A 57,671-nucleotide genomic window follows, 5' to 3' on the forward strand; every position below is an offset into this window, starting at 1 on the left:
GTGATATACCCTTCTCATTTTGCTCAAATGATTCCAGATAAGATGCAAGTGCATACCATTCTTTCACTTCATTTCCACTCTGGTCGTGCACAATATAATCTTCAAAATCCTCAATCTTATTTCCATTCTCATCTTTCGGTGTAATTTTCAGAAGTCCCTTTGATGTATCTTCTACTGTTCCAAGCATCTGCGCAGAATACAAACCTGCTACTACACGATAGAGCTTGTCATCCTGAATCTCCTCCGTCTGTTTTTCTTCTGTATATGGAACATTCTGTGACAGTTCAACTTCTATGACACGATTCAGAATCATACGGCTCGGATTATAAGTCCAGCGCATTCCACTTGGATATAACTGGGCCGCCGTCATGATTGGCGACACAGATACATCAATCTCTGCGACCGTCTTCAATTCCTTTCCTGTCAGATATACACTCACCAACGGATAACCTGGAATACGATCCGCACCGATTCCTAATGAACTGATATTAAACACATCTGACACTGTTACTTTTCCTTTTTGCAAAGTGTCACGAATCACTCCTGAAGGAGCAATTGCAACATCCACCGGCTTATATTCCGCTCCTTCCGCCTTTTCTACCGCATAGATATACGAATCTGCAATAATACTTCCCAGTGGATCTTCTTCTAATTCTTCCGCAAAATCATCTCTTTGTGTAAATTCTACATTATTTTCTGCCAACACCTGATCAAATGTATAGCCAAACTGCTTCAGATACTCTTCGTCTACCTTTTCTTTATATTTTTCAAGTTCCGTCGTTATCGCTTCATCTTCTTTCACCGAATCATCCAGATGATTCAATTGATATTCATCCAGTTCCCATCGTCCATCTTCCTTTTGGATCAGATCCAGTTCTCCCAGATTCTCCCCATAACAGCCGGCAGACACAATGTAAGTATCCCCCTTCTGAATCGGTTCCTCTAACTTCGTATGAGTATGACCGCTGATGATCACATCAATCTCCGGCACTTCTTTTGCCAGAAGTTCGTCTTCCGATTTGCCTTCATCTTCACTGGTCCCACTATGAGAAAGACATACGATCATATCTACATCTTCTTTTTCCAATTGATCGACCATTTCTTTTGAAGTATCCACTATACTTTCAAAAGTAAGCCCACTCTCCGGCGCACAGTCCTCTGCATCTTCTCCCAGGACACCATAGACACCGATTCTTACTCCTCCATGCTCGACAATCACGTACGGTGTACTTCCGTAATCCTCAAGCGCCTGGTGAATCCGTTCATTATCTTCAGATGTATTCTTCGCCCAGTCAATATTCGCACATACAAAAGCTGGCAGTTGAAGCGATGAATCTTCCTCTGCATTTTTCAAAGCTGCATGAAACATATTGCTGACACCTTCACTTCGATAATCAAACTCATGATTGCCAAAGGTAGTAACATCGTACCCCAGGCGTCCCAGCATCGTAAGCTCTGTTGCATCTGTCTCATAAATGGTCTGATAAAGCGTTCCCATGGAAAAATCTCCGCCATCCACCAGAAACGTCGCCGGATTTTCAGCTTTCTTTTCATCAATCAACGTCTTCATCTTAGCAAGCCCGCCAATCATGACGGATTCCTCTGATTTATATGCATCCAGATGGGAATGCATGTCGTGAGTAAATAATATTTTTACTTTCTGCTCTCCATCCGAATCAACAGATGTCGTCTCTTCAGCCACCACGGATGTCACACACATCAGACAAAGCATGATAACCAACAGCATAGATGCCATCATTCTTTTTCTAAAGTTCATATCTTATTCCCCTTTTTATCAACAATATTGTTAAAAATTATCTTTCCCCTTTTGAATACAATAAAACCTTCCTCTGCTGCATTTTTCGGAAGGTTTATCTTGTATTGCTATTTCATCCTATTCATTTTCATTCATATTTGCAAGTTTCGCTGCCTGATCAGCTGCGATACACGCATCAATGATCTCCTGGATATCTCCGTTCATAATCTTATCAAGCTTATACAGTGTCAATCCGATTCGGTGATCTGTCACACGTCCCTGTGGGAAGTTATAAGTACGGATCTTCTCGGAACGGTCTCCGGTACCGATCTGGCTCTTTCTTGCTTCTGCTTCCGCATCATGCTGCTTCTGACATTCGATATCATACAGCTTTGCACGTAATAACGCGAATGCCTTTTCCTTATTCTGAAGCTGAGACTTCTCCGTCTGACTGTAGATTACAATTCCTGTCGGGTAATGGGTCAGACGCACCGCGGAGTCAGTGGTATTGACGCATTGTCCACCATTACCGGATGCACGCATAACATCGATACGGATATCCTTTTCATCGATTTGAATGTCTACGTCTTCTGCCTCTGGCATCACAGCGACCGTAATCGTAGATGTATGAATTCGTCCGCCTGATTCTGTCTCTGGAACACGCTGTACACGATGAACACCAGACTCATACTTCATTACCGAATAGGCACCCTGCCCATTGATCATAAAGGTAACATTCTTCATACCACCAATACCGATTTCTTCACACTCTACCAATTCTACTTTCCAACGTTTGCTCTCTGCGTAATGAAGATACATACGATAAATCTCTGCTGCAAAAAGTGCGGCTTCATCTCCGCCGGCACCTGCACGAATCTCTACCACAACGTTTTTATCATCATTCGGGTCTTTTGGCAACAGAAGAATCTTAAGTTCTTTCTCCAGTTCTTCTACTCTTGCCTTCGCTTCATTTAATTCTTCTTTGGCAAGCTCACGCATCTCTTCATCAGATTCCTCTTCTAACATCTCAAGACTGTCTGCGATTGTCTGCTTGCATGCTTTATATTCCTTATATGCCTCAACAATGGGGGTCAGTTCATTCTGTTCTTTCATGAGCTTACGGAATCTGGCCTGGTCATTGGCCACATCCGGCTCCTGCAACTCACTCAATATCTCTTCCAGACGAATGAGCAAATCCTCTAATTTGTCAAACATAACTCTTCCTCCTCAATCTATCCTTACGCAAGACATTTCCCTTGCGCACGTTATCTTTTATTGTACATGCCTGTAACCACACGGTCAAGACCTGCCAAATCCTTTTTTACTTTTATATCCTTATATCCACTTTCTCCCATAAGATATGACACATCCGATCCCTGATCGTGACCAATTTCAAACATCAGGAATCCTCCATCTTCCAGATATCTTTTGCCTTCTTTTATTATCTTACGGTAAAAGTACAGACCGTCTTCTCTTCCATCTAACGCAATCCTTGGATCATGAAAACGTACTTCCTCTTGGAGTTCTTCGATAACAGCAGTACGAATATAGGGTGGATTTGATACAATCAACTGATATTTTTCTTCTATATGTTCAAAAAGATTACTCTGTACAAATTCTGCCGCGACTTCCAACCTCTCGGAATTTCTTTTTGCCACCTTCAATGCATCTTCTGATATATCACATCCGGTTCCCACAGTTCCCGGACATAATTTCAAGAGACTCAACAAGATACATCCTGAGCCGGTACACATGTCCAGCACTTTCATTCCAGGTGTCCCTGCACGAACTACCTTTATCGCTTCTTCTACCAGTACCTCTGTGTCCTGCCTGGGTATCAACACATGTTCATTAACATAGAACGAATATCCCATAAATTCCTGCTCACCGGTGATATGCTGCAAGGGGATTCTGCTTTTACGCCTTGCAATGCAATCCCGATATTGTCTTACCTGACCTTCTGTAAGCTCTCTTTCAGGATCTCCATAATAAGACGCTCTGCTGATATTTGTCACATATTCAAGCAGATACCACGCATCTAATGCAGCCTCTGCGATCCCAGCCTCTGTCAGTGCAGCAACGCCTTCTTTATATATCTTCTGCAGTGTGAAAATTTTCTGCTTCATATGCTCTCCAATCGAAAACTGCTTCCACAGCCTGTATCGCAACTTCTATCATACTGTCATCCGGTTCTTTTGTTGTCAACTTCTGAATAGCGAGTCCCGGCTTACTGAACAGGTTGATCAGCGGGTTTTCACTGCATCCTGCCAGTTTCAATACTTCATAGGAGATTCCTGCAATTACCGGAAGCAAAGCAATTCGGATAATTATCCGCATAAATGGAGATTCTACTCTGATCAGCAATAACAGAATAATACTGATAGCCAACACAAAGAATAAGAAACTAGTTCCACATCTCTTATGCTGTCTGGAACTGATACGGACATTTTCCACTGTAAGCGGCAGGCCATGTTCAATACAATTGATACATTTATGCTCTGCCCCATGGTACATAAATGTTCTCTGGATATCTTCCATTCTGGATATCAGAAGCACATACACTACAAAAATCCCTATTCTTACGAATCCTTCTATGACAGTTCTGATAGTATAGGAAGCAATCAACGGCTTCAATAATAAAGACAGGAAATATGGTAATACCATAAAGATTGCAACTGCTGCGACTACGGAAAATACCACAGTAATTCCCATAATAATGCTCTCCTGCTTTTCCTTCTTCTGTGCTTCTTTTTCTGTCAGTTCCTGAACCTCTTCTTCCTCTTCATAAAAACTTGCAGAGAACGTCAATGTCTTTATCCCCAGTACCATAGAATCAATAAAATTAAAGATTCCTCTGACAAATGGTACTGTCGTCAGTTTCTTCCATCTGCCCGTAATACTCTGATAAGTCTCTTTCTGTACAAAAATCTCTCCATCCGGCTTGCGCACTGCCACAGCATAATCATCCTTATGCTTCATCATGATTCCCTCCAGCACTGCCTGTCCGCCAATATTTGATGACTTCATACACAACTCCTTTATTTCTATAAACATAAAAGGGTTGAGATTATATCAACCTCAACCCGATACTTGTAAATATTATTTGTCCATTCCGTATTTCTTATTGAACTTATCAACACGACCACGAGCCTGAGTTGCTTTCTGCTGTCCTGTATAGAATGGATGACATTTAGAACAAATTTCTACGTGAATATCTTCTTTTGTAGATCCTGTTACAAATGTATTGCCACAGTTACAAGTTACAGTTGCCTGATGATATGCTGGATGTATTCCTTCTTTCATGATTTTCACCTCTTCTTTATTTAGTCACATGCACGATGTGCAATTAAATTTCGTTTTCTAAACAGCTTTGTCATTGTATCATAAATATCGTATCTTGTCTAGATTAATTTTGTCTTTTTTACTAATTGAATCAATTCTGCATTATTTCTTGTTCGACTGAACATATTCAGAATATTGTCGACCGCTTCTTCTGCCCTCATTCCATTCAATGCTCTGCGCATAGAATCCACAGCCTCCTGCTCTTCCCTGGACAACAAAAGATCTTCTCTTCTTGTCCCAGATTTTGGAATATCTATTGCAGGGAACACTCTTCTTTCTGATAACTTGCGGTCTAATACCAATTCCATATTACCGGTACCTTTAAATTCTTCATAGACCACATCATCCATCTTACTTCCCGTATCTACCAATGCAGTTGCCAATATCGTAAGGCTTCCTCCCTCACGCATATTTCTTGCCGCACCAAAGAACCTCTTTGGCATATGAAGGGCAGCCGGATCAAGACCACCTGATAAAGTCCTTCCTGATGGCGGAACCGTAAGATTATATGCTCTTGCAAGCCTTGTAATACTATCCAATAGAATCATAACATCTTTTTTATGTTCTACCAGACGCTTTGCCCGCTCAATGACCATCTCCGACACACGTTTGTGATGTTCTGGGAGTTCATCAAACGTAGAGTATATCACTTCTACATTATCGCCTTCAATTGCTTCCTTTATATCAGTTACTTCCTCCGGCCGCTCATCGATCAGCAAAATTAACAGATGAATCTCCGGATTATTTTTACGTACAGACAACGCCACCTGCTTTAGCAAGGTCGTCTTACCAGCCTTCGGAGGTGACACGATCATTCCACGCTGTCCTTTTCCAATTGGAGACAGAAGATCCACAATACGCATGGCTGTGCTTGTCTTACCACATTCCAGACGCAGCCTTTCGTTTGGAAAAATTGGAGTCATATCTTCAAAATTCGCTCTGCGCATCGCTTTCATCGGATCCATCTCATTAATCTTCGTCAAATATAACAACGCGCTGAACTTTTCCTGTTGTGTCTTAATTCGAGTATTTCCTTCTAGAATATCTCCGGTCTTCAGATTGAACTTACGAATCTGGGATGGTGATACATAGACATCATTCTCTCCTGGAAGATAATTCGCACTTCGGATAAATCCGTAACCATCCTGATGAACCTCCAGAATTCCCCGTGCCTTGACACCACTGTCCAACCTGTCTATGTCATGCATTTCTTTATCTCCCGTATTGGCAGACATTTCTTTCACCGCATCTCTGGAAACCTGCTTCTCTTTTTCATCTTCCTCGAGCATACGTTCAACCAATTCTGCCTTTTTCATGGTTGAAATACCTTTTAATCCCCTTGCTTTTGCAAGGTCTTTTAAAGTAGACAAAGGCAAAGATTCATACTTCTCTCTCATCATAAACGTTCCTCACATATTCTCCATATAACACAATGGGATTTTTCAAGCTCGATTGAGCTTCTTTTGAATATGGTATGATTATACTACAATTCTTCTATTTTTAAAAGCCTTTTTATTGATTTGCTTTTCCAGGAATGATATGATTATAACCAATGAAAATATAAATGAAAAGGTGGTATCCCCATGACAACAAATGAAAAAGCACTTATGATGCATGAAAAATGGCAGGGAAAGATTGAAACAACCGCAAAATCCCATGTTAATTCCCGTGAAGATCTTGCAATTGCCTATACGCCAGGTGTCGCTGAACCTTGCAAAGTCATAGCAAAAGATAAAGAAGCTGCTTATACCTATACAATCAAATCCAACACCGTTGCTGTCGTTTCTGATGGAAGCGCAGTTCTTGGTCTTGGCAACATTGGTGCTCTTGCCGCTATGCCAGTTATGGAAGGCAAAGCAGTATTATTCAAAGAATTCGGCGGAGTAAATGCTGTACCTATCTGTCTCGACACGCAAGACACAGAAGAGATTATCAAGACTGTCGTTAATATTGCTCCAGCATTCGGCGGTATCAATCTGGAAGATATCAGCGCTCCTCGTTGTTTTGAGATTGAAGAGCGACTGAAAGAATTATTGGACATCCCAGTATTCCATGATGACCAGCATGGAACGGCAATTGTAGTTCTTGCCGGAATCATCAATGCGATGAAAGTAACCGGCAAAAATAAAGAAGATTCCAAAGTCGTTGTTAACGGTGCAGGATCTGCAGGTGTCGCTATAACAAAATTACTTCTTACCTATGGTTTCAAACATATTACCATGTGTGATATTAATGGAATTATAGGTAAAGATTCCCCAAATCTGAACTGGATGCAGCAGAAGATGGTGGAAGTTACAAACCTGGAAGGGAAGGCCGGAACATTGGCAGATGCATTGAAGGGCGCAGATATCTTTGTAGGTGTCTCTGCACCTAACATCGTGACTCAGGAAATGGTTGCTTCTATGAATCAGGATGCTATTCTCTTTGCAATGGCTAATCCAGTACCGGAAATCATGCCTGATCTTGCCAAAGCTGCTGGTGCCAAAGTCGTAGGAACCGGACGTTCCGACTTTCCGAATCAAGTCAATAATGTTGTTGCATTCCCTGGTATCTTCAAAGGTGCTTTAGAAGGACGCGCAACTCAGATTACCGAAGAAATGAAATTAGCAACCGCCAAAGCAATTGCAAGTCTGGTCTCTGATGATGAATTGAATGAAAACAACATTCTGCCAGAAGCTTTTGATCCGCGAGTTGCCGCTGTTGTCAGCCGCGCAGTAAAGGAATTGATCTAACATGACTATCCGATGGGGAGAAAAAAGATATTATTCTCTTGATTATTATATAAAGCAGACTTATGGAGAAAAACTATATAAGATTTCTCTGGATGGAGGAATGACCTGTCCGAACCGAGATGGCACTTTGGGCCGCCGGGGCTGTATCTTTTGCAGTACCGGCGGTTCAGGTGATTTTGCCTCTAATCGAAGATTGTCAATTACAGAACAGATTGAACAGGGTAAATCTCAAGTAGCCAAAAAGCATTCCGGTGTATCTTACATCGCATATTTTCAGGCATACACCAACACCTATGCCCCTGTTTCTTATCTAAGAGAAGTCTTCACTGAAGCAATTCATCACCCTGACATAAAGATTCTGGATATTGCCACACGACCGGATTGTCTCGGGTCAGATATCATAGAATTATTAGATGAATTAAACCAGATAAAGCCTGTGTGGGTTGAGTTGGGCCTTCAGACCATTCACCCTAAGACTGCCCGTTTTATCAGAAGAGGTTATGAACTTCCCATATTCGAGCAGGCAGTCCAGATGCTTCGCGCTATTCATATACCAGTCATCGTTCATACGATTCTAGGGCTCCCCGGAGAAAGTACCAAAGACATTCTTGATACCGTCCATTATCTGAATACACAGGATATTCAGGGAGTGAAGTTTCAATTATTACACATACTAAAAGATACAGATCTGGCTGATTACTACAACGATCATCCATTCTCACTGCCGGATATGGAAGAATATTTTTCTCTCATTGGGCAATGCCTGTGTCATCTCCGTCCAGATATCGTCATACACAGACTTACTGGTGACGGGCCAAAATCACTTCTGATTGCCCCCTTATGGACAGGAAATAAACGTCAAGTATTAAACAATCTGCAGGCATATCTGAAAACTCACGACATATGGCAAGGAAAGGAGTTATGACCATGGACACGTCTTTCAAATTATATAAACTAATTATTCTCTATATGCTGAATAAAGTAGATTTTCCTCTGACCAATGCTCAGATATCAGAATTCATTCTGGACGAAGGATATACCACTTATTTTAAACTTCAGCAGGCAATATCAGAACTCATTGAGTCTGGTTTCATCCGCGAAGAATCAACGCACAGCAGAACCTTCTACCATCTTACTGAAGAAGGTGCAGAGACGATTCATTTCTTTAAAAATGATATATCTCCTGCCATTCAGCAAGATATCAATACTTTTTTAAAAGAAAAGCAATACGAATTAAAAAATGAAGTTTCTGTCAAATCAGATTACTATCGCAATTCCAATCAGGAATATTCGGTACGATGTCAGGTAATCGAACATGGTGTTCCTCTCATTGACTTGACAGTCACTGCTCCGACAGAAGCCGAAGCCGAAACCATAGCAAATAACTGGACCAAAAAGAACCAGGAAGTCTATGCAATGATTATGTCAAATCTGCTGTGAACAAAAGGGGGATTTTATGAAATTAAAGAAATTAAGAGACTTATACATTAGTTTTTTTAAAATAGGAGGACTTACTTTCGGCGGTGGACTTGCAATGTTGCCAATGCTTCAGAGAGAAGTAGTACAAGAGCGTCATTGGTGTACCGAAGAAGAGATTCTTGACATGTATGCAATCGGCCAATGTACTCCGGGTATCATTGCCGTGAACACTGCAACTTACGTCGGATATAAACAGGCAGGTTTCACAGGAGGAGTTGCCGGAACACTTGGTGTTATCTCACCTTCCATCATTATTATCTGCTTGATTGCATCCATTTTACAGAACTTTATCCATCTTCCACTCGTTGTACATGCACTTGCAGGAATTCGCGTTATTGTCTGTGCATTAATGCTCAACACCGTTGTATCTATGGCGCGTAAGGGTATTATCGATAAGCTCGGAGCGGTTCTGTTTCTTGTAGCTTTTCTTCTGGCATGCTTTACTCCGATTCCTACTGCTGTAATTATCATATTGGCAGGTCTCGTTGGAATCATTGCCAAAAAACTAGAAGGGAGATGTGCCAAATGATATACCTGACATTAGCTTTTGAATTTTTCAAAATCGGCTTATTTTCTGTGGGCGGTGGAATGGCTACACTTCCTTTCCTTATGGATCTGACGGCAAAATATGATTGGTTTACTGCCAGTGAGCTTGCAAATATGGTCGCAATCAGTGAAAGTACCCCCGGCCCCGTCGGCATTAATATGGCAACTTACGCCGGATACCAGGCAGCTGGTATTCCTGGCGCTCTAATTGCAACTTTATCATTGACAGCTCCAGCATTAGTTATTATTGTCCTGATCGCCAGATTCTTAGAAAACTTTAGTGAAAATCCTACAGTCAAAGCTGTTTTTTATGGAATCCGTCCTACAGTAGCCGCCTTGATAGGTTATGCAGTATGGGAGCTCTTACAGATTACAATGGTCTGTACCACTGATGGACAGACACGTCTCAATCTGATCAGCATTACTGTCTGCCTGATAGCATTTATTTTCATGCAGATCAAGCCATTAAAAAAACTGCACCCCCTTGTATGGATTATTATGGGTGCAATCATTGGAATTTTATTTCAAATGTAAATAATATATCTCTATCTATAAAGAAGGCGCAGTAATCCCTGCGCCTTACATTTATTGAATATATATTAGTCTTCCAGAAGGAATTCACTCATCACATAATTACTGATATCAATCCCTCTCTCTGTCAGTCTCACATAATCTCCTGATTCTTCTAACAGTTTTTTATCATACATATCCTGCAAGACATTTCCATAAATATCTTCCATAATGCATCCAAAGTCTTTCTGAAACTTACTTTTTGACACGCCTTCTATCTTTCGAAGCCCCAGGAACATATACTCTTCCATCTGATTTGCCCTGCTTAGGACTTCTGGCTCTTCTCCCTGTGTCCAACGTCTGTTTTGCATCAGAGATGCAGCTCCGGTCCCAATGCCCAGATATTCTGCCCGATTCCAATATCCAAGATTATGACGGCATTCATATCCTTCTCTGGCATAATTCGATATTTCATATCTGTGATATCCATATTCCTTAAGAATATCTGCAGTAAGCTGATACATCAGACGTTCTGTATCTTCATCGGGAAGCTCTCTTTTTCTTCTTGCTTTGGCCCGCTCTCCTTCGCCATACTTTTCATAAAATGGCGTGCCAGGCTCAATAATCAGACTATATGCTGATATATGTTCCGGTCCCAATTCTGCCACTGTACTCAGGGTCTTCATCCAATCTTTCAGCGTCTGAAACGGTATTCCCGACATCAGATCCACATTAATATTGTCAAATTCCTCTTCTCTTGCAAGCGCGAAAGTTTCCAGAAAATCTTCATATGTATGAATCCTGCCAAGCATCTTTAATTCCTGATTATTCGTCGACTGAAGACCTATACTCAGGCGATTAATACCAACTTTCCGATAGGACTTCATCTTCATCCGGTCTACAGTACCAGGATTCACTTCTATTGAGATCTCTGCATCTGAATCTACCGGAAAGGTTCCTCTGACAGCATCAAAAATCGCATGAATCTGCCCAGGTTCCAGAATAGACGGTGTCCCTCCGCCAATGAAAACACTGACAATATGATAATCCCCTGACAACACTCCATAAGCACGTATCTGCTCACAAAGTTCTTCTACATACCGCTGTCTTTCTTCAGCCGAAGCAGGCGCTGACAGAAAATCACAGTACCTGCATTTCTTCACACAGAACGGTATATGAATATATAATTCTAATGGTCTCATTACTTATCATCCAGCTTTAACACACTCATAAATGCTTTTTGTGGAATCTCCACATTTCCCACCTGTCGCATACGCTTCTTACCTTCTTTTTGCTTTTCCAGAAGCTTCCTCTTACGGCTGATATCACCACCGTAGCATTTCGCCAACACATCTTTGCGCATCGCTTTTACCGTCTCTCTGGCAATAATCTTACTTCCGATTGCAGCCTGAATCGGAATCTCGAACAACTGTCTTGGAATCTCTTCCTTTAACTTCTCACACATCTTACGTCCGCGTTCATATGCTGTATCTGCATGAATAATAAAGGAAAGCGCATCTACCTCTTCTTTGTTAATCAAAATATCCAGTTTCACAAGATTAGACTGTACATAACCATCCATCTCATAATCGAAGGATGCATAACCTCGGGATCGAGATTTTAATGCATCAAAGAAATCATAGATAATCTCATTCAATGGCAAATGATATCTCAGCACTGCACGAGTCTCTTCAATATATTCCATCCCATCATAGATTCCCCTGCGTTCCTGACACAGATCCATAATGGCACCGATAAACTCGGAAGTTACCATGATTTCAGCCTTAACCATAGGTTCTTCCATATACTCTATTTCTGATGGATCTGGAAGATTAGACGGGTTGGTCAATTCAATAACATCTCCATTGGTTTTATGAACCTTGTAGATAACACCTGGTGCGGTCGTTACCAGATCCAGATTATATTCTCTCTCCAGACGTTCCTGAATAATTTCCAGATGTAATAATCCCAAAAAGCCACATCGGAAACCAAATCCTAATGCAATAGATGTCTCTGGTTCAAACTGCAAAGACGCATCATTTAACTGCAATTTTTCCAGCGCATCTCTAAGATCCGGGTATTTCGCGCCATCTGCCGGATACATGCCACAATAAACCATTGGGTTTACTTTCTTATATCCGGGAAGTGGTTCAGCACATGGTTCCACCGCATTGGTAATCGTATCTCCCACACGAGTATCCTTCACATTCTTCAGACTGGCTGTAATATATCCTACCATTCCTGCGCTTAGCTCCTCACAAGGAATGAACTGTCCTGCGCCAAAGTAGCCCACTTCCACGACCTCAGCCTTTGCTCCGGTCGCCATCATCAGAATCGGAGTTCCCTTTCGAACGGATCCTTCCTTGATTCGACAGAATACTATAACACCTTTATAAGAATCATATAAAGAGTCAAAAATCAAAGCCTGCAAAGGTGCCTCTGGATTTCCCACAGGAGCCGGAATCTTCTCAACAATCTGCTCCAGAACCTGATCCACATTCAATCCGGTTTTTGCAGAGATCAATGGTGCATCCGTTGCCTCGATGCCAATGACATCTTCAATCTCCTCAATCACACGCTCCGGCTCAGCACTTGGAAGATCAATCTTATTAATCACCGGCATAACATCCAGATCATGATCCAATGCCAGATAGACGTTCGCCAGTGTCTGAGCCTCCACACCCTGTGCGGCATCAACTACCAGAATTGCTCCATCACAGGCAGCCAGACTTCTGGAAACTTCATAATTAAAATCCACATGCCCTGGGGTATCAATCAGATTGAAAATATACTCTTCCCCGTTCTTCGCCTTATAAACAATACGCACCGCCTGCGCTTTGATGGTAATTCCTCGCTCTCTCTCCAATTCCATATTGTCAAGAACCTGAGACTGCATCTCCCGGCTGGTAAGCAGACCTGTCATCTCAATAATACGGTCTGCCAGCGTAGATTTTCCGTGATCAATATGCGCTATAATACAAAAATTACGAATTTTACTCTGATCTATTGCCACTGATATCTTTCCCCTTAATCATAAATTTACAATTATTATTTTCAGCAATCGCTGCGCTCAGTATATCACGCAGCACTGTATTTTACAATGAAAAGTTCCACACTCATCACATCATTCAGACGTCCTGTTTTTACCATTTCTTCCGTATTGACTGCTTCTTCCATGATACTTCTAAGCTCTTCCCTGGAAAAAGTTCTGCACTGCTGTATATACTTGCCAGCCACAAAAGGATGGAGTCCTACAGTCTTTGCAATCTGTGATTTTTCATATCCTTTTCCACAGAGATCCTTCACTTCAAGAAGTAGTTTGAACTGGCGGGCCAGAAGATACAAGATTCGCATCGGCGGTTCTTTCAATGCAAGCAGGTCATAATAATAATTCAAGGCTTTTTTCTGCTGTTTTACAGCTACCGCTTCCACCATTTCAAAAATCTTGTTGGTAATCTGGGTCGTACAGATATCGTCAATATCCTGTACCGTAATCTCGTTTCTGCCCAATGTATAGGAGAATAACTTTTCCATCTCTTTTTCCAGATTCTCCATGTCTGTGCCTGTTTTTGACACCAGATAACGAGCTGTAGATTCCTTGATCTGTCTGCCTTCTCTTTTCACATTACCGGCAATCCAATACAAAAGTGTCTTCTCATCCTGGCGTCCCATTTCAACGATCCGCCCCTTATCTTTTGCCGCCTTATACATCTTACCGCGCTTGTCCACTTCATTTTCTACAAATAAGAAGCAGACAGTGTCAGGCATATTTTTCATATAATCTGCTAATTCTGGTGTTGCACTTTTAAAAAAGCCAGAATTTTCTATCACGATCAATCTGCGCTCAGCAAAAAACGGCATCGTTTCCGCCAGATCGATCAATTCTGCCGGATTGATTCCTTTCCCCTCATAATAAGCATAATTCACGGTATCCCCATCTGGGAGTATCGCTTTGGTAAGCTTATCTTTATACTGTTTTTTCAAATAAGCCTCCTCCCCATACAGGAGATATATTTGCTTAAATTGACCTAATTTAATATCCTCATTCAAACTTTTCATGAATTATCTTACCATGTCTCTTGAAATATCTTCCAGGGAATGTGCCCCACACATTGCCATAGTATCCTTTAATTCTGAAGCCAGTTTTTCCGTATAGGCTGCGACACCTTCTCCGGCTCCACCATATACAGCCGTCACGTATGGACGTCCAATCAAAACCGCATCTGCACCAAGTGCTAACGCTTTAAAGATATCGACACCTGAACGAATTCCTCCATCGACAAATATCTTCATATCTTTTCCGACTGCATCCACAATGTCTGCTAATACTTCTGCTGTTGCCGGACACTGATCCAGCACACGTCCTCCATGATTCGATACAACAATTGCTGCCGCCCCGGCTTCTTTCGCCTTCAACGCACCTTTTACAGTCATGATACCTTTCAGAATAAAAGGAACTTTTGCTTCTCGCACAATCTCCTGAAGTTCTTCCACTGATTTACTTCCAGCCGGAGGAGTAAGATTCTTCAAAAACGGAAGACCTGCCGCATCGATATCCATTGCCACCGCAAAAGAACCAGAATCCTGAATCATAGACAACTTTTCTCTTAAAGTATTCATGTCCCACGGTTTTACTGTCGGGATTCCTTTTCCTCCCTTTCCCTTGATTGCTTTGGTTGCTGCCACCATAACTGCCGGATTAGTACCATCTCCGGTAAATGCTGCAATTCCTGCATCTGCACAGGCAGATACCAGGATATCATTGTACTCCAGATCATCATATTTATCTCCATAATGCAACTTCATCGCTCCGATTGGAGCGGCAAAAATCGGATATTTAAAAGACTCTCCAAAAATATTCAATGTAGTGTCTACTGGTTTATTTTCACAGATCGTATCCATGTTCACACATAATTCCTGCCATTTATCATAATTACGAATTGCCACCGTTCCACTTCCCTTTGCTCCAGGTCCCGGCATCTTATTGCCACAAGCCTTTCCATTACATACCGGACAGGCTTTGCAATGTTCTCCCATGCAAGTTTTTGCATGATTCAATACTTCTTCATATGTCATATTCTATTACCTCTTTTCGTATCATTTAAATCAACTTCCTTTTAGAATTATACTGAATCTTTTTCTTGAATTCAACTGTTTCCCCAATGTAATCACGAATTGTCTGCGTAACAATTCCACTTTATGTACATCTCATTTTTATGGATAATTATCATTACCGCACCTGTTTCTTGTGTTGACTTAATTTTACATTCTGCTTCTTCCAGCCTGGCAATCGTCTCTTGATGCGGATGTCCGTATCGGTTCTTTTGTCCCGCTGATATAATAGCATATCGTGGTTTCACCACATCTAAGAATTCTTTGCTTGAAGAGTTCTTAGAGCCATGGTGGGCTACTTTCAGTACTTCCCAAGAACAATTTTTATACTTATGCTTCAAAAGATCCGTCAATTCTTCTTCTCCTTTGCCTTCTACATCTCCAGTAAGGAGCATATCATATTCCCCATAGGACACTGCCATTACCATGGATGTCTCATTTCCCGTCTCTAATCCTTCTTCGGCTTCACTTGGCTGCAGACAAGTCAGAGTCAGCTCCTCTTCCATGATCTCCTGACCTGGAGCGATCACAACTACACGAATTCCTTCTTTTTTTGCTCTCTCTGCCAATGCCACCAATTCTTCTCCCCACACTTCCTGCACCGGAAGAACCAGAGTATCTATGGTCACTCCTATTTTCTTCCGATCTATCAATTCTTCAATCCCATTCATATGATCACTGTCTCCATGCGTCACGATTACATAGTCAAGTCTAGATACTCCCTGTGACTTTAAAAAAGGCTCAATTCTATATTGTCCTATCTTTTTCACATCACTGCTTCCTCCATCAATCAGATATGTTCCTCCATCCGGTCCTTTGATAAAAATCCCATCCCCTTGCCCGACATCTAAGATTGTCGTCATCAGTTTTCCATCTTCACCCCAGCGAAATCCCAGCACAAATACTGCCATTCCCAAAAGTGCTGCTGCCAGTACTTTGCACCGGTTTGATTTCTTCCATAGCAAAAGTAAGACCATACACAACACAACATAATATACTGCAATCTGCCACAACTGTGGTCTGCCAGTCACGATTCTAGATGCCGGAAGCCTAATGGCGATGTTACAACCCTTTTTATAAATCCAGAGAATTACTCCACATATCTTCATAAGGATTTTAGCTATTGGCATACACACCACATAGATTCCGCTTCCTGCCATTCCCAGGAATAACAAGACTGACATAAGTGGAATTACAAAAAGATTCAACAGAAATGAATAAAGTGGAAACTCAAAAAAATAGTATAACAAAATGGGAAGTAATACGAGATTGATACTGACGCTGGCCCAAATTCCCTGAAACGCGAAGTCTTGAAACGCTGGAAGTACCAGTAGAATTGCCAACACTGCTCCGAAAGATAACCAAAATCCGCCATCGAACAGATAAAGCGGTCTCCACAACAATACTACCACTGCGGCAAAAGCAAATGCTGTCGGCGCATCATAATGCCGACCGGTCATATCTGCCCCGACTCTGAACAGGAACATTACAAGTGCACGCATAGCTGATACTGTACATCCGATCATCAAGATATACATGCACAGAAAAAATATTCCAGCCACCCCTCCAACAGAATATGAACCTGTCAGCCGACGTAACATCCGATACATTCCCAGTCCTACAAAGGAAAGATGCAGCCCTGAAATTGCAAGTATATGCGCAATCCCATTTGCCTGATAAAGCGTTCTTAAATCCCGATCCATAGAGGACTTTTCCCCCAACATCATGGCACTTAATACAGTCCCATCTTCGTCTCCCATCATTCTGATCAATTGCTCTTTCCACTGAAGCCGGAACTTCATAAGCCCAGACTGTAATTTCCATTCTTGTCTATCAATTACAGTCACTTTTTCTGCCCACATCAACCCATGAATATTCTGACACTGATAGTACTGTTTCTGATCAAAATTTCCTGGATTTCTGGCATGTTGAAAAAATGAGACTTCTCCTTCTGCCTGTATGACATTTCCTATATTCACTTGTAAATCGGGATCTATGTATACGATAATCTTAGATTCTTGAAACGATTGTTTCTCATATTGAATAGAATTGTTCTTTAGATATACTGCCTGATATTTATCCTTCTGCTCAAAATAATAGATTTGTCCCTGTAAAGATATTGTATCGCCTTGGGACACAATACATTCAAGCGGTGAAGGACGAAGTTCTTTTACAAACTTCTCTCCTCCAACCGCTATACTCACAGCAACCATCATCAATATTATCAGGCACACACTTAACAATGGCCTGTTTTTCATGACTATTCTTTCTCCTCCACAAGGTTCTGATCTCGTGATAATGGCTTACTAAGATCTACTGTTCCCATGTATGTGATATCGGATTCCCCATTCACCAGAATCTGCACCTGACTGGATGCACCTCCATCAACAATAGAATTAACAATTGCATATATTGTAATTTTAGGATCTATCGTGTAAGTATTATTCAGAAATCCTTCATCAAGATTCACATAACACACATTATCCTTGACCGACACGCCAAGCACCTTAGTTTCCGGCGGAATCACCGGATACAGTCCTTCCTTAGACGGACCCTTCAATAATTGTTCTACTATCAGCTTTTCTATCGATGTATTACTATTATAACGGACGCTGATATTTTCTGTTATCATAGCATTTCCTTGCTCATTGGCAAAATATAGTTTCAATTCTCCAACCTGGTAAGAATACAACAATGAACCTGTATTCTGCACAAAATCTTCTGCACGCATATACCCCACTTCTTTACCCAGATTATCAGTTAATGGACTGTTCTCAATAAAAAAGCAGACATACTCTACCTCTGAAAGCTGCGACAAAGTCTGTACCACAGCTGCTTTCAGCAGCACCTCTTTGGCAGCACTCAGTTTCTCATAAGTACTGTTAAAATGAATCTCTAATTTTTTATCGGATAACGTCCAGTCTTGTATCTTTAATTTTTCCGGGAACACGCTTTTATATTCTATAGAATCTGGTTCCTTTTGCATCGCATTCAATAAGTTCTGAACCTTTTCCTCCGCATTCTCTCCTTTCATCTCATACTTTTCTTTTACCAAAGCGGTATCTTCTGTATTCACGTAACAGATAAAAGACTCTCCTTCTTCTGGTTCCTTTCCTTTTCTGCATCCTGCCAGAAGTGAAAGACACAGCAGTATGCAAACAATCGTATAGCATCTTTTTCGACTCATATTGCTCTTTCCTCCTGTCCTAAGATACATAAGTCAGCGGAATTCGTATTGTAAATGTCGTTCCCTCTCCCACCTGACTATAAGCCTTAATTGCGCCTCGATGCATCACCACCGCACTTCTTGCAATGGCAAGACCCAACCCAGTTCCACCGATTTCTCTGGAATGGGATTTATCGACACGATAAAACCTTTCAAATATATGTTCCAGCGCCTCTTCAGGGATTCCAATTCCAGAATCGGCAACTTCAATATAACAATTTTTGTGATCCGCGTTCAAAGATACATGAATCCATCCATTCTCTTTATTATACTTAATAGCATTTTCTACAAGATTTGTAATCGCAAGTGACAGTTTCATCTCATCTACTTCAGCAGTTACCGGACGGAAGCTTTCAAATACCACTTCGATATTGCGTGTCGCTGCTATTGGCCGAAGCTGCTTCAGTATTCTTTCTACCAGGGCATTGATACTTTCAGACTTGATATTCAAAGTATTTGCCGTCTTGTCCATCTTCACCAGAGACAGGAGATCATTGATAATCTTATTCTCTCTTTCAATCTCTTCTGACAAATCTCCCATAAATTCCTGATATAGTTCTGCCGGAACATCTTCCTGTGCCAACAACGAATCTGCCAATACCTTCATTGATGTCAGCGGTGTCTTTAATTCATGTGACACATTTGCCACGAATTCATTGCGAGAATCATCCAACACTTTCATTCGTTCTACCATTCTGTTAAATGATTCTGAGATCAATATAGTCTCTGTATAGGTGTTCTCATGCAGATAATTGTCCTCATATCCATCCGTTACCGCCGCCAAAGAACGACTGATTCTTTGGAATGGCCTCACCATAATGATACCTGCCGCAAAAGCCAACGCCAACAGTACTACAGCAATCGTAAGTTCCACAATCAAGATTCTTTCATCTAATATCTGCATACTGTCAACAATCGAATCCGTCGATACACTTACAAGCATGACTCCTAATACTTTATCCGATCCCATCTCATAGATTGGAGAAGTCACCTCTATATACCTGTTTTTTGCATCATAATTACTGGTGCCCTTTCCCTGAAAGCACCGGATTACTTCTTCGGATACGATGGTTTTTCCCATATCCATATCATATGTATCTTCTTCAATATGGAACTCTTGATCTATGATCAGAACACGTCCACTATAGATATTGGATAGCTGCACCAGCTCCGTTCTGATCACTTCAGACGCTTCACCAGCCAAGTAATTGGAATTACTCAGTTGATTGCCAAGAATAGTACATTGATTCTGTATCTCTGCAGTTCGTACTTCTACTGCTCTTTTCTCATAACTGCTCAGAATCACCCCTCTCATAATAAGGCCCGGCACAATCCCAGCCAAAAATATCAACAGGGTGATTCGAAAACGCAAGCTCTTAAATACATTCTGTTTAAAATACTTTTTAACCCCTAAAATAATAACCCACTCCCCATTTTGTATATACGTACTTTGGATCACTTGGATTCGTCTCAATCTTCTCCCTAAGCCTACGTATATGTACATCTACTGTTCTTGCATCTCCAGGATATTCATATCCCCATACAATGTTCAACAGATTTTCACGGCTATAGACTTTATTCGGATTCATTGCCAACAATTCCAGAAGATCGAATTCTTTTGCCGTCAGATTAACCTCTTTTTTTCCGATAACCACGCGCCGGCTCTCACAATCAATCGTCATATCACCTTTCACAATAATCTTATCGTTCACCTTGCTTTGATTACTTTTGCTGACACGACGCATGATTGCTTTGATACGTGCCTTTACTTCCAGAATATTAAATGGCTTCGTTATGTAATCATCTGCGCCATATTCCAATCCCAGTATCTTATCCATATCATCACTTCTGGCCGTCAGCATAACAATAGGAACATCTGAAAATTCACGAATCTGCTGGCATACTTCAAATCCATCATGCTTTGGCAGCATAACATCTAATAAAATCATGTCATAGGCATTCTCTCTGGCAAGTTTCAATGCTTCCTCCCCATCATAAGCACAGTCTACTTCCATTCCATCTTGTTCTAAGCTAAAACGAATTCCTTTTACAATTAATTTTTCATCGTCTACTACCAATACTCTTCTACCCATTCACGCTCTCCCTCGCTAAATCTTTATCTGATCCATAATCTTTTGAAACGTACCTTCTTTAATGCCTTCCACTTCCATTAATTCTTCAATCTTCTGAAAACCGCCATGCTCTTCTCGGTACTGGATAATGGCTGTTGCCTTTGCCTCACCAATTCCATTTAAAGTCTTAAGCTGCTCTTTCGATGCTGTATTCAAATTCACTTTGCCATCTTCTTCTGGATCTGCGCTTTGATTTTCTAAGATTTGCTGTTCTTTTTCTTCTCTGGAAGGAACATATATCTGCTGTCCATCCTCTATCTGCTCCGCCTGATTCAACGCTTCTGCTGATGCTTCATCACTAAGTCCCCCAGCCGCTTCCAATGCCTCATAGATACGGCTGCCTGTATGAAGTCTGTATACTCCTGGATTCACAACCTCGCCACATACATGGACATAGATTGCCTCCTGTTTCTCTTCCGTATCTTCTGTCTCTGCATCTTGCGATGTATCTTCTTTTACTTCTGCCAATTGCACCTGCTCTTTTTCCGCTTCTTTTGAACATCCTGCAAGCAGAAGCAAAACTGCCGCCATAATGATAACTTTTCTTTTTTTCCAGATCTTTCTACGCATAAATTCTCCTTTACAGTCTGTCGTAACTGCAAATACCCCGCATATGCCTAGATAAAGTTATTGTACTATTTCCACTGAAAAATTGCAACTCCAATCAAAGCAATCCCCATGCCGATTACCTTTCTCCACTCAAGTGGTTCTTTCTCTACCCCGAACAATCCCAACAATTCAATAATATACGCAACGATTAACTGAGAGATTACGATCAACAACGCTGCTTTTGCCGGGCCCAGCTGTTCCATGCTCTTGATTACTGTCCATGTAATTCCGGCCCCGATCACACCGCCTAAAAGTACATATTTGGGTTCTACCTTTGCGAGCGTCATTACATTATCCCTGCCCGAGATCAACCATGCCACAAAGCATAATGCAAAAGCACTCAATTGTACCCATCCGTTACTGACCCACATTCCTGTCGTCTTCGTCACCTGTGTATTAAACACGCCTTGTACACTCATTAAAGCCCCTGACAAAAGAGCAATTAAAAAACCAATCATCCGATCTACCTCCTACATTCCTGTAAATAGTATATCCAACGATTGATTTTTTATGTCTACAGCACTTTCTTCAATTTCTCTATCATTTCATCCACATGTTCTTTTTCAATAATCAGTGGCGGAACAAAACGAATTACATCCGCTCCTGCACCGATTACAAGAAGACCTTCCTGCAAAGCAGCATTCGCAATCTCTCCGGTCGGTTTTGTAACCTGAATTCCCTGCATCAGACCTTTGCCCTTTCTTGCTGTCACGCAGTCAGATTCCTGTACCAGAATATCCAACTGTTCTGACAGATATGCTCCAATCTCCTGCACATGGGATACAAGATTCTCCCGTTCAAAGATCTCTACCGTCTTACTGACAGCTGTACATGCCAGTGGATTACCTCCGTATGTTGTGCCATGATCCCCCGGTTCAAGAGAATATTGTGCTACTTCCTCTGTCATAGCAAATGCACCGACAGGAATTCCGCTTCCGATTGCTTTTGCCATGGACATAATATCTGGCTTAATGCCATAAGACTGCCATGCGAACATCGAACCAGTCCGTCCCATGCCACACTGTACTTCATCGCAGATCATCAAAATTCCTTCTTCATCACAGAGCTTACGGATCCCTTTCATGAACTCTTCCGAAGCCACATTGATACCGCCTTCACCTTGTAACGGCTCAAGAATAATTGCACAGGTCTTATCTGTCACAAGCGCTTTCACACTTTCAAGATTATTGTATTCTGCAAATGATACACCAGGAACCAATGGTTCAAACGGCTCTCTGTAAGCATCATGTCCAGTAACAGATACTGCGCCAAAGCTTCTTCCATGAAAAGACTCTTTCATCGCAATGAATTCATAACGCCCTGTTTTTCTCTTATAGGCATATTTTCTTGCAGCTTTTAATGTTCCTTCGACAGCCTCTCCTCCACTATTGGTGAAAAAAATACGATCCATACCTGTTACTCGTTTTAGATCTTCTGCTGCCTTCCCACATGCCGTATGATAATAAAGATTGGATGTATGAAACAGTTGATCTATCTGTGCTTTCAGTGCATCATTCAATTCCTGATTGCCATATCCAAGAGACGATACTGCATAGCCTGCAGCAAAATCCAGATACTTTTTCCCTTCGGTATCATACAGATAGACGCCTTCTCCTTTTTCTAACACAATTGGAAACTGATTATAAGTATGGACCAGTCCATTTTGTGTTGCTTCAATATATTTATTCATATGCTTATTCTCCATAGTAAAATCTTCGATCGCTGTCATTAATAATTGCTGTACCAATACCTTTATTCGTGAATATTTCCAGAAGCAGACAGTGTGGAATCCGTCCATCCAATATATGTACTCTGGACACTCCATGTTCAATTGCATCAATACAATTGTGAAGTTTCGGAAGCATACCGCCTCCCACATATCCGTCATTCATAAGCTTATGTGCTTCGGATACCGTCAATTCTGAGATTAAAGTTGACGGATCTTTTGGATCTTTGTATACACCCTCAATATCCGTCAGAAATGCAAGCTTTTCCGCCCGCATTGCTCTGGCTATCGCACATGCCGCATCATCTGCATTAATATTATAAGTATTGTAATCATCATCCAGGCCGACTGGACATACGATTGGCAGGAAATCCTTCTCCAGCAGATCATACAGAATCGGCGCATTGACTTCTTTTACTTCACCCACAAATCCGATATCTTCTCCTTCTGAATACTTTTTATTCACCGATAAGAGCTTTCCATCTTTTCCACTGATTCCGATTGCTCTGACTCCCAGACTCTCTACCAACTGCACCAGGCTTTTATTTACCTTACCTAATACCATCTCTGCAAGTTCCATAGTTGCCTCATCCGTCACACGAAGTCCATTGACAAATTCTGGCTTCATACCGACCTTGCTGACCCATCTGCTGATCTCTTTTCCTCCTCCATGCACGATAATCGGCTTAAATCCTACCAGTTTCAGAAGAGTCACATCCTGAATCACCTGTGCCTTTAATGCTTCATCTACCATGGCGCTTCCGCCATACTTTACTACGATAATCCTTCGGTTGAACCGTTGAATATACGGAAGTGCTTCTATGAGTACTTCTGCCTTTTCCAGATACTTCTGCATATCTTTGTTCATCTCATCTACTTCCTTTCTATATTGCTGTATCGCCATGATTGCAGCATTATGTTCTTCTGTCATTATATAGCATCACAATTAGCTTCTGTAATCTGCGTTAATCTCAATATATCCATGGGTCAGATCACATCCCCATGCCGTTGCAGAGGCATCACCCATCTTGACATCTGCAATTGCAGTTACTTCAGCTTCTGACAGTATCTTCGTTGCTTCCTCCTCACTGTAATCTACCGCCGTTCCATTTTCAATAATCTGGATCTTGCCGGCCTTGCTCTCAAAGAACAGATCCACTTTTTCCGGATCAAACTGTGCTCCAGAATACCCCATTGCACAAAGGATTCTTCCCCAGTTCGCATCATGTCCTGCAATTGCTGTCTTTGTAAGGTTTGAACAAACGATTGATTTTGCCAGCGTCTTTGCCTGCTCCACACTCTCACAGCCAACGGTTTTTACCTCAAATAAAGCAGTAGCTCCCTCTCCGTCTCCAGCAATCTTTTTGGCCAGATATTCATTGATGGTATGCAGTGCCTCTGCAAAGTTCTTGTAGTCATCACTTCCATATATAATCTCCGGATTCTCAGCCAGTCCATTTGCCAGCAAGATAACGGTATCGTTTGTAGAAGTATCTCCATCTACAGAAATCATATTATAGGTATCGTCCACATCTTCACTCAATGCTTTCTGAAGAGTCTCTTTGGAAATCACTGCATCTGTTGTGATAAATGCAAGCATCGTGCACATATTCGGATGAATCATACCAGATCCTTTTGCCATCCCTCCGATAGTCACCGTCTTTCCTCCGACTTCAATCGTTACTGCCAGCTCTTTTTCACAGGTATCTGTGGTCATAATTGCTTTTGCTGCTTCGGTTCCATTTTCCAAAGTGTCATTCTTCTTTCCTGCCAGAGCATCGATACCAGCCACCAGACGATTGATCGGCATCTGCTTTCCAATGACTCCGGTAGAACCGATCAGGACACCATCTTCCGAGATATTCAGTGCTTTTGCTGCTGCCACTGCCGTATCCTTACAGTATCCAAAGCCTTCCGCACCCGTACAGGCATTGGCAATTCCTGAATTCACGATAACAGCCTGTACTTTTGCGCCACTTTTTACTACCTGCTGGTCCCATTTGACCGGTGCTGCTTTTACAACATTTGTCGTAAATGTTCCTGCAGCCACACATGGTACCTGACTATAGATCATTGCCATATCCGTTCTGTCCTTATACTTGATTCCTGCTGCTGTACTTGCTGCTTCATATCCTTTTGCTGCGGTTACTCCGCCTTTGATCTGTTTCATATTCATCTCTTCCTCTCTTGCTATATTTTTCTTACTGAATAAATGCTGTAATGTTCTCTTCGTTCAAAGTAAAATCATAATAATTCAAGTCCAATCTCTTTGTCCAGCCGATTTCGTTCCAAAATACATTTCCAATATCATTTTTTGTAAATGCAATCAGAGAAACTTTGTTAATCTTTTCTTTTTTTAATGCCTCCATTGCAAATACGACCATGGACTTCCCGATTCCCCGCATACGATATTCTTCATCCACACACACGTGATACAGACAGCCTCGTCGTCCGTCATGCCCACAAAGGATCGCCCCAACGATTTTACCCTCTTCTTCTGCCACCACACTGGTCGTCGGATTGCGTTGTAAGAAACGTTCGATTCCTTCTCGTGAATCATCGACACTTCGAAGACCAAAGCCATGAATCTTCGTCCAAAGTGCATATACCTGATCGTAATCATCGATTGACATAACTCTTACCATATGTATCTCCCATCTGATTTCATTTTGATATGATTGTTCCATGCCAGAAATGTCTATGGGAACATTGGAACTAGTTCCAGACCTTCACTTTCCGGCAATCCGAACATGAGATTCATATTTTGTACTGCCTGGCCGGCTGCTCCTTTTACCAGGTTATCGATTGCTCCCATCATAATGATACGGTTCGTTCTCGGGTCTATCTTAAAATTAATATCTACATAATTGCTTCCCTCCACCCATTTGGTCTCAGGACAGACATCCTTTTCCAGAACACGGATGAACTTCTCATCTTTATAATATTTATCATAAATTGCTTTTACTTCTTCATAAGAAACTTCTTTTTTCAAAGTTGCATATTCTGTAGCAAGAATTCCTCGGTTCATCGGAACCAGATGCGGAGTAAAGTTGATAACGACTTCTTCTCCTGATGCGTATCCCAACTGTTCCTCGATCTCTGGTGTATGTCTGTGAGAGGCAACTCCGTAAGCCTTCATATTCTCATTGACTTCACAGAACAGATTCGGCACCTTAGCCCCTCTTCCTGCTCCCGATGTGCCCGACTTTGCATCCACGATCAATGTATTCATATCAATGATACCTTCTTTTGCCAGCGGATAAGCCGTCAGAATCGAACAGGTTGTGTAACATCCAGGATTTGCAACCAGCCTTGCCTTCTTCACAGCCTCGCGGTTAATCTCACACAGCCCATACACCGCCTCTTCAATAAACTGAGGACTCTTATGTTCAATACCATACCACTTCTCATAAGTTGCCACATCCTTAATACGGAAATCTGCACTCAAGTCTACAATCTTCGTCTTGGAAAGAATCTCCTCATTAATTACAGAAGCACAGAATCCCTGCGGCGTCGCAGTAAAAATCACATCCGCCTGCTCGGCCAACTCTTCCATATTATCATCCAGACACTTCGCATCCACAATCTGAAACATATTCTGGTACACATCCGCATACTTCTTATCTATGTAACTTCTGGAACCATACCACACAATCTTCGCATCCTTATGCCCCATGAGCAATCGAACCAGTTCACCGCCAGCATATCCAGTTGCTCCAATAATTCCAACTTTAATCATATATATTACATCCTTCCCGATTGAATTTTTATAAATTGCACACTTGACAATATTAAACCAATTTACGCAGGTTGTCTAGGTCGGGGACGGGGGTTTTTTCAATTTCCTCCGTCCCAAATTAAATTTGCCGTGTCCCAAATTGTAAGTGTTTGCATAAGTATACATCTAAAATGTATATTATGCAAGCACTTTTCGGGGGTTTTCTTTATAACAATCTTTAGGAACGTATCTGACCATTTCCAAATATGATGTATTTTGTCGTTGTTAATGCCTCCAGTCCCATTGGTCCTCTTGCATGTAATTTCTGTGTGCTGATGCCTATTTCTGCTCCGAATCCGAACTCATAACCATCGGTAAATCTGGTCGACGCGTTGACATATACTGCCGCTGCATCTATTTCATTCTGAAACTTTAAAGCATGATCATAATCTTTGGTTATAATTGATTCGGAATGTCCGGTATTGTAACGATTGATATGCGTGATTGCTTCTTCTATAGAAGAAACTGTTTTTATCGATATCATAGCATCCAGGTATTCGCTTCCCCAGTCTTCTTCAACAGCAGGGACTATTCCGCTTTGAATTTTGCATGCTTTTTCATCGCCTCTTACTTCAACCTGCTTTTGTTTTAGCCTGCTAAAAATTGCAGGAATTGCTTCCTCTGCTATATCCTCATGTATCACCAATGATTCACATGCATTGCAGACTCCCATCCGCTGAGTCTTTGCATTATCGATAACCTCAACCGCCATATCGATATCTGCATATTCATCTACATATATATGACAATTTCCAGTTCCGGTTTCTATTACAGGCACCGTGCTGTTCTGCACAACATTTGAGATTAATCCCTTCCCACCTCTTGGAATCAATACATCGATAAACTCCTTCAGTTTCATCATCTCCTGTACAATTGACCGATCTGTTTTTTCTATCATGAGAACTGCATCTTCGGGAAGATGCTCTTTCCTGAGTCCATCTTTTATTACTTTTACGATTGCTTGATTCGAGTAAAATGCATCCGAGCCACCTCTTAATATCGCTACATTTCCAGTCTTAAAACACAGGCCAAATGCATCTGCCGTTACATTTGGTCTGGATTCATAGATAATTCCAATCACTCCCAGAGGGACTCTTCTTTTTCCAATCTGCAGGCCATTTGGTCTTACTTTCATGGAGATAATCTCGCCAATCGGATCATCTAATTCTGCAACCTGTTCCAGTCCTTCTGCCATTCCATTAATCCGCTGTGAAGTAAGGAGTAATCTATCAATTAACGATGGTTTCATACCTTCGTCTCTTGCCTTAGCCACGTCTATTGCATTTGCCTGTAAAATATAGGGTGTCTGAAGCCGAAGTTCTCTGACCACAGACCGCAATCCTTCATTTTTTTCTATCTGCCCCAAAAACTGTACTGTTTTGGATACTTCTTTTGCTCTTTTACCAATTACCTGCATATAACTCATTTGTAACTCCTCCCTTGCATGTCTGACTATGTTTCTGAATATCCTTTTTGCAAATATGCTCTTTTTTTCTCCGCTTTGCCTTCCTGCGAAATTCCTCTCTGGCCGGTGCGTACTCATTTTCCCCGATATATTCTTTATCCTCAGATAAGAACAATGTTCCTATCTTTTTTCCAGCCATAATATCGTTAATTGTATAAATATTATGTCCATCAGCAATCACCATGTCAGCACCTGCACAGGTTGCAATCTTCGCTGCCTCTATCTTTGTCGCCATACCTCCCGTCCCCAGCTCTGTTCCTGCGCCTTTCCCCATTGCTTCAAGCTCTTCATCAATATGACCTACTGTATGGACAAAACGCGCTTTCGGATTTTTCTTAGGATCGTCCGTATATAGCCCCTCTATATCCGACATCAGTATCAGAAGATCTGCCTTCACCAATGCCGCAACATAAGCCGCCATCGTATCATTATCCCCGAAATTACCATAGTTTTCCTCCGCAACTGAGATCGCATCATTCTCATTAACAATCGGCACCACTTTCATTGCCGCCAACCGGTCAAATGTATTCCTGGCATTTCGGGCACATTCCTGATCTGTAATCGATTCTTTTGTCAAAAGAATCTGAGCAGTAATCTGACTGTATTCCGCAAATAATTTCTCATACATCATCATCAACCTCCCCTGCCCAACTGCCGCACAGGCCTGCCTGACAGGTTTTTCTTTCGGGCGTTTTGAAAAACCCAAAACATTTCTTCCGATTCCAACTGCCCCTGATGATACGACAATTACTTCTTTCCCTTTATTTCTAAGATTGATTAGTATTCTCACAAACTTCTCTAGTTTTTCCAGATTAATATTTCCCGTCTCCGGATACGTAATCGTCGAAGTCCCAACCTTTATTACAATTTTTTTCTTACTTTTCAATTCCTGTCTATAGTCCATGTCTTCTCCTCCACCATCAGTTACTGGTCTCTTTTCGAATCTTTTGCCGGCAGTTCCATCTGGATTCACAGCAACAAAAAAAACAGAAGCATATGTTACACTTCTGTTTCTTAATTATAAATTACAAAAATCTATAAAGACCCTTCCAAGTACAACCTATCCTATCTCATGTCACTATTGAATTTTATGCCAAATATACCCCAAAGGGATTGGGGTTACACGGCACAAAAACAACACTGTCATAAGATGTCAGAGTAGAGTTCACGTTATAAATGATGTTATCCAAGTTTTTAATGTATAAGCTTTTCATTATAACCGCTCCTTGTTGTGTCATAACTATTAATCATTTCTCATTTTTTCTAATTATTTTACACTCTCAAATCAATTTGTCAAGTTTTATTTATACTTTACCATATTTATTTTAACCAATATTTATAAATATTATCTGCGCCCTTGCATAATTGCATATATTATACATTATTTTTGCATAATATTACACTCTTCAATCTTTTTATAAATTATTCTTGCATATTTATGTAAAATGGTGTATAGTAATCCTTGCGATTAAGAATGCAGAATTTACTTGCGTGTAAAAATATATGTTATTTTAGGAGGATATCTATCATGAAAGAGAAAGTTGTATTAGCCTATTCTGGTGGACTTGACACCACAGCGGTTATTCCATGGTTAAAGGAAACTTTTGGTTACGAGGTTATCTGCTGCTGTATCAACTGCGGACAGGGAGAAGAATTAGAGGGGCTGGATGAGAGAGCAAAATTATCCGGTGCTTCCAAATTATATATTGAAGATATTGTAGACGATTTCTGCGACAACTATATTGTCCCATGTGTACAGGCACATGCAGTATATGAAAACAAATATCTGTTAGGAACTGCCATGGCACGTCCGGCAATTACAAAACGCCTGGTTGAGATTGCAAGAAAAGAAGGTGCTGTCGCTATCTGTCACGGTGCAACCGGAAAAGGAAATGATCAGATTCGTTTTGAACTTGGTATCCGTGCACTCGCTCCGGACATCAAGATCATTGCTCCATGGAGAATGACAGATCTCTGGACTATGCAGTCTCGTGAAGATGAAATTGCATATTGTAAAGCGCACGGTATCAATCTTCCATTTGATGCAAGTCACAGTTACAGCCGCGATCGTAACTTATGGCATATCAGTCATGAAGGTCTGGAACTGGAAGATCCTTCAAAGGAACCAAATTATGAGCATTTACTGGTTCTCAGCGTAACACCAGAAAAAGCACCAGATGAAGGTGAATATGTAACGATGACATTTGAAAAAGGTGTGCCAAAGAGCATTAATGGCGTAGAGATGAAAGTCTCCGACATCATCCGCAAGTTAAATGAACTTGGCGGCAAGCACGGAATTGGCATCTGCGATATCGTAGAGAACCGTGTTGTCGGAATGAAATCTCGTGGCGTATATGAAACTCCTGGTGGAACCATCCTGTATGAAGCTCATCAGCAATTGGAAGAACTGGTATTAGACCGTGCTACATATGAAGTAAAAGAAGAGATGGGTAACAAATTGTCTCAGGTTATCTACGAAGGAAAATGGTTCACACCACTGCGTGAAGCAATTCAGGCATTCATTGAAAGCACACAGGAATATGTAACTGGTGAAGTGAAATTCAAACTCTACAAAGGAAATATCATTAAAGCCGGAACAACTTCTCCATACTCACTGTACAACGAATCTCTGGCAAGCTTTACAACCGGTGATTTATACGATCATCACGATGCCAGCGGATTCATCAACCTGTTCGGACTTCCATTAAAAGTTCGCGCAATGAAAATGCAAGAATTAGATAAAAATAATCAAAAATAGTAATTTGGGACGGGGGTTTTTTCATTTTCCTCCGTCCCAAATTAAATTTACCCTGTCCCTAATTATATTCTTCGAAGTACTCTTTCGACATTTTCTCCCCAGATCTTATCTAACTGTCGTTCTGTTAATCCGGCTTTTTTTAACGCATCCCACAATCGTTCCATTTGAGAAGCATCTGCAATCTCCTGGACTTCCATACCGTCGAATCCGTCAAAATCCGTACCTATTGCTGGAAATGAGCCTCCTCCTACTCGAATCATATGTAAGATATGTGCGGTCATTTCATTAATTCTGGACTCTTTGGGATTGCCCAGAAATGGTCCGTAAAAATTCAATCCGGCTACGCCACCGCAATTAGCCAGTTCCCGAATCATTTCATCCGTCAGATTTCTTGGATGATTACAGAGTTCTCGACAATTGGAATGGGAAGCCACGACCGGTCCTTTTGCATGCTCCATAACATCCCGAAATGTTCCGTCTGATGCATGGGATACATCTATAATCATTCCCAGTTCTCCCATTCGTTCTACAACTTCTCTTCCAAAATACGTCAGCCCCTGCCACATGCAAGTTACGTCCTTACTATTGGGATGTCCAATACAATTATTATAATTCCATAAAATCGTTATCAGGCGGATCCCTTCCTTGTAAAGTTTTTCCAGACGTTCCATCTTCCCTTCTAGAATTCCTCCTTCTTCCACAGTAAGGACAGCGGATATTTTATTTTTTTCCACATTCTGTCTAAGTTCCGCATAAGATCTGGCAAATGCGATCTCATCCGAATACTCCTCCAACTGCCTCTTCAGATAAGAGATCATTTCCAGTACATGTTCATACGCTTTTTCATAGCCTCCTATATTTTTATAGTCATCAAAATGTGTAAAGCAGGCAAAAAATTGTGCTTTTGTTCCGGCCTGTTTCATAAAAGGAATGTTAACACTGCAATGATTATCCATCAAATCACCGGTCTGATCGAGATCTATGAGTTTCCATAAAGTATCACAATGCATATCAATAAGTTTCATATCTACTGTCTCCTTCTCATACCTTCATATTACAAGTATACTCTTATTTGCCCCAAAATGAATCCCATTCTGAAAGGAAATTATCTTATGAAACCAATTATTGGAGTCGTTTCTTGTGGATACACGAATAACCGCCAGTTTGTCACCCAGACCTATCTTCAAGCCATCCAGGATGCAGGCGGTATTCCTGTCATCCTCCCTTGCACACAGGCAGAAGAATCTTATTCTTATTACGTGAGAATGTGTGATGGTTTCTTATTCTGCGGAGGTGACGATGTCACGCCCCTTCTTTTTGGAGAGGAATTATTGACAACGCAAGGCAGAACAGACACACAGACAGATCTTTTCCATCTGTCTTTGATGAAATATGTATTATCGTCCCACCTTCCCATCCTTGCTATCTGTCGTGGAATGCAGATTCTGAATATTGCACTTGGCGGAACCATTTTTCAGGATCTGTCTCTGCGCCCGATTTCTTCTCTGAATCACATGCAGCTATCGGAGAACCGAGAAGATACCAGCCATAAGATTACCATTTCATCAAATAGCATACTATATAATATTCTTGGTACTTCTGCTTCTGTTAATAGTTTTCATCATCAGAGCATCCATGTTCTTGGCACAAATCTTAAAATTACAGCCATCGCTTCCGATGGTGTTATAGAAGCTATTGAATCTGTTACTTCTTCTTTCATTATTGGTGTTCAATGGCATCCAGAATGTATGTATCATTCTTTCCAGCCCATGCAGAAATTATTTCTTACATTTGTGGGAAAAGCAAAAAATGCAAAAGATATTCCGTATATTTCCGCTCATCACAGGACACAATAATCAGGAAACCATAGGGAAAAAGGAGGAAACAGATATGGCTGAAATATCAGTACTCGATTTACAGAACCTGCGCCACCTGATCGGCGGATACGACACAAGTCACTGCAAAATGCAGGATTATGCTTCTCAGGCAAAAGACCCTGAAGTAAAAAAACTTTTTCAGGATGCTGCCGATTCTGCCATGAAAAATAAGCAGGACTTGATGAAATTCTTATAGGAGGTAATAAGAGATGTTAGATGAAAAGACAATGGTGAGTGACACTTTGGCTGGCGTCAACGGCGAGCTTGTCCGCTATGGAGAAATGATTTCCCAGACAGAAAACCAAGAATTAAAGCAATGCCTGAAACAGATCCGCAATCAGTGTGAAATGTCACAGGAAAAGCTCTATCAGGTAGCAAGAGAAAAAAGTTATTATGTCCCTGCTCAAAAAGCTTCACAGCAGGAAATCAATCATGTCAAATCAGTATTGACCGGACTTTCCATGAAATAGCAAAAATAAAAAGTCTTACCCTAAACAAGGCGATGTCAGAAAACAGAGAGGATATCCCTGACTGACAGCGCCTTGTTTATGAAATAATCCCAGGATGTTTATACTTCCTGTTCTTCCTGGATATTCTCGCTCTTAATACGTCCCTTCTCTACATTTGGAAGAATGAAATTCTGATAAGCATATTCCCAGAGAGTCTCTGACCCCTCGGCAGTATTCTGGTTTCTTTTCATAATCTGTTCCAGATGCACTCCATGCTCTACCCAGGCTTTTCCATCGGTTGCATCGTTGAGCATCACCGGCTGCAGATTATCCATCGTTCGTGCAAAACGGGCTTCCTTCGTCTCTCTTGCTTCAAATTCTTCCCATATCTTTTTGAATTTTTCACCCTGATCAGGCGGCAGCAACCCAAAGATTCGTTCTGCCGCTTTCTGTTCACGTTCCTTCTGTGTCTTCTTCGCCTCTTCATCGTAAGCATACGTATCGCCGGCATCAATCTCGACAATATCATGGATCAAAAGCATGGTGACCGTCTTAAGCACATCAATCTCTTCATTGGCATATTCGCTGAGCAGAATCGTCATGATTGCCATATGCCATGCATGTTCCGCATCATTTTCCTTACGCCTGCCATCCGACAGATAGGTCTGACGGCCGATAAATTTCTCTTTGTCAATCTCACGTATAAATTCAAATTGTTGTTCCAGACGATCCATCTCTCATTCCTCCATTATCCTGACCAAACACTTCTATCTTAGGCACTTCTCTCAAACTGCGAATTGTAAAGCTCTGCATAGAAACCATTTTGAGCCAGCAGTTCTTCATGATTGCCCTGTTCTATGATATCTCCATCCTTCATGACCAGTATCAGATCCGCATCCCGAATCGTAGACAAACGGTGTGCAATAATAAAACTTGTTCTTCCACGCATCAGGTTATCCATCGCTTTCTGGATTCTTACTTCTGTACGTGTATCTACAGAACTGGTCGCTTCATCCAGAATCAGGATCTTTGGATCTGCCAGAATTGCCCTCGCAATGGTCAAAAGCTGCTTCTGTCCCTGAGACACATTACTTGCTTCTTCATTCAATTCCATATTGTAGCCACCCGGCAGCGTCTGAACGAACCGATGTACATATGCCGCATTGGCTGCTTCTACCACTTCTTCATGAGTTGCATCCAGCTTCCCATAACGGATATTCTCTTCAATACTACCCTTAAACAGCCAAGTATCCTGCAATACCATTCCGAACATCTGTCGCAATTCACTTCTGTTAAAATCACGGATATCGTGCCCGTCAACTTTGATAGAGCCACTGTTCACATCATAGAATCTCATCAATAATTTTACCATAGTTGTCTTTCCGGCGCCAGTCGGTCCCACAATTGCAATCTTCTGTCCCGGTTCGACTTTTGCGCTGAAATCCTTAATGATCGTATGATCCGGATTGTATCCGAATTTTACATGGTCAAATTCCACCCGGCCTTCCAGACCTTCTACAGATACAGCATTTGGAACTGTCTGATCTTCTTCTGGTTCCTCCAAAAATTCAAACACACGCTCAGAAGCTGCTGCCGTTGACTGTAGCATATTTGCTACCTGTGCCACCTGTTGAATTGGTTGTGTGAAGTTACGTACATATTGGATAAATGACTGAATATCACCAACCTCAATGGCATTTTTCATTGCCAGATATCCGCCCAGAATAACGACTGCTACATATCCAAGATTACCGACAAACTGCATGATCGGCATCATCATTCCTGACAAGAACTGTGACTTCCAGGCTGACTGGCACAGGATATCATTATCCTTATCAAAAGCAGCGATTACGTCATCCTCTTTATTGAATGCCTTCACAATATTGTGTCCACCATAGACCTCTTCCACCTGTCCATTGACATGTCCCAGATACTCCTGCTGCCTCATGAAATATTTCTGAGAATGCTTAACGATTACAGAAATCAATCCCATGGAAAGCGGCAGGATTAAAATAGCAATCACAGTCATCAGAGGGCTGATGCTAAGCATCATGACCAGTACACCTATAATTGTCGTTACCGATGTAATGACCTGTGTTGCACTTTGGTTAAGGCTCTGACTTAACGTATCTACATCATTGGTAATACGAGATAATATCTCTCCATGAGTCATCTTATCAAAATAATTCATCGGGAGCCGATTGATTTTCTCAGAGATTTCTTTTCTTAAACGATAAGTTAACTTCTGTGACACTCCCGTCATAATGTATCCCTGGATAAAGGAAAATAATGCACTACAGATATACAGACATAATAACGTCAGCAATATTCTGGCAATCTTGTCAAAATCAATTCCACTTCCGCCGGATATCTTTCCAACCAGACCATTAAAAATCTCTGTGGTCGCTTTTCCAAGAACCTTTGGACCTACAATATTAAATATCGTACTTCCAATGGCAAATAAAATCACAAAAAGCAATGCAATCTTATACCGCCCGAGGTAGGTCATCAATTTTCCCATTGTTCCTTTAAAATCCTTGGCCTTTTCACCCGGCATATTGCCGTGGCCAGGTCCATGTCCATGTCCCATGCCTTTTGCCATATTAACCTACCTCCTTCATATCTTCTTCCAGTTCTTTTTCTGACAACTGGGAAGATGCAATCTGATAATAAGTGTCACAGTTTCTCAATAACTCTTTATGCGTTCCTTTGCCCACAATCTTTCCATCATCCAATACAATAATCTGTTCCGCATGCAAAATAGTACTGATTCTCTGTGCAACGATCATTACTGTACTGTCTTCCGTCTTTTCTTTTAATGCAGCACGTAAGGTTACGTCCGTTTTATAATCTAACGCAGAAAAACTATCATCAAAGATATAGACATCCGGATGTTTCGCAATTGCTCTGGCAATGGATAGTCTCTGCTTCTGTCCACCGGATACATTGGAGCCTCCCTGTGAGATCGTACTATGATACTTCTTTTTCTTCGTATCGATAAACTCGGTTGCCTGTGCAATCTCTGCCGCTTCTTTCATCTCATCCTCTGTTCCTTCGGAGTTTCCATACAGAATATTGGAAGCAATATCACCAGAGAAAAGGATTCCTTTCTGTGGAACATATCCCAACTTCGCACGTAAGTCATGCTGTGTGATATCACGAATGTCTTCCCCGTCAATTGTAATCTTTCCTTCTGTCACATCATAGAACCTTGGAATCAGATTTACCAATGTTGATTTCCCACATCCGGTACTTCCGATAAACGCAGTTGTCTGTCCTGGCTTCGCGGTAAATGAAATATCATGCAGAACATCTTCTTCCGCTCCAGGATATCGGAATGACACATGATCGAAAGTAACCTCTCCCTTTCCATCTTCTGGAAGACTCTGAGGCTGGTCAGGATCCAGAATTGATGCATCACTGGTCAAGACTTCATCCACACGATCTGCAGAGACAGCCGCTCTCGGCAGCATAACAGATATCATACATATCATCAGGAAAGACATGATAATCTGCATCGTGTACTGAATAAACGCCATCATATCTCCCACCTGCATGTTCCCGTCATTGATACTGTGACCGCCAGTCCATACGATCAAGATAGAAATACAGTTCATGATCAGCATCATCAATGGCATCATAAAGGTCATGGCTCTATTTACAAACAGGTTAATTCTGGTCAGATCTTTATTCGCTTTATCAAATCGCTGCTCTTCATATTTTTCTGTACTGAAAGCACGAATGACTGAAAGGCCTGTTAAAATCTCACGACTGACCAGATTCAACCGGTCTACCATATTCTGTACAATTCTGAACTTTGGCATTACAACGATGAACAATACGCTGACGACCATTAAGATCAAGATAACTGCAAGTGCTATAATCCAGGACATATCAACGTTGGTATTAAACACTTTCCAGACGCCTCCAAACGCCATGATTGGAGCATACAGGACCATCCTGAGAATCATAACTGTCAGCATCTGAATCTGCTGAATATCATTCGTACTTCTCGTAATCAGAGATGCTGTTGAAAACTTGTCAAACTCACTGTTGGAGAATCCGACTACTTTACGGAAGACGTCTCTTCGAAGTCCGCGGCCGACCTTTGCACCTACAAGCGAAGCCAACAGACCAACAATAATACTTGCTGCCATTCCCAACGCTGCCAGCGCAAGCATTTTTCCTCCTGTAATCAAAATATACTTCTTCTCTAAAGCATCTGTATCAATTCCTACATTTTCATAAGCATGCTTAATATACACTGCTGCCGTCTGTTCAACCATAGAGTCCGGCATGGAATCCAACTGACTCTCTATCTCATCTATGACCGAATCTCTCTGTTCCTCTTCCATCATACCGAAGAGATCATAGATGGACATCTGACTTATATCAGGTACCTGCTGCATCTGCTCTTCCATCTGACTCTTCATCTGCTCTTCCATCTGTTTTGTGGTGTCACTTCCCGAGTCAAAGCCTTCGGTCAAAAGCATCGGTTTCCCAAGAATTGCTGCCAGATCATCCATTTTCCTATTATTATCTTCTACCGATTCTTTCAATTCCAGTACAGTTCCGTCATAATCATAATCCTGCTCACTCTTTTCATAAGAATTTTTCACTGTCTCCTGATCATAAGAATGCACGAACAGAAGCAAATGATTCAAGTCCTCTTCTGCAATCGTCAAAGGAACTTTCTCATCAACACCACTTTGTTGAATTCCTATATTGACAATATCAGATGTGTATGTCGGCAAAGACAGATCACAGTACGCCTGTACAACTAATACACACAACACAGCGAAAACAACACCTGCATATGGTTTTAAGAATTTTATTAATTTGCGCATATCTTACCTTTCCTTTCAACTAGTATTTTCTATTCAAGTCTGCAATCATGCGGCATCGGGGGACGCGTCTTTTCCATGACCGTTTTGATGTCCATACCCTTAAACTCTCTGGAATCGAGAAGATTCTGCCTCATTTCCATAAGAAGCCGACGGAGGAGCATCCTCTCTTCCGGAGAAATTCCATGATATACAATGTCTTCCATGCCAGTCAGTACATGCTTTAATTCCTCTATACATTCTCTTCCCCGATCAGATAACTGAATCTGAATAACCCTTTGGTCTTTTGCGTCCGGTTTCTTCAAAATCAGCCCCTGGTCCTCTAACTTTCTCAACGCAACCGTCATAGAAGGCGGTGTAATTCCAATCTTCTCTGCCAATTGCCGTTGAGACATCTTCCCCTCACAATACAGAACAAACAAGATTCCAGCCTGATTTGGCTTGACACCCAGCGCTTCCATACCTTTCATCGCCCGATATCGACTGATATGTGCTACCTGATGCAATAATATAAAAATAGAAGCATCCTCAAATTTTTCCATACTGCACCTCCTTATATATTCATAAAACAAATCTAAAATTAATTAGATATCTAACGGTTATATTAGGCATTATAGATATATATGTCAATACTTTTATATTTATTTAAGAATTATTATGGGAAATTTAACAAAAGAATAATTAGATAAATTAAGAATAGGGGACGGGGGAAAATGAAAAATCCCCCGTCCCCAACTATTACAGTGTGTCGGAATCAAGAACGATTGTGAATGGACCGTCGTTTACGAGGCTGACTTTCATATCTGCTCCGAACTGACCTCTTTCTACCACGTTTACCTGCTCTTTGCATTTTGCGATGATGTATTCATACATATCGGATGCCATGTCAGGTGCGCCTGCTTCGATGAAGCTTGGGCGATTGCCTTTTTTACAATTAGCGTATAATGTGAACTGAGAGATCAGCAGTAACTCTCCACCTACCGCCTCTAAAGACAGATTGGTCTTTCCCTGTTCGTCTTCGAAGATTCGAAGTCCTAGCATCTTTTTTACCATCTTATCGGCGATTTCTTTTGTATCTGAATCACTTACGCCGATCAATACCATAAAGCCTTTCCCTATCTTGCCAAGTACTTTTCCATCCACCTTGACTTCACTTTCACTCACCCTTTGTATTACAAATCTCATATTCTAAAACCTCCTGTCATAATGCAAACATTGTTTTGCAGATGTTTTTTGCTGTTTTGGTCACAAATAATCGTTCCATAACGGTTCGTGCAGATTCTTTACTTTCCTGAATTTTGGACAATCTGTCTCATATTCTATCATCCGCATGATCAATTCATGGTTATTCATTTTTCGCCATCTCCTTATCTTTTTTGTCCGGCAGCTGTGCAAGAATAATTGCAGCAAACATCAGAATACATCCGATGGACTCACGGACAGACAGCTTCTCTCCAAGTATCACCCACCCGGCCAATACTGAAAAACAGGACTCCAAACTCAGAATCAGAGATGCAATTGCGGGGTTTACATTCTTTTGTCCGATGATCTGCAGCGTATATGCCACACCACAAGACAAGACTCCAGCATAAAGCAATGGCCATGCGGCATCAACAATCGCTCCCATTTTCGGTATCTCCAGCAAAAACATAAAAGGCAATGATATGATTCCACAGACCAGGAATTGAATGCAAGACATCTTCACACCTTCCACTTTAGGAGAGAAATAATCAATGACAAGAATATGAAGTGAAAATACCAGCGCGCATGCAAAGAGGAAAATATCTCCTTTTCCAATTGTAAATTTCTCTGTAATACACAGAAAATACAATCCAGCCAACGCAAGTATAACTGCCGTCCATACTTTCCATCCTGTCTTTTTTCCAAGAAAGATTCCTAACACCGGAACAAATACAATATAAAATGCTGTGATAAATCCGGCTTTTCCTGCTGTTGTATACTGGATACCCACCTGTTGCAGACTGCTGGCGGCAAATAAAAGTACTCCACAGGAAATACCACCGATCAGCAGATCTTTCCTGTTTCTTTCTTCTGTCACAGGATCTGACTTATCATTTAATTTTTGCAAAATCCAGATACATGGAATCAGCGCTACACCTCCAATCAGGCTGCGGACTCCGTTAAATGTAAATGGTCCCAGATAATCCATTCCTACACTCTGGGCCACAAAAGCGGTTCCCCATATAAATGCCGTTAATATCAGCATAAATGCATTTTTTGGTCTCATACGTGCACCTCATCTTATGTCATTCTTTTCTTGTAGATTGTCTCTGTCCGAAGTTTCAGGACAGACAACATTCGTATTATAGCATATTTATCCAATTCCGTGTATAATAAATAATAATCCGATAATCTTCTCTGGGAGAAACATATGCAGAAACACAAAAACATCTTTTTTTATTGCGGCCTTCTTATGCTTTTCAGTGAGGTCTGGAAACAATGGTGCCTCACTTACATATTAAATAACGGACATTATAACTGGTGGTATTTTCCATTTCAATTATGCAGCATTCCTATGTACATCTGCCTGATACTGCCCTGGATCAGATCACCTCAGATATATGATGCTTTTCTTACTTTCTTAATGGACTTTGGGATGTTGGGAGGCATCTTTGCTTTTTGTGATACAAGCGGAATGTATTATCACTATCCTCCATTGACCATTCATTCTTTTGCATGGCATATCCTTCTGATTATTCTTGGCCTTTATGCAGGATTCACAATAGGCAAGAACATTTCCATACGAAATTATCTGAAAAGCGCAGGTATCTATCTGATCTGCTGCGTAATCGCAACAATATGGAACCTTCTTTTTCATCCATACGGCAATATCAATATGTTCTATATCAGCCCGTATTACGTAATGGCGCAAAAGGTGTTCTGCAAGTTGGCATTGATTCTTGGAAATAACGCTGGAATCGCAATCTACATTGCCTCTACACTTTTTGGTGCATGGATTTTTCATTGTATATGGATGTTTCTAAAAAGGGGGTTGAAAATTTCAGTCAATTCATTATTCTGATAGTAAGGAATGACTCATCTGGTCAATCAAATCTAACAATAAGGAAAACATATTATGAACGAAAAATTCTTTTCTCTGCCGGAAGAAAAACAATTGCAGATTATTAACGCTGCTACGGAAGTATTTGCAAAATATGATTATAAACATGCTTCCACGGATTTAATTGCTTCCAAAGCAGGAATCTCCAAAGGTTTATTATTTTACTATTTTCATAACAAAAAAGAACTCTATCTTTATCTATTCACTTACCTGACTCAGATAATCACGCAACAGGTCGTTGATAATGATTTTACAAAAATTACCGACTTTTTTGAACTTCTGGAATATTCCGCCAATAAAAAGGCAGAAATCCTGCAAAAGAATCCTTATGTTCTTGATTTTGCAGTAAAATCTTTCTACTCCGAGAAAGAAGAAGTCTCAGATAAGCTTCAGGATCTCAATTATGGACAGCAGGCTGCTATTTTCCAGCAATATCTTGGACATGTAGATACTTTCAAGTTCAAGGATAATTGTAATTTTTACGACATCTTCAAGATGCTGGTCTGGATGACCGATGGTTATCTTCACGAGCTTCGCGTTATGAAAAAAACACTGGATGTTGCAGAGCTGAAAGCTGAATTCCACAAATGGGTCACCATGTTCCGAAAATTATTTTACAAGGAGGAATACCTATGAAAAATATAATCGAAATAGATCACATCACGAAAGATTACGGCAATGGACGTGGTGTGTTCGATATCAGTTTCCAAGTAAAAAAAGGAGAAGTTCTCGGATTCCTGGGGCCTAACGGTGCCGGCAAGACCACCACAATCCGCCAGCTGATGGGATTCCTCAGACCAGACAGCGGAAGTGTACAGATTCTTGGCATGGATTGTTTCCATGATGCACATAAAATCGCCGATTCACTCGGCTATCTTCCCGGTGAGATCGCATTCATTGACGCTATGACCGGTATAAAGTTCATCCGATTTATCGCAAATATGAAAGGGATGAAAGATCTGGGACGTGCGCCAGAATTAATGGAACGATTTGAGTTGAATCCTTCTGCCAAAATTAAAAAGATGTCCAAGGGAACCAAACAAAAGATCGGCATCATATGTGCATTTATGCAAGACCCTGATATTCTACTTCTTGACGAACCAACCAGCGGTCTAGACCCTTTAATGCAAAATGAATTCATAGACTTGATACTAGAAGAGAAAGAAAGAGGAAAAACCATCCTCCTGTCTTCCCACATTTTCGAAGAAGTCGAACGAACCTGTGATCGCGCTGCTATCATCCGTGAAGGAAAGCTGGCTGCTGTGGAAAATATAGACGCCTTGCGCCAGAACAAGCAAAAAATCGTGGAAGTGCATTTCCCGACTGTTGAGATTGCCAAAGCATTTGCTGCATCCATGCCTTCTTCTACGCAAAAAGGCAATATTGTTTCCGTAAAGATAAAAGGGAACATGGATGACTTTATTAAGCAGGCTGCCAATTATCCTGTCACCGACCTGGACATCAAGGCTCAGACCCTGGAAGAAATATTCATGCATTTTTATGGAGGAACTACAGATGATCAATAAAACATTATTTCGAAAAGAATTCAAGGCCAATTACATATTGCTTCTTATCTTTCTTGGCATCCTCACCATGTATTCTTGCATGATCGTCTCCATGTTCGATCCGAAACTTGGTGACAGTCTTCAGGTCATGGCAGACAGCATGCCAGAACTCTTTGCTGCTTTTGGAATGGCAGATGCCGGAACGACACTATTAGAATTTGTCACCAATTACCTATACGGAATGCTGTTCATTGCATTTCCGGGTGTCTTCATCATACTCTTGTCTAACCGGCTGATTGCCCGTTATGTAGACAACGGCTCTATGGCATATCTGCTTGCCATACCACGTAAACGCAGCCAGCTCGCAATTACGCAGGCAATCTTCATGGGATTCTGCCTGTTGATCATGGCAGTATACGTAACCAGCCTGATTATCACCGAAAGCGAATTATTATTCCCAAAAGAACTGGAAATTCATGCATTTCTACGCATAAACATCGGACTATTCGGGCTGTTCCTGTTCCTCGGAGGCATCTGCTTTTTCTTCTCCTGCTTCTTCAACGAAAGCAAATACTGTACCGGAGCCAGCGCAGGAATCGTTATCTACTCCATCCTGATCCAGATGATCTCTCAGGTAGGAGACAAATTCGAAAATCTAAAATATGTCACACCACTGACCTTATTCGACACCGACGGACTGGCACAATCCGCCTCAAAGGCCTGGGTAGGATGCGGAATATTATATATAATCGGAATCCTGGCATTTTTGATGGGAATACGTGTCTTTAGCCATAAAAATCTTTCTATTTGACAAAAAGGTACAGGGCAAAAGTAAAAAGGGGACGTAGTATTTTGCAAAAATACTACGTCCCCTTTTTACCATTTTACTTCCCTAACCATCTGGTTGCACAATGTGCCATACAGGCGGCGCCGATTGGGCACACGTCTTCATTGAACTGTACCTTTGGATTATGTGCAGGGCTTTCTCCTCTTTCATCCAGATATCCTGCAGAAAGATACATGAATGCGCTTGGCACTTTTTCTGCAATGGATGCGAAATCTTCGGACGCACTTGCGGATATATTCGGATATGGCGTCAAGCCTGGAATATCTAATTCTTTCATATATCCAACAATTTCTTCTGTAAATTGTGGATCACAGATCAGTGGTGCAACTTCGGAGATCATTTCAATCTCGGCGGTTCCACTGTATACTTCTGCCGTTTTTACCGTGACTTCTTTCATTCTTCGTACCAGCAATTCTCTGGCATCCGGATCATTTGTACGGATAGTTCCCTGAAGGATTGCTGTATCTGGAATGATATTAGCAGCTGTTCCTGCCTCAAAATTTCCAATCGTCATGACACAGGATTTGGACGGATCCGCCTCTCTTGCCATCAGAGCTTCCAAAGCAAGATAGACATGCACACCGATATTAATCGGGTCAATTGAATTCTGTGGATATGCACCGTGTGCACCTTTTCCATGGATCGTTATCTTAAATCCATCTACAGAATACATCATGGTTCCTGTGCTGTTATACATGAATATCCCAACCGGCATCTTTCCTGGTGATACGTGATAGGCAAGAGCCGCATCCACCGAAGGGTTGTCTAAGATTCCATGTTCAATCATGTCTTTACTTCCTTCAAATGTCTCCTCAGCCGGCTGGAACATGAACTTAACCGTACCTTTTAGTTCAGATTCATTTTCCTTCAGCATTTTTGCCGCTGTAAGAAGCATTGCTGCATGAAAATCATGCCCACATGCATGTACTTTCCCTGTGTTACATGCAAATGAAAGGCCGCTTTCCTCCGGCATCGGCAATGCATCCATGTCTGCACGGAGCAGAAGAACTTTCCCACCTTTTCCCAATGTGGCCGTCACCCCATGACCACATTCCTTCGGCTCCAAGCCATATTCTCTAAGTTTTTCCATGACATATGCCTTTGCTTTTGGCATATCCAGTCCTACTTCCGCATTTTCATGAAAGTAACGCCGATTCTCAATCGTTTCTTCTTTTAATTCCTTTGCTCTTTCATAATAATTCATAATTCTGCATCTCCTTTTATTTATTTGTTATTCCACAAAAATAATTTTTTAATCTTCCTCTATTCTTTCTATTTTAAATACATTCAGTGTATCCACATCTGGACATGCAAATACTGCAGTTCCTTTTTCCTGCCCCGGGATCTCGCCCCCATATCTGAGAATATCAATATATGGAAACGCCACATGCATAGCCATCGGGCATAAATTGCCCCGTTCCGTATCAAAATCAAAACTTTCCCCAATCTCATGACCTCTGTGGCATCCTTTCGGTCCTTTTCGGTCTATCAATGTGATCTTTATTTTTGGTCGCCTCATCAATCAAGCACCTCCAGATAATTTTCCACAGGGATTCCCTTATATTTATCAGCATTATCCTGATTTCTTTTTATCAATTCCCTTACCGCATCCATGGCATTTCTTGTACTGTCCACAAGCCTATTTCCCGAAAGTACTTTCCCTATCAAAATAGATGAAAATATATCTCCTGTTCCCGGAAATCTTATCGGAATAATGTCAAATGGAAGAACAAATTTTTCATCCAGTTCATGGTCATACCCAATGACCACATCCTTTCCATCCAAACGCGCACTCGTTATAATCACAGATTTTGCACCCATTATCCGCAATCTCTCGACCAATTCATCCGCTTCTTCCTTTGTCAAATCCTGTGAATGATATTGCATTTTGGCCAGATAAACCGCTTCCGTATAATTCGGCACAATATAATCCGCAACCTTTACCAGCTCTCGCATATGCGAAATTGTCTCCTGTGATACACCATTATACAGTTTCCCTTCATCTCCCATAATCGGATCTACAAATATCAACGTCCCATTCTCAGATTTCTTTCGACAATAGTCAGCAATCATCTTCGCCTGAACTTCCGAAACAATAAAGCCCGTCGCAATCGCGTCAAACTGGAACCCCAAATCATCCCACACACTAATCGTATTCTTCATATAATCCGTCGTTTCCAAAATATCAAATTTCCCATAATCCAACGTGTTCGAAACCAACGCTGTAGGAAGATTATAAATCTGATGCCCCATATGCGACAATACCGGTATCATTGCCGATAACGCAACCTTCCCATAACCAGCCAGATCATTAATCAACAATATCTGCTTACTCATCATATATCCTCCACTTCACATATTCAATAAAAATCCCAATTCTAAATACAATAATCATAACACATTCTCTAGATTATGGCTTAAAATATTTCAAAAAGGTACAGGGCATTTTTCAAATGGGGACGTAGTATTTTTTAATTTTACTACGTCCCCATTTTAGTGTAAAATATAGTAAATGATTTTTAAAAGGGGTGTTTTTCACTATGAATCCTACCGTGAGTATTATTGTTCCTGTATATAATGCTGAAAATACGCTTTCGCGCTGTGTCGACAGTATTCTTCATCAGGAGTACACTGATTTTGAGCTTTTGCTTGTGGATGATGGCAGTTTGGATTCTTCTGGTGCCATCTGTGATCGATATGCTTCTTTGGACTCTCGTGTCCATGTTATTCACAAGGAGAACAGCGGGGTCTCTGATTCCAGAAATATGGCTTTGGACCATGCAAGGGGAACTTATCTCCAATTTTTGGACAGTGATGACTGGATTACGCCGAATGCGACGGATCTTTTGGTGCAGACTGCCGAATATTATCATTGTGACATGGTTATCTCTGATTTTTACCGTGTTATTGGGGAGCGTGTCTCTCACAAGGGGGATATTGAGGATGACTGTGTTCTGACTCAGGAGGAATTTGCCACACATATGATGGAAAATCCGGCTGATTTCTATTATGGTGTGCTGTGGAATAAGTTGTTTCGCCGTGATATTGTGGAAAAATATCACCTTCGCATGAACCCTGATATCAGCTGGTGTGAGGACTTTATGTTTAATCTGGAATATATCCGACACGCCGATGTTTTTTATGCACTTCAGGTACCGATCTATTATTATGTAAAGACAAAGGGTTCGCTGGCAAGTCAGGGCATGAATATTACGAAAACGATTAAAATGAAGCTTATGGTATTTGAGTATTATAATAATTTTTATAAGCATGTATTAGATGAGGAAGACTACGAGAAAAACCGCCTGCAGGTCTATCATTTTCTGATTGATGCTGCCAAAGACGGAGCCGTGCCGCCTTCTATTATGCCCAATTCTCAAAAGCTTGGTGAAGAGCGCAGCCGTATCTCTGAAGCTGCTCTTTGCGGAGAGGGATTTCTTATGGATGAATATCGCAACCGCAAGCTTCTGGATTATTATCTGGAACCTGTCGCCCACAAAAATGATCTGACTCTGGATGAAACACGTCTGCTTCTCTTTTTGAATCAGCCACACCAGAGCAGTAACCGCCGGGAACTTGCAGATTTTGTAAATATCACTACAAGGAATCTAAATATGCTGCTTCAAAAACTTACTTCTAAAGGATTCATAAAGATTGAGAATAAACGAAGCCAAAAGCAGTTAAATATCCTGTTTCTTCCTGCTGCCACACCGATTCTAAATGAACTCGCAGCCGTACAGAATAACTATGATCAAGCACGATTTACAGATTTTACCGATGAAGAACTTATCCAATACGCATATTTTACGGAAAAGATCAAACAGAATACACAGAAAATCCTTTAATATCACTGTGGAATTCCGTTTTGCCAGGTGTCTGTCTGACTCTTTTCTCATAATAAGTACTTAATGAGCACAGACAACGTGAACGCACAATTAAGGGCAGGATATCCGAAAGTTGGAATCCTGCCCTGTCTGTAATCTACTGCTCTGATGCTTATTCAATTCCCAGAACTTTATAATCCTGATCTTCTACCGTCTTCTTTAACACATCATCGGCCAGTTCGGCATTTAATGTTACCACAGCAGTACCTGCTTCATGACTTACTGCTGCTTCAGCCACCTCAGGCAGAGCCTCCAGACACTTCTTCACCCTTGCCTCACAGTGTCCACACATCATTCCTTCGATTTTCATTGTCTTTTCCATTATAATTTCCTCCTGTCTCTTTTTTGATTTTCTTTTTTTATCTTTTTTTGCATCATGCATATCAAACCAATTCAGCCGCAGTGCATTGGTCACCACACAGAAACTCGACAGACTCATTGCTGCTGCGCCGAACATTGGATTCAATTTTAACCCGAACAGCGGATACCACACACCGGCTGCCAGCGGAATCCCAATCACATTGTAGAAAAATGCCCAGAACAGATTCTCATGAATATTGTGAAGAGTTGCCCTGCTTAAACGGATTGCTGCCGGCACATCACTTAACCTGCTCTTCATCAATACTACATCTGCGGCATCAATGGCTATATCCGTTCCTGCCCCAATGGCAATTCCGATATCCGCCCGTGTCAGTGCAGGTGCATCGTTGATTCCATCACCAACCATAGCAACCTTGCCTTTTTTCTTCAGCTTGCGTATCACGCGTTCTTTTCCTTCCGGAAGGACACCGGCAATCACTTCATCCACACCAGCCTGCTTTCCAATCGCCTGTGCAGTCCTTTCGTTATCTCCCGTCAACATAACTACATGAATCCCCATGTTCTGTAATTCTTTTACTGCCTGAGGGCTGTCTTCCTTGATTACATCAGCTACCGCAATGATTCCCACAAGCTGACCATTTTGACTGAAGAACAAAGGCGTCTTTCCTTCTTGTGACAATACCTCTGCCTGGCGCTGTAACTTCTCCGGTACCGTTCCATTTGCACAAATATACTCCAGATTACCGCCACACAATACATCCTCTCCCAGTTTTCCTGACAGTCCATTTCCCGGCACCGCTTGAAATTCTGTAACTTCCTTCTCTGTAAGATGCCTTTCTTCTGCCAACGCAAGAATGGCTTTTGCCAGTGGATGTTCACTTTTTCTTTCTAATGCATATGCCATTCGAAGCAGATCTTCTTCTAATATGTCTACTGGAATAATGTCCGTAACTTTCGGCTCTCCACTGGTAATAGTTCCAGTCTTATCCAAGGCCACAATCTGCATCTTTCCAGTCTCCTCCAGCGAAACTGCCGTCTTAAACATAATCCCATTTCTGGCACCCATTCCATTTCCGACCATGATTGCAACCGGTGTCGCAAGCCCCAATGCACATGGACAGCTGATGACCAGAACAGAGATCCCTCTTGCCAGTGCAAATCCAATACTCTGCCCGGCAAGTAACCAGATCACAATGGTAACAACAGCAATTGAGATAACTGCCGGAACAAACACACCCGATACTCTGTCCGCCACTTTGGCAATCGGGGCCTTTGTAGCCGCAGCATCACTGACCATCTGAATAATCTGCGATAAAGTAGTATCCTCTCCAACCCTCGAAGCCTCACATTTTAAGAATCCAGACTGATTCAATGTGGCGGCAGATACCGAATCGCCAGACGATTTATCCACCGGAATACTTTCTCCTGTCAAAGCCGACTCGTTGACCGCACTGCTTCCTTCTATGACAATTCCATCCACCGGAATATTTTCTCCCGGCCGGACTACAAAGAGATCCCCTTTCCTCACCTGCTCAATCGCCACACTCTGTTCGATTCCTTCCCGAATAACCACTGCTGTCTTTGGTGCCAGCTTCATCAGGCTCTTCAGAGCATCCGTCGTCTTCCCTTTGGAATGGGCCTCCAGCATCTTTCCCACAGTAATTAATGTCAATATCATTGCTGCCGATTCAAAATATAATTCATGCATATAAGACATGACAGCATCCATGTCCATTCGCATCTGGGCATCTGTCATGGCAAATAATGCATAGGTACTGTAGATGTAAGAAGCGCTTGCTCCTAACGCTACCAGTGTGTCCATATTCGGCGCTTTATGCCACAGACTTCGAAATCCGCTGATAAAAAACTTCTGATTGATAATCATAATCGTAGTTGTAAGCAGGAGTTGAATCAACCCCATCGCCACATGATTTCCTTCCATAAAAGCCGGAAGCGGCCAGTTCCACATCATATGTCCCATGGAAACATACATTAGAGGAATCAGAAAACATAATGATGCGATCAATCGCTTCTTTAATATCGGGGTTTCCTTGTCTATGAGAAGTTCCTCATCCGCCATGCCTGATGAAGACTGTTCCTTTGATCCGCCTGCTCCTTTTTCAGAAGCTCCATACCCGGCTTCTTCCACAGCAGCGATGACAGCAGCCGGCAAGGCAGTCCCCTCCACTCCCATTGAATTGGTCAACAGGCTGACCGAACAGGAAGTCACCCCAGGGACTTGTGAAACCGCCTTTTCAACGCGCGCACTACAAGCCGCGCAACTCATTCCTGTCACAGTATACTGTTTCATTTCCTTGGTCTCCTTTAATTACTTCGTATTACTTCATTAGTTTCTGTAAGGTAGCTACAAGTTCATCGATTGTCTCCTCCTTACCTGCACGAATATCTTCCGCAACACAGGTCCGGATATGATTGGCAAGCAGCACTTTATTAAAACTGTTCAGTGCAGCATTGACTGCGGATACCTGTATTAGAATGTCCGTACAATAAGCATCTTCCTCAACCATTCTTTTTATACCACGGACCTGTCCCTCGACACGATTTAACCGATGAATCAGGTCTTTATACTCTTTATCTGATCTCTCTTTGGTTCTGTGAGAGCAACATTGCTTTTGTTCCTCCATATTACATTCATCTCCTTTACATCCATCATTATATACCCCTATCGGGTATATTGCAACAAATTCTTTTGTTTCCTTGCTTTTTGAGGACAGATTTGTTACTGTTAAAGAGTAAGAAATGGAGGGATTCCTATGTTATCAGAACGTTTATTAAAATACCCCGGATTTATCTATGATATCAATGGCACTTATTATTATCTTGGGAAATGGATCTGCAAAAAATGTACAGATATAGAGGCAACCGACTGTGTTTCTATGTATCAGATGTGCCGAAGCAATCACGAAGAGCCGGAGACAAATATGTATTTCCAGAAGATTCGTGCATTCAGCGATTTTGCTCTGGAGATTCCCTATAATCCAGAAAAGATTGAAAAAGATATGCAGACAGTTACAGAGAATCTATCTGATGCCTCTTTCGCCTCTTTGGATACTCAGATGCAGAATTTTGAAGAAGACTGTCTGAAATACTGCGGCAAATTATAATTCAGATATCAAAGTAAAAAGATGCTCCGACGAATCCTGAAAGGATTCAATCGAGCATCTTTTTTCATAATATTTAATATTCATTTCCCTATTATTTATTTTCCTACAAGAATCATGGATAACATTCCCGGGCCTGTATGTGCCCCGATAATCGGTGACAACATTGTTCGTCTCACTATGACATCATAATGAGAATCTTGCACTTTATGCGTTAATTCCTCTGCTAATTCAGGTGCATCAGCATCACAGACATATATGATACTTCCTTGCTCTGGATCATAGTTTTCAACAAAAAACTTATACAAAGATGTCATGGCAACTTTATTACCACGTTTTTTATCCACGGTTATCAATTTACCATTTTTATCAATTTCAAGCATTGGCTTAATATTGAGTGCAGATCCAACGATTGCAGTCGCTGCACTGACACGTCCCCCTCGCTTAAGATACATCAGATCCTGAACCATAAAATAATGGCGAAGCTTTGGAATCACCGCATTGATTGCATCGTAGTTCTCATGAATATCCATTCCTTTTTTCTGGTTTTCTATTGCCTTCTCAACCAGAATCCCAATTCCGCCTGTTGCCGCTAATGTATCTACTGGAAGAACTTCCTGATTCGGATACTCCTCTTTCAAATTCCCAGCTGCAAGCATAGCACTGTTATAAGTGGAAGAAAGCCCGCTCGACAGACAGAAATACAAGACTGACTTTCCGTCTTCTAAGAACTTTTTAAAATACTTCTCGTACATAAACGGTGAGATCTGCGAAGTCTTTGTCATATCACCACCGCGTTGTCCATCATAAAATTTCTTCAACACTTCCTCTTCTTCGCAGCCTTGTGATGTACGCATCTCATCCCCCAGGGAATATTCCATCGAGACAAATGCTACGTTATTTTCTCTGGCCGCTTCCGCAATAATATCACCGGAAGCATCCATACAAATGATATAATCGTTCATAATAACCTCCAATTGTTACAAAACGTTATAATATGTAACACTTATTTCGTCACAATTGTATCATCTTATGAATCGGTTCACAACATATTTATATATAAATTAATAACTATTCAAAAAACAATTTATTCTATTACTTCTGTATTTCCATTGTACTCAATATTCGGCAACAATTCAAAATAAAAATCCTGATAATGTTTTGCCAAAGCACGGATAATAAAATCCTGTACAATCTTAAATCTAGAGATAGACACTTCATCCTTGTCAAATGTAATATAAACACTGATCCACAGCTTACGCCCAGTTCTTACAATATCAAAATAAAGCTTGTCATATCCGTACGCATCTAAGATTGGAACGATAATATCTTTAATTTGCTGTACAGTTTCTTCCTCCGGCGGGAGCAAGAACAAATCCCGCAGACCAACAACCACACTCTTCATCGGCGTAGGCAACATAAAAACAGATAGAATAATTGCAATAATCTGATCCAGATACGGGGTAAACGGCTGAAACCAATTTGATGTAATAATGACCGGCAAAAAGAAAGCCACTGTCATTCCCATTGATGCAATCGTATCGACCTTCCATTCCTGAATCTCGACCGTTACGATTGGAGAATCCAGATTCTTATTCAATTTGCTTAGAATAACGATAAAAATAACACTTAGGATTGTCGAAGACAATTCAAAATAAGCTATCACTGAAAAGTCCACATGGCGGCCTCCATGCAGCATAAGCTGAAAATTGTTGACAATCAGGCCAAACGTAACCGCTGTCATAACAATTCCTTTTATCATTACAAACAACGACTCTACCTGAAGATACCCAAAAGGCCGTTTCTCATTAGATGGCTTATACAAAAGTGGAAGCAATGACATTGACACAAAGATCATTGATAGTTCCACGCCATCATAAACAGCATCTAATAACACTGCCTGAGAACATGTATATATCGCCATAATCAATTCAAGGATAACGAACAGACAGTTCCCTGCAAGAGATACCTCCAAGGCTGACATTTCTGATTTTCGCTTTTTTCGATTTGAATGCATACCCTTTAATCATTCCCTTCCTACATTTTCCCCATTCGCTCTGCCTCTCTGACAAGATCTTCGATTCGCCGGTTACACGGGCCAATCTCTATTCCTGCATTGATGACTCTCCTACATCTCTCCATCGCCCGCACCGCTTCCTTATAGGTCCCATCAGTAATCTCAAAAAACGGCTTTTCTACAATGACCTGTGATGCCAGTAATCTTGCAAGCTGATAATCCATATCGTTCGTATACAGGATTCCCGCTATAAAAGGTGTATTCTCTTTTTGAAGCTGACGATAAACCGGGATTCCGCTTCCACATCCAGAGATTACAAACACTTCCGGATCTCCTGTAGGACGCGGCAATTCAATACTTCCTAGCGTCGGGTCAAAGAAACCGTTATCTATCTCATACAATTCCCGGATGATATCTTCCTGAAATACTTCCTCAGGAATTCCATAATGGGAGATTGTCTCACCCTTCACGCATATGATCTTATCCGATATCTTCTGGGCCAGATCAATCTCATGCAAAGACATGATCACTGTAATTCCATTCTCTTTCGCCATTCTGCGAAGAATCGCAAGAAGCTCCAGTTTATGACGTACATCTAAAAACGAAGTCGGCTCATCCAATATAATAATATCCGGTTCCTGACAGATAGCGCGTGCCAGAAGGATTCTCTGACGCTGTCCATCACTGATTGCATTGAAATCACGGCATCCCAGTTCCTGGGCATGGACAGCTTCCATCGCTTTATCTACCTTTTCTTCGTCCTCCCTGGACAGTATACCAAGTCGGCCCGTATATGGATACCGGCCGGTCGCAACAATATCATGGCACGTCATAAGTTCCGGCTTCATACGTTCCGTCAGCACTACGGCCATACGAGTGGATAATTCCTTATATGATAATGTCTGGAGGAAACTGTTATCAAAAAAAACTTTCCCGCCGATCAGTTTCAGCTGGCGTGTAATACTCTTAAGAATCGTCGATTTTCCAGAGCCGTTGGGCCCGATTAGTGTCACGATCTCTCCCTGATCTATTCCAATATTAATATCATGGATCAGCGGCTTTCCATTATAGCCGACCGTCGTATTCTGCATTTGAAAATAATAATCAGCCATATCTATCTTCCTTTCTCCCGCTTCAACATCATAATAATCACAATCGGAGCCCCCAGTACAGAAGTCACCGTACTGATATTCAGTTCCATTGGTGCAAATGCCATACGTGCAATCAGATCACACAACATACAGAACACCGCCCCGCCCAGAAACGTCGCCGGGATCACCACAAGCGGTCTGGACGTATTCAAAGATTTTCTAACCAGATAAGGAACCGCGATTCCTACGAAAGAAATTGGTCCGGCAAATGCTGTGACGCATGCAGAAAACACACTGGAAAGGAGAATCAGCACCACACGGAACACCTTGATATTCACTCCCATACTCTGTGCATAAGCCTCTCCCAACTGATACGCACCGATCGGCTTTGACAAAAAGAAAGTAAATACCAGTGTGATACCAACGACAATCGTTGCAACCTTTACATTACTCCAGCTCATACCTGAAAAACTTCCCTGAGACCAGCCATGCAGATTCACAATATCCGAATCTTCCGCAAAAGTTACGACAAAATCCGTCACTGCCGAGCAGATGTAACCAATCATAATACCTCCCACCAACAGAGATGCCATATGGTGGATCTTTCTTGACAGCATAAGGATAAATCCCGTGGAAATCAGCGATCCGATGAACGCCGCGAAAATCAAAGTATAGGAAGAAAATGATCCCATATATTCCAAAAATATGATCATCGTCAGCGCAACAACCATCTTTGCCCCGGAAGAGATTCCCAGCACATATGGTCCGGCAATCGGATTCGCAAAAAATGTCTGCAGTAAAAATCCTGACAAAGACAGCGCCCCGCCTAATATAGCAGCCATAAGGATTCTTGGCAGCCTGATCTTCCATATGATACTGTATTCCACATCATTTCCGCCATGCTGGAATAGTATATCGAGAATCGTTGGTACAGAGATTCTTACATTCCCTGTATTAATATTCAATACTGTAATTACGCAAAATGCTATTGCCAGAACAATGAAAACCATCGAATATCTGGTCCGTCTTCTAAAATTCTCACTGTGAAAGCTTCCCGTTTCCTGTGCAGTACTAACCTTCTTCTGCATCATTTCCTCACCAAATTCTTTCATATATCCGTCTTCTATGCTTATTGCACTTTATATAAGAATGTCATACCATCCTCACCCTGATCCGTCAGCATCAGATGAATATCCATGATCAGATTCCCAACGATATCGGTTGCCTGATACAGATACTTTCCGGTACACCACACATTTCCATCCTTGACCGCCTTAAAATCTGCAAATAATTCACTTTTTGCCAACAGATCATCGATGCTCGCAATCGGGCTGTCAATCGATGAATTATAGATCAGATAATCCGCCTCTACAGCGGTCGCGTAAAATTCTTCCATCGTAAGATTCACAGCCGCACTGTTATTCTCTGTATTTTCCAGATCATCAAAAATATAACGTCCGCCGGCAATCTCTATCATCGTCGGAATATAATCTTCCGTTTTACGTACAACAACAGAGCCATCCGACTTCACATAGAAAAATGCTACCGTTTTTTCTGTATTCTTAAAATCCTTTAATTCTTCAATGACCTTTGTCTGTTCTTCAAAAAAGGCTTCTGCTTCATCATCTTTATCTACCATCGCCCCATACAACTTGATCCATTCTGTTCTTCCAAGAGGATGTATCTCATAGCTGGAACGGTCAACAAATACCGGGATGCCAAGATCTTCAATCATCTCTTTTACTTTTGGTGAATGCTGAATCATGGTAGATTCAATCGCAAGATTACATTCTTCGTCAATCATAAGCTCATAATCCGGCTCGCTGTATTTGCCTGCAAACAGGATATCACCCGCCTCCATTGCAGCGACCGCATGATCAATATACCACCCCGAAACATCTGTTCCGCTGAGTCTGATTGATCCCAATGCATCAATCGCATCAAACAAAGCCATTGCGGAGGTTGCCGCCAGATATATCTTATCCAAAGGTTTCTGTAATATAACAATATCTTCATCTATTCCTTCCGGAACTTCTCCATCTTCCGGTACAAGCAGATACGTTGCACTGTCATAGACTTCGATCACTTCATAGCCATCATTATAATAATATACATCGAAGCCCTCTGCATAATCAAGTTCCAGTGTCCGTTCATAAGTAAGCCCGGGAATCTCCAAAGCCTGCTTACTTTCCTCTTTCTGCTCTGTCTGTATCGTCTCTTCTGATTGCCCTGCATCATCAACTGTCTCTTTACTCTCAGAAGCACATCCAATAATTCCTTCCATCACCATCAGCAGAACCAGAATCAGACTGACTATTTTCTTCCTGTTTTTTTTCATTTCACCAACTCCATTAACAGAGACGGCCGTTACGCCGTCCCTGTCTCTACCGTATTATTTTTTTGCTATTGCAGCCGCATGAAAAAGCTCTTCTGCTTTCTCTTCACATCCGAAAATGGCTCCATAAATCTTTACCCATTCCTTCTGTGCCAGCTCTTCTTCTTCATCTGCAGAACGATCTATAACCACCGGGATATCAAGAAGCGCATATTTCTCTGTCTGTTCAAAGAAACGCTCTTCCTGTTCTTCTACTGTCAGGTCTTTTTTCTCATCTTCCTGCGGAAGAATGTCAGACGGAAGAAGGGCAAGATTACATTTACTGCTGATTAATTTCTTAAAGTCCGGTTCCTCATATGTACCTGCAAAGGATATTTCTTCCTTCTCCATCTTATCTGCTATCGCATCAATCTTACAGTCATCTTCCTCACAGGCAACTGCTACCACCTGATCCAGCATATCCATCTGTTCCAACTGTTCCAGAATATCATCGGAAGCCGCATATGTCTTATCAACCGGCTGTTGGATCACAACAACTTCTTTATCAAGTCCGGCCGGAATCTCTACACCTTCCGGAACGATCAGATATTTCACAACATTTTCTTTATAAAGCTCTGCTACGATCTCTTCCTGTGTCTGAACATTCGAAGCCGTTTCCTCCGAAGTTTCTGCCGAATCATCATCTTCTACATTCTCTGTCTCGTCTTCTGACTCAACCTTCTTCTTAGAATCTTTCTCTGTCTCTTCGTCCTCTGCATCTTCTCTTACCGTACCTGATACCAGATCAATCTCAAGAAGCGTAATGCCCTGTTCATATTTATAGATCTTAAAGTACTCAGCATAATCCAAAGTCACTTCATCTTCGTATTCTAAACCAAGAATATCCGGTGCCTCTTCGTCCAGTTTCTTGCTGCTTCCCATACCGCTTCCAATAACTGTTTTGTCGTCTGCTTCTCCTGCTGCTGCAAGATATATAAAGATATTGTAAGCAACTTCATGTGCCGTTGACATCGCCGTTGTCATACCAATAATCTGGTTATTTTTATTCAACTCAACCGGAATCGTAAAAACAGAAGTTCCGCCCACAACTGTAGCATAGTATTTATTGCCGTTAGCCTTTACATAA

56 protein-coding genes (2 of these 56 cut by a window edge) are annotated in these 57,671 nt (G+C 41.4%); 15 read left to right on the forward strand and 41 right to left on the reverse strand.

Translation table 11 applies throughout. From position 1 onward, the window contains the following. The 6 genes from ABE613_RS09425 to rho form a co-directional block, all read right to left on the reverse strand. On the reverse strand, positions 1-1,777 hold the 5' portion of the coding sequence (locus ABE613_RS09425) for a bifunctional metallophosphatase/5'-nucleotidase (protein WP_235233278.1). It extends 197 nt beyond the left edge of the window; 1,777 of the gene's 1,974 nt are visible here — the first part of the coding sequence; it begins with the start codon at positions 1,775-1,777; the stop codon falls past the left edge of the window. A gap of 117 nt (positions 1,778-1,894) precedes the next feature. After that, positions 1,895-2,971: a peptide chain release factor 1 gene (gene prfA / locus ABE613_RS09430; RefSeq protein WP_235233277.1), complete on the reverse strand. Its 1,077-nt coding sequence runs from the start codon at positions 2,969-2,971 to the stop codon at positions 1,895-1,897. A gap of 50 nt (positions 2,972-3,021) precedes the next feature. Continuing rightward, positions 3,022-3,882, reverse strand: coding sequence for a peptide chain release factor N(5)-glutamine methyltransferase (gene prmC / locus ABE613_RS09435; protein WP_347376231.1), 861 nt, complete (start codon positions 3,880-3,882; stop codon positions 3,022-3,024). After that, positions 3,845-4,783, reverse strand: coding sequence for a DUF1385 domain-containing protein (locus ABE613_RS09440; protein WP_235233275.1), 939 nt, complete (start codon positions 4,781-4,783; stop codon positions 3,845-3,847). Before ABE613_RS09440 ends, prmC begins: the two co-directional genes overlap by 38 nt. Before the next feature lie 72 nt (positions 4,784-4,855). Next, positions 4,856-5,059, reverse strand: a complete 204-nt coding sequence (gene rpmE, locus ABE613_RS09445; RefSeq protein WP_235233274.1) for a 50S ribosomal protein L31 — start codon at positions 5,057-5,059, stop codon at positions 4,856-4,858. A 98-nt stretch (positions 5,060-5,157) separates the two neighbouring features. Further along, positions 5,158-6,495, reverse strand: coding sequence for a transcription termination factor Rho (gene rho / locus ABE613_RS09450; RefSeq protein WP_235233300.1), 1,338 nt, complete (start codon positions 6,493-6,495; stop codon positions 5,158-5,160). A gap of 186 nt (positions 6,496-6,681) precedes the next feature. On the opposite strand from rho, the gene ABE613_RS09455 reads away from it, so the two are divergent. From ABE613_RS09455 to ABE613_RS09475, 5 genes are read left to right on the forward strand one after another with little or no spacing between them, the layout of a single operon-like run. Further along, positions 6,682-7,830: an NAD(P)-dependent malic enzyme gene (locus ABE613_RS09455; protein WP_347376232.1), complete on the forward strand. Its 1,149-nt coding sequence runs from the start codon at positions 6,682-6,684 to the stop codon at positions 7,828-7,830. Position 7,831: 1 nt separating this feature from the next. Continuing rightward, positions 7,832-8,755, forward strand: a complete 924-nt coding sequence (mnmL, locus tag ABE613_RS09460) for a tRNA modification radical SAM protein MnmL/YtqA (RefSeq protein ID WP_347376233.1) — start codon at positions 7,832-7,834, stop codon at positions 8,753-8,755. A gap of 2 nt (positions 8,756-8,757) precedes the next feature. Next, on the forward strand, positions 8,758-9,270 hold the full coding sequence (locus ABE613_RS09465; protein ID WP_347376234.1) for a DUF4364 family protein: 513 nt from the start codon (positions 8,758-8,760) through the stop codon (positions 9,268-9,270). A gap of 16 nt (positions 9,271-9,286) precedes the next feature. Next, a complete protein-coding gene (locus tag ABE613_RS09470) occupies positions 9,287-9,838 on the forward strand; it encodes a chromate transporter (RefSeq protein WP_347376235.1) in 552 nt (183 codons plus the stop codon). After that, complete coding sequence (locus tag ABE613_RS09475) at positions 9,835-10,389, forward strand: chromate transporter (protein ID WP_347376236.1); 555 nt, start codon at positions 9,835-9,837, stop codon at positions 10,387-10,389. The genes ABE613_RS09470 and ABE613_RS09475 overlap by 4 nt, the downstream gene beginning before the upstream one ends. A 65-nt stretch (positions 10,390-10,454) precedes the next feature. On the opposite strand, the gene hemW is transcribed toward ABE613_RS09475, so the two are convergent. The 17 genes from hemW to proB form a co-directional block, all read right to left on the reverse strand. Further along, positions 10,455-11,567, reverse strand: coding sequence for a radical SAM family heme chaperone HemW (hemW, locus tag ABE613_RS09480; RefSeq protein ID WP_347376237.1), 1,113 nt, complete (start codon positions 11,565-11,567; stop codon positions 10,455-10,457). Then, positions 11,567-13,378, reverse strand: coding sequence for a translation elongation factor 4 (lepA, locus tag ABE613_RS09485; RefSeq protein ID WP_235233267.1), 1,812 nt, complete (start codon positions 13,376-13,378; stop codon positions 11,567-11,569). The genes hemW and lepA overlap by 1 nt, the downstream gene beginning before the upstream one ends. Positions 13,379-13,443: 65 nt before the next feature. Then, entirely contained in the window at positions 13,444-14,424 is a 981-nt protein-coding gene (gene holA / locus ABE613_RS09490; protein WP_235233266.1) for a DNA polymerase III subunit delta, read from the reverse strand. Between the two features lie 3 nt (positions 14,425-14,427). Continuing rightward, entirely contained in the window at positions 14,428-15,441 is a 1,014-nt protein-coding gene (locus tag ABE613_RS09495) for an alpha-hydroxy-acid oxidizing protein (protein WP_235233265.1), read from the reverse strand. 92 nt (positions 15,442-15,533) lie between these two features. Continuing rightward, positions 15,534-17,735 carry a DNA internalization-related competence protein ComEC/Rec2 gene (locus tag ABE613_RS09500; protein ID WP_347376238.1) on the reverse strand — a complete coding sequence of 734 codons (2,202 nt, stop codon included), beginning with the start codon at positions 17,733-17,735 and terminating at the stop codon, positions 15,534-15,536. Between the two features lie 2 nt (positions 17,736-17,737). After that, positions 17,738-18,664 (reverse strand): GerMN domain-containing protein, encoded by a 927-nt coding sequence (locus ABE613_RS09505; RefSeq protein ID WP_235233263.1) that lies wholly within the window; start codon positions 18,662-18,664, stop codon positions 17,738-17,740. A 19-nt stretch (positions 18,665-18,683) separates the two neighbouring features. Next, positions 18,684-20,162: a sensor histidine kinase gene (locus tag ABE613_RS09510; RefSeq protein ID WP_347376266.1), complete on the reverse strand. Its 1,479-nt coding sequence runs from the start codon at positions 20,160-20,162 to the stop codon at positions 18,684-18,686. After that, positions 20,107-20,796: a response regulator transcription factor gene (locus ABE613_RS09515; protein WP_235233261.1), complete on the reverse strand. Its 690-nt coding sequence runs from the start codon at positions 20,794-20,796 to the stop codon at positions 20,107-20,109. Before ABE613_RS09515 ends, ABE613_RS09510 begins: the two co-directional genes overlap by 56 nt. Before the next feature lie 15 nt (positions 20,797-20,811). Next, on the reverse strand, positions 20,812-21,405 hold the full coding sequence (locus ABE613_RS09520) for a ComEA family DNA-binding protein (RefSeq protein WP_235233260.1): 594 nt from the start codon (positions 21,403-21,405) through the stop codon (positions 20,812-20,814). Positions 21,406-21,470: 65 nt separating this feature from the next. Beyond that, positions 21,471-21,902, reverse strand: a complete 432-nt coding sequence (locus ABE613_RS09525; protein ID WP_347376239.1) for a DMT family transporter — start codon at positions 21,900-21,902, stop codon at positions 21,471-21,473. Positions 21,903-21,958: 56 nt separating this feature from the next. Next, a complete protein-coding gene (locus tag ABE613_RS09530; RefSeq protein WP_347376240.1) occupies positions 21,959-23,134 on the reverse strand; it encodes an aspartate aminotransferase family protein in 1,176 nt (391 codons plus the stop codon). 4 nt (positions 23,135-23,138) lie between these two features. Next, positions 23,139-24,038, reverse strand: coding sequence for an acetylglutamate kinase (gene argB, locus ABE613_RS09535; protein ID WP_235233299.1), 900 nt, complete (start codon positions 24,036-24,038; stop codon positions 23,139-23,141). 78 nt (positions 24,039-24,116) lie between these two features. Continuing rightward, positions 24,117-25,340 (reverse strand): bifunctional glutamate N-acetyltransferase/amino-acid acetyltransferase ArgJ, encoded by a 1,224-nt coding sequence (argJ, locus tag ABE613_RS09540; RefSeq protein ID WP_235233257.1) that lies wholly within the window; start codon positions 25,338-25,340, stop codon positions 24,117-24,119. Between the two features lie 31 nt (positions 25,341-25,371). Continuing rightward, the gene (locus ABE613_RS09545) at positions 25,372-25,815 is read right to left on the reverse strand and encodes a GNAT family N-acetyltransferase (RefSeq protein WP_347376241.1); all 444 of its coding nucleotides are present in this window, start codon (positions 25,813-25,815) and stop codon (positions 25,372-25,374) included. Between the two features lie 53 nt (positions 25,816-25,868). Next, complete coding sequence (gene argC, locus ABE613_RS09550; RefSeq protein WP_235233255.1) at positions 25,869-26,909, reverse strand: N-acetyl-gamma-glutamyl-phosphate reductase; 1,041 nt, start codon at positions 26,907-26,909, stop codon at positions 25,869-25,871. A 217-nt stretch (positions 26,910-27,126) separates the two neighbouring features. Then, on the reverse strand, positions 27,127-28,374 hold the full coding sequence (locus ABE613_RS09555) for a glutamate-5-semialdehyde dehydrogenase (protein ID WP_347376242.1): 1,248 nt from the start codon (positions 28,372-28,374) through the stop codon (positions 27,127-27,129). Continuing rightward, entirely contained in the window at positions 28,349-29,317 is a 969-nt protein-coding gene (gene proB / locus ABE613_RS09560) for a glutamate 5-kinase (RefSeq protein ID WP_347376243.1), read from the reverse strand. Before proB ends, ABE613_RS09555 begins: the two co-directional genes overlap by 26 nt. Before the next feature lie 624 nt (positions 29,318-29,941). On the opposite strand from proB, the gene ABE613_RS09565 reads away from it, so the two are divergent. Further along, on the forward strand, positions 29,942-31,171 hold the full coding sequence (locus ABE613_RS09565) for an argininosuccinate synthase (protein ID WP_347376244.1): 1,230 nt from the start codon (positions 29,942-29,944) through the stop codon (positions 31,169-31,171). Between the two features lie 62 nt (positions 31,172-31,233). Here ABE613_RS09565 and ABE613_RS09570 read toward each other — a convergent pair whose 3' ends face one another. After that, positions 31,234-32,196: a dipeptidase gene (locus tag ABE613_RS09570; protein WP_347376245.1), complete on the reverse strand. Its 963-nt coding sequence runs from the start codon at positions 32,194-32,196 to the stop codon at positions 31,234-31,236. An 87-nt stretch (positions 32,197-32,283) separates the two neighbouring features. Between ABE613_RS09570 and ABE613_RS09575 the strand changes: the two genes are divergently transcribed. From ABE613_RS09575 to ABE613_RS09585, 3 genes are read left to right on the forward strand one after another with little or no spacing between them, the layout of a single operon-like run. Then, complete coding sequence (locus ABE613_RS09575) at positions 32,284-33,027, forward strand: gamma-glutamyl-gamma-aminobutyrate hydrolase family protein (protein ID WP_347376246.1); 744 nt, start codon at positions 32,284-32,286, stop codon at positions 33,025-33,027. Between the two features lie 34 nt (positions 33,028-33,061). Continuing rightward, positions 33,062-33,244 carry a hypothetical protein gene (locus ABE613_RS09580; RefSeq protein ID WP_235233250.1) on the forward strand — a complete coding sequence of 61 codons (183 nt, stop codon included), beginning with the start codon at positions 33,062-33,064 and terminating at the stop codon, positions 33,242-33,244. A 13-nt stretch (positions 33,245-33,257) separates the two neighbouring features. Beyond that, positions 33,258-33,518 (forward strand): spore coat protein, encoded by a 261-nt coding sequence (locus ABE613_RS09585; protein WP_347376247.1) that lies wholly within the window; start codon positions 33,258-33,260, stop codon positions 33,516-33,518. Positions 33,519-33,616: 98 nt separating this feature from the next. On the opposite strand, the gene ABE613_RS09590 is transcribed toward ABE613_RS09585, so the two are convergent. The 6 genes from ABE613_RS09590 to ABE613_RS09615 all read right to left on the reverse strand — a co-directional run bounded on the left by ABE613_RS09590 (position 33,617) and on the right by ABE613_RS09615 (position 40,589). After that, positions 33,617-34,231: an HD domain-containing protein gene (locus tag ABE613_RS09590; protein WP_347376248.1), complete on the reverse strand. Its 615-nt coding sequence runs from the start codon at positions 34,229-34,231 to the stop codon at positions 33,617-33,619. A 38-nt stretch (positions 34,232-34,269) separates the two neighbouring features. Then, positions 34,270-36,099: an ABC transporter ATP-binding protein gene (locus ABE613_RS09595; protein ID WP_347376249.1), complete on the reverse strand. Its 1,830-nt coding sequence runs from the start codon at positions 36,097-36,099 to the stop codon at positions 34,270-34,272. A gap of 1 nt (position 36,100) precedes the next feature. Further along, positions 36,101-38,344 carry an ABC transporter ATP-binding protein gene (locus tag ABE613_RS09600; protein ID WP_347376250.1) on the reverse strand — a complete coding sequence of 748 codons (2,244 nt, stop codon included), beginning with the start codon at positions 38,342-38,344 and terminating at the stop codon, positions 36,101-36,103. Between the two features lie 29 nt (positions 38,345-38,373). Beyond that, on the reverse strand, positions 38,374-38,883 hold the full coding sequence (locus ABE613_RS09605; protein ID WP_235233753.1) for a MarR family winged helix-turn-helix transcriptional regulator: 510 nt from the start codon (positions 38,881-38,883) through the stop codon (positions 38,374-38,376). Between the two features lie 196 nt (positions 38,884-39,079). Then, on the reverse strand, positions 39,080-39,526 hold the full coding sequence (gene dtd, locus ABE613_RS09610; protein ID WP_235233755.1) for a D-aminoacyl-tRNA deacylase: 447 nt from the start codon (positions 39,524-39,526) through the stop codon (positions 39,080-39,082). Positions 39,527-39,686: 160 nt separating this feature from the next. Then, complete coding sequence (locus tag ABE613_RS09615) at positions 39,687-40,589, reverse strand: DMT family transporter (protein ID WP_347376251.1); 903 nt, start codon at positions 40,587-40,589, stop codon at positions 39,687-39,689. A 144-nt stretch (positions 40,590-40,733) separates the two neighbouring features. Between ABE613_RS09615 and ABE613_RS09620 the strand changes: the two genes are divergently transcribed. From ABE613_RS09620 to ABE613_RS09635, 4 genes are read left to right on the forward strand one after another with little or no spacing between them, the layout of a single operon-like run. Beyond that, positions 40,734-41,384 carry a TMEM164 family acyltransferase gene (locus ABE613_RS09620; RefSeq protein WP_347376252.1) on the forward strand — a complete coding sequence of 217 codons (651 nt, stop codon included), beginning with the start codon at positions 40,734-40,736 and terminating at the stop codon, positions 41,382-41,384. Positions 41,385-41,438: 54 nt separating this feature from the next. After that, a complete protein-coding gene (locus tag ABE613_RS09625; RefSeq protein WP_235233760.1) occupies positions 41,439-42,059 on the forward strand; it encodes a TetR/AcrR family transcriptional regulator in 621 nt (206 codons plus the stop codon). Beyond that, on the forward strand, positions 42,056-42,949 hold the full coding sequence (locus ABE613_RS09630; RefSeq protein ID WP_347376253.1) for an ABC transporter ATP-binding protein: 894 nt from the start codon (positions 42,056-42,058) through the stop codon (positions 42,947-42,949). Before ABE613_RS09625 ends, ABE613_RS09630 begins: the two co-directional genes overlap by 4 nt. Continuing rightward, positions 42,939-43,739, forward strand: a complete 801-nt coding sequence (locus tag ABE613_RS09635) for an ABC transporter permease subunit (RefSeq protein WP_347376254.1) — start codon at positions 42,939-42,941, stop codon at positions 43,737-43,739. Before ABE613_RS09630 ends, ABE613_RS09635 begins: the two co-directional genes overlap by 11 nt. Positions 43,740-43,812: 73 nt before the next feature. On the opposite strand, the gene ABE613_RS09640 is transcribed toward ABE613_RS09635, so the two are convergent. Genes ABE613_RS09640 through ABE613_RS09650 form a run of 3 tightly spaced genes read right to left on the reverse strand, consistent with a single transcriptional unit; the run spans position 43,813 to position 46,112 of the window. Continuing rightward, positions 43,813-44,979, reverse strand: coding sequence for a M20 family metallopeptidase (locus ABE613_RS09640; RefSeq protein ID WP_347376255.1), 1,167 nt, complete (start codon positions 44,977-44,979; stop codon positions 43,813-43,815). Between the two features lie 48 nt (positions 44,980-45,027). Next, positions 45,028-45,294, reverse strand: a complete 267-nt coding sequence (locus ABE613_RS09645; RefSeq protein WP_235233765.1) for a TIGR04076 family protein — start codon at positions 45,292-45,294, stop codon at positions 45,028-45,030. Next, positions 45,294-46,112, reverse strand: coding sequence for a pyridoxamine kinase (locus ABE613_RS09650; protein WP_235233766.1), 819 nt, complete (start codon positions 46,110-46,112; stop codon positions 45,294-45,296). Before ABE613_RS09650 ends, ABE613_RS09645 begins: the two co-directional genes overlap by 1 nt. Before the next feature lie 203 nt (positions 46,113-46,315). Here ABE613_RS09650 and ABE613_RS09655 point away from each other — a divergent pair, with 203 nt between their 5' ends. Continuing rightward, complete coding sequence (locus tag ABE613_RS09655; protein ID WP_347376256.1) at positions 46,316-47,620, forward strand: glycosyltransferase; 1,305 nt, start codon at positions 46,316-46,318, stop codon at positions 47,618-47,620. Between the two features lie 151 nt (positions 47,621-47,771). Here the strand turns inward: ABE613_RS09655 and ABE613_RS09660 are convergent, their stop codons facing one another. Together ABE613_RS09660 and ABE613_RS09665 are read right to left on the reverse strand one after the other, a co-directional pair. Then, a complete protein-coding gene (locus ABE613_RS09660; protein ID WP_347376257.1) occupies positions 47,772-50,291 on the reverse strand; it encodes a heavy metal translocating P-type ATPase in 2,520 nt (839 codons plus the stop codon). A 28-nt stretch (positions 50,292-50,319) separates the two neighbouring features. Continuing rightward, on the reverse strand, positions 50,320-50,625 hold the full coding sequence (locus ABE613_RS09665; RefSeq protein ID WP_235233772.1) for a metal-sensing transcriptional repressor: 306 nt from the start codon (positions 50,623-50,625) through the stop codon (positions 50,320-50,322). Between the two features lie 129 nt (positions 50,626-50,754). Between ABE613_RS09665 and ABE613_RS09670 the strand changes: the two genes are divergently transcribed. Beyond that, a complete protein-coding gene (locus tag ABE613_RS09670; protein WP_235233773.1) occupies positions 50,755-51,105 on the forward strand; it encodes a hypothetical protein in 351 nt (116 codons plus the stop codon). Positions 51,106-51,200: 95 nt separating this feature from the next. Here ABE613_RS09670 and ABE613_RS09675 read toward each other — a convergent pair whose 3' ends face one another. The 6 genes from ABE613_RS09675 to ABE613_RS09700 form a co-directional block, all read right to left on the reverse strand. Further along, positions 51,201-52,067 carry a DegV family protein gene (locus ABE613_RS09675; RefSeq protein ID WP_347376258.1) on the reverse strand — a complete coding sequence of 289 codons (867 nt, stop codon included), beginning with the start codon at positions 52,065-52,067 and terminating at the stop codon, positions 51,201-51,203. A gap of 122 nt (positions 52,068-52,189) precedes the next feature. Then, the gene (locus ABE613_RS09680; RefSeq protein ID WP_235233776.1) at positions 52,190-53,119 is read right to left on the reverse strand and encodes a cation diffusion facilitator family transporter; all 930 of its coding nucleotides are present in this window, start codon (positions 53,117-53,119) and stop codon (positions 52,190-52,192) included. Positions 53,120-53,139: 20 nt separating this feature from the next. Then, entirely contained in the window at positions 53,140-54,231 is a 1,092-nt protein-coding gene (locus tag ABE613_RS09685; RefSeq protein ID WP_347376259.1) for an ABC transporter ATP-binding protein, read from the reverse strand. Positions 54,232-54,233: 2 nt separating this feature from the next. After that, a complete protein-coding gene (locus ABE613_RS09690) occupies positions 54,234-55,298 on the reverse strand; it encodes a FecCD family ABC transporter permease (RefSeq protein WP_235233794.1) in 1,065 nt (354 codons plus the stop codon). Positions 55,299-55,339: 41 nt separating this feature from the next. After that, positions 55,340-56,548: an ABC transporter substrate-binding protein gene (locus ABE613_RS09695; RefSeq protein ID WP_347376260.1), complete on the reverse strand. Its 1,209-nt coding sequence runs from the start codon at positions 56,546-56,548 to the stop codon at positions 55,340-55,342. Between the two features lie 54 nt (positions 56,549-56,602). Then, positions 56,603-57,671, reverse strand: partial view of a hypothetical protein gene (locus ABE613_RS09700; protein WP_347376261.1) — the 3' end only. The gene runs 1,436 nt beyond the window's last position; the window shows 1,069 of its 2,505 coding nt (coding positions 1,437-2,505); its start codon lies beyond the right edge, outside the window; its stop codon occupies positions 56,603-56,605.

It is taken from the genome of Dorea chungnamensis (genome assembly GCF_039832125.1).
GTDB lineage: Bacteria > Bacillota > Clostridia > Lachnospirales > Lachnospiraceae > JAFBIX01.

What these genes read in the sequence shown, in the direction of transcription:
- prfA (WP_235233277.1), bottom strand. Translation starts at nt 2,971, where the DNA reads ATGTTTGACAAATTAGAGGATTTGCTCATTCGTCTGGAAGAGATATTG.
- prmC (WP_347376231.1), bottom strand. Translation starts at nt 3,882, where the DNA reads ATGAAGCAGAAAATTTTCACACTGCAGAAGATATATAAAGAAGGCGTT.
- ABE613_RS09440 (WP_235233275.1), bottom strand. Translation starts at nt 4,783, where the DNA reads ATGAAGTCATCAAATATTGGCGGACAGGCAGTGCTGGAGGGAATCATG.
- rpmE (WP_235233274.1), bottom strand. Translation starts at nt 5,059, where the DNA reads ATGAAAGAAGGAATACATCCAGCATATCATCAGGCAACTGTAACTTGT.
- rho (WP_235233300.1), bottom strand. Translation starts at nt 6,495, where the DNA reads ATGAGAGAGAAGTATGAATCTTTGCCTTTGTCTACTTTAAAAGACCTT.
- ABE613_RS09455 (WP_347376232.1), top strand. Translation starts at nt 6,682, where the DNA reads ATGACAACAAATGAAAAAGCACTTATGATGCATGAAAAATGGCAGGGA.
- mnmL (WP_347376233.1), top strand. Translation starts at nt 7,832, where the DNA reads ATGACTATCCGATGGGGAGAAAAAAGATATTATTCTCTTGATTATTAT.
- ABE613_RS09465 (WP_347376234.1), top strand. Translation starts at nt 8,758, where the DNA reads ATGGACACGTCTTTCAAATTATATAAACTAATTATTCTCTATATGCTG.
- ABE613_RS09470 (WP_347376235.1), top strand. Translation starts at nt 9,287, where the DNA reads ATGAAATTAAAGAAATTAAGAGACTTATACATTAGTTTTTTTAAAATA.
- ABE613_RS09475 (WP_347376236.1), top strand. Translation starts at nt 9,835, where the DNA reads ATGATATACCTGACATTAGCTTTTGAATTTTTCAAAATCGGCTTATTT.
- hemW (WP_347376237.1), bottom strand. Translation starts at nt 11,567, where the DNA reads ATGAGACCATTAGAATTATATATTCATATACCGTTCTGTGTGAAGAAA.
- holA (WP_235233266.1), bottom strand. Translation starts at nt 14,424, where the DNA reads ATGAAAAGTTTGAATGAGGATATTAAATTAGGTCAATTTAAGCAAATA.
- ABE613_RS09495 (WP_235233265.1), bottom strand. Translation starts at nt 15,441, where the DNA reads ATGACATATGAAGAAGTATTGAATCATGCAAAAACTTGCATGGGAGAA.
- ABE613_RS09500 (WP_347376238.1), bottom strand. Translation starts at nt 17,735, where the DNA reads ATGAAAAACAGGCCATTGTTAAGTGTGTGCCTGATAATATTGATGATG.
- ABE613_RS09505 (WP_235233263.1), bottom strand. Translation starts at nt 18,664, where the DNA reads ATGAGTCGAAAAAGATGCTATACGATTGTTTGCATACTGCTGTGTCTT.
- ABE613_RS09515 (WP_235233261.1), bottom strand. Translation starts at nt 20,796, where the DNA reads ATGGGTAGAAGAGTATTGGTAGTAGACGATGAAAAATTAATTGTAAAA.
- ABE613_RS09520 (WP_235233260.1), bottom strand. Translation starts at nt 21,405, where the DNA reads ATGCGTAGAAAGATCTGGAAAAAAAGAAAAGTTATCATTATGGCGGCA.
- ABE613_RS09525 (WP_347376239.1), bottom strand. Translation starts at nt 21,902, where the DNA reads ATGATTGGTTTTTTAATTGCTCTTTTGTCAGGGGCTTTAATGAGTGTA.
- ABE613_RS09530 (WP_347376240.1), bottom strand. Translation starts at nt 23,134, where the DNA reads ATGAATAAATATATTGAAGCAACACAAAATGGACTGGTCCATACTTAT.
- argB (WP_235233299.1), bottom strand. Translation starts at nt 24,038, where the DNA reads ATGAACAAAGATATGCAGAAGTATCTGGAAAAGGCAGAAGTACTCATA.
- argJ (WP_235233257.1), bottom strand. Translation starts at nt 25,340, where the DNA reads ATGAAACAGATCAAAGGCGGAGTAACCGCAGCAAAAGGATATGAAGCA.
- ABE613_RS09545 (WP_347376241.1), bottom strand. Translation starts at nt 25,815, where the DNA reads ATGGTAAGAGTTATGTCAATCGATGATTACGATCAGGTATATGCACTT.
- argC (WP_235233255.1), bottom strand. Translation starts at nt 26,909, where the DNA reads ATGATTAAAGTTGGAATTATTGGAGCAACTGGATATGCTGGCGGTGAA.
- ABE613_RS09555 (WP_347376242.1), bottom strand. Translation starts at nt 28,374, where the DNA reads ATGAGTTATATGCAGGTAATTGGTAAAAGAGCAAAAGAAGTATCCAAA.
- proB (WP_347376243.1), bottom strand. Translation starts at nt 29,317, where the DNA reads ATGGACTATAGACAGGAATTGAAAAGTAAGAAAAAAATTGTAATAAAG.
- ABE613_RS09565 (WP_347376244.1), top strand. Translation starts at nt 29,942, where the DNA reads ATGAAAGAGAAAGTTGTATTAGCCTATTCTGGTGGACTTGACACCACA.
- ABE613_RS09570 (WP_347376245.1), bottom strand. Translation starts at nt 32,196, where the DNA reads ATGAAACTTATTGATATGCATTGTGATACTTTATGGAAACTCATAGAT.
- ABE613_RS09575 (WP_347376246.1), top strand. Translation starts at nt 32,284, where the DNA reads ATGAAACCAATTATTGGAGTCGTTTCTTGTGGATACACGAATAACCGC.
- ABE613_RS09580 (WP_235233250.1), top strand. Translation starts at nt 33,062, where the DNA reads ATGGCTGAAATATCAGTACTCGATTTACAGAACCTGCGCCACCTGATC.
- ABE613_RS09585 (WP_347376247.1), top strand. Translation starts at nt 33,258, where the DNA reads ATGTTAGATGAAAAGACAATGGTGAGTGACACTTTGGCTGGCGTCAAC.
- ABE613_RS09590 (WP_347376248.1), bottom strand. Translation starts at nt 34,231, where the DNA reads ATGGATCGTCTGGAACAACAATTTGAATTTATACGTGAGATTGACAAA.
- ABE613_RS09595 (WP_347376249.1), bottom strand. Translation starts at nt 36,099, where the DNA reads ATGGCAAAAGGCATGGGACATGGACATGGACCTGGCCACGGCAATATG.
- ABE613_RS09600 (WP_347376250.1), bottom strand. Translation starts at nt 38,344, where the DNA reads ATGCGCAAATTAATAAAATTCTTAAAACCATATGCAGGTGTTGTTTTC.
- ABE613_RS09605 (WP_235233753.1), bottom strand. Translation starts at nt 38,883, where the DNA reads ATGGAAAAATTTGAGGATGCTTCTATTTTTATATTATTGCATCAGGTA.
- dtd (WP_235233755.1), bottom strand. Translation starts at nt 39,526, where the DNA reads ATGAGATTTGTAATACAAAGGGTGAGTGAAAGTGAAGTCAAGGTGGAT.
- ABE613_RS09615 (WP_347376251.1), bottom strand. Translation starts at nt 40,589, where the DNA reads ATGAGACCAAAAAATGCATTTATGCTGATATTAACGGCATTTATATGG.
- ABE613_RS09620 (WP_347376252.1), top strand. Translation starts at nt 40,734, where the DNA reads ATGCAGAAACACAAAAACATCTTTTTTTATTGCGGCCTTCTTATGCTT.
- ABE613_RS09625 (WP_235233760.1), top strand. Translation starts at nt 41,439, where the DNA reads ATGAACGAAAAATTCTTTTCTCTGCCGGAAGAAAAACAATTGCAGATT.
- ABE613_RS09630 (WP_347376253.1), top strand. Translation starts at nt 42,056, where the DNA reads ATGAAAAATATAATCGAAATAGATCACATCACGAAAGATTACGGCAAT.
- ABE613_RS09635 (WP_347376254.1), top strand. Translation starts at nt 42,939, where the DNA reads ATGATCAATAAAACATTATTTCGAAAAGAATTCAAGGCCAATTACATA.
- ABE613_RS09640 (WP_347376255.1), bottom strand. Translation starts at nt 44,979, where the DNA reads ATGAATTATTATGAAAGAGCAAAGGAATTAAAAGAAGAAACGATTGAG.
- ABE613_RS09645 (WP_235233765.1), bottom strand. Translation starts at nt 45,294, where the DNA reads ATGAGGCGACCAAAAATAAAGATCACATTGATAGACCGAAAAGGACCG.
- ABE613_RS09650 (WP_235233766.1), bottom strand. Translation starts at nt 46,112, where the DNA reads ATGAGTAAGCAGATATTGTTGATTAATGATCTGGCTGGTTATGGGAAG.
- ABE613_RS09655 (WP_347376256.1), top strand. Translation starts at nt 46,316, where the DNA reads ATGAATCCTACCGTGAGTATTATTGTTCCTGTATATAATGCTGAAAAT.
- ABE613_RS09660 (WP_347376257.1), bottom strand. Translation starts at nt 50,291, where the DNA reads ATGAAACAGTATACTGTGACAGGAATGAGTTGCGCGGCTTGTAGTGCG.
- ABE613_RS09665 (WP_235233772.1), bottom strand. Translation starts at nt 50,625, where the DNA reads ATGGAGGAACAAAAGCAATGTTGCTCTCACAGAACCAAAGAGAGATCA.
- ABE613_RS09670 (WP_235233773.1), top strand. Translation starts at nt 50,755, where the DNA reads ATGTTATCAGAACGTTTATTAAAATACCCCGGATTTATCTATGATATC.
- ABE613_RS09675 (WP_347376258.1), bottom strand. Translation starts at nt 52,067, where the DNA reads ATGAACGATTATATCATTTGTATGGATGCTTCCGGTGATATTATTGCG.
- ABE613_RS09680 (WP_235233776.1), bottom strand. Translation starts at nt 53,119, where the DNA reads ATGCATTCAAATCGAAAAAAGCGAAAATCAGAAATGTCAGCCTTGGAG.
- ABE613_RS09685 (WP_347376259.1), bottom strand. Translation starts at nt 54,231, where the DNA reads ATGGCTGATTATTATTTTCAAATGCAGAATACGACGGTCGGCTATAAT.
- ABE613_RS09690 (WP_235233794.1), bottom strand. Translation starts at nt 55,298, where the DNA reads ATGCAGAAGAAGGTTAGTACTGCACAGGAAACGGGAAGCTTTCACAGT.
- ABE613_RS09695 (WP_347376260.1), bottom strand. Translation starts at nt 56,548, where the DNA reads ATGAAAAAAAACAGGAAGAAAATAGTCAGTCTGATTCTGGTTCTGCTG.